Source organism: Streptomyces sp. BV286 (assembly GCF_019090165.1).
Classification (GTDB): domain Bacteria; phylum Actinomycetota; class Actinomycetes; order Streptomycetales; family Streptomycetaceae; genus Streptomyces.
Genome location: NZ_JAHRIB010000100.1, coordinates 56782 through 114452, shown reverse-complemented (window position 1 = coordinate 114452; position 57671 = coordinate 56782). Strand labels below are relative to the sequence as shown.

Below are 57671 nucleotides of genomic sequence, written 5' to 3'. Positions count from 1 at the left end.
GGCCGGTGATCACACCGCGGGCGTCGGGACGCCAGTACGGGGCGAACAGACCGGAGAAGGCCGGCACGAAGTACGCGCCGCCGTTGTCCTCGACCGACAGCGCGAGGGTCTCGATCTCGGCGGCGGACTTGATCAGGCCCATCTGGTCGCGCATCCACTGGACGAGCGAGCCGGTGACGGCGATGGAGCCCTCGAGGGCGTAGACCGGCTTCTGGTCGCCGATCTGGTAGCCGACGGTGGTCAGCAGGCCGCTGTAGGAGTTGATGAGCTTGTCACCGGTGTTCATCAGCATGAACGTGCCGGTGCCGTACGTGGACTTGGCCTCGCCCTCGGAGAAACAGGTCTGGCCGAAGAGGGCCGCCTGCTGGTCGCCGAGCGCGGAGGCGACGGGGATGCCGCCGAGCAGGTCGCCGAGCCTGCCGCCGGTGATCTCGCCGTACACCTCGGCGGAGGAGCGGATCTCGGGCAGCATCGCCAGCGGGACACCGATCGACTCGGCGATCTTCTCGTCCCACTGCATGGTGTGCAGGTTCATCAGCATCGTGCGGGAGGCGTTGGTGACGTCGGTGACGTGCCGGCCGCCGTTGACACCGCCCGTCAGGTTCCAGATGACCCAGGAGTCCATGGTGCCGAAGAGGATGTCGCCGGCCTCGGCGCGCTCGCGCAGGCCCTCGACGTTGTCGAGCAGCCAGCGGGCCTTCGGGCCGGCGAAGTACGACGCGAGCGGCAGGCCGGTCTCGCGGCGGAAGCGGTCCTGGCCGACGTTGCGGCCGAGCTCGCGGCAGAGCGCGTCGGTGCGGGTGTCCTGCCAGACGAGGGCGTTGTGGACGGGCTCACCGGTGTTCTTGTCCCACAGCAGCGTCGTCTCGCGCTGGTTGGTGATGCCGATGGCCTTGATGTCGTCACGGGTGATGCCGGCCTTCTCGACGGCACTGGCGACGACCTCCTGGACGTTGGTCCAGATCTCGGCGGCGTCGTGCTCGACCCAGCCCGGCTTCGGGAAGATCTGCTCGTGTTCCTTCTGGTCGACGGAGACGATCCGGCCGTCCCGGTCGAAGACGATGCAGCGGCTGGAGGTGGTGCCCTGGTCGATGGCGGCGATGAACGGGCCGGCGGTGTGCGCGTCGGTCACGGTGTGCTCCTGAAAGTCCGTGGATAAGAGGCTGGCTTACGGCGGATTGCTTCCGGCCCCGAGCCGACGTACGCACCGGGCGGACGTACGGCTCGAAGCGGACGTACGGCTCTAAGCAAAAGCGACGTTGTAGAGGCCTGCGGCGATCGCTCCGCCGATCAGCGGACCCACGACGGGGACCCAGGCGTAGCTCCAGTCCGAACCGCCCTTGTTGGGCAGGGGCAGCAGGGCGTGCACGATGCGCGGACCGAGGTCACGGGCCGGGTTGATCGCGTATCCCGTCGGGCCACCGAGCGAGAGGCCGATGCTGACGACCACGAGGGCGGTGATCAGCGCGCCCAGGGTGCCGAGACCCTTGCCGCTGTCGTTGAGGCCCTGCGTGAGGACGGCGAGCACCAGCACGACCGTGCCGATGATCTCCGTGGCGACGTTCTGCCACGCGACCCGGACCTCCGGGCCGGTGGAGAAGACGCCGAGCACCGGGCCGGCCTTGGCCTCCCGTGCCTCCACGGACTTGGTGTCCTGCGTACCGGGGCCGCCCACGATCTCGCGGTCGGTGAGGTGTGCGAGGAACTGTCCGTAGTACGCGACCCACACGAGCGCCGCACCGATCATGGCGCCGAGGAGCTGGCCCGACCAGTAGGTCAGGACGTTGCTCCAGGCGTCGTCCTTGATGGCGATCGCGAGGGTCACGGCCGGGTTCAGGTGGGCGCCGGAGAGAGGCGCCGACGTGTAGACGGCGGTCAGCACCGCGAAGCCCCACCCGAAGGTGATGGCGAGCCACCCGGCGTTGCGCGCCTTGGAGGCCTTCAGCGTGACGGCGGCGCACACGCCACCGCCGAGCAGGATGAGTATGGCGGTACCGATGGTCTCGCCGATGAAGATGTCGGAGCTGGACACCCGCGACTCCTTTGTCCTTCGTCCAGGGGAAGCCGAACCCCGGGTCCCTCCGGTGGTCCGCGACCTCAGGTGAGGTCCTTGCCGGCCCGTGGCATTGTCACACTCTAACGCGTATTGCCGGTAGGTGTTCGACAATGCCGACCGATGGACGCGAGTCTCGCTCCGCCGTTACCACCTCGTCAAGGCCTCTGTTATCGAAAGCGCGATCGTTATTGATTGCTGTGACCTATCGATCACGAAAACGGCCGCGCACCGCGTCCGAGCAGGCACGTCCTGTGGTCGGCGGGGCACGGAGAAGGCCGGTACGTCATCGACGTACCGGCCTTCTCCGTGCGATCCCGGTTGCGGACTCCCGGGCGTCCCGGACGGGCCCGGACCGCGCGGACGGACCTCAGAACCGCCCGGCGCCCAGATCCCTGGACACCGCGCGGGCACAGTCGCGAACGGCGGCGATCAGCTCGGGACGCAGTTCGCCGTCCTTGCAGACGCGCTCCACCGCCCCCGTGACGCCCACCGCGCCGACGGGCATCCGCCGCTGGTTGTGGATCGGCGCGGCCACCGAGGCCACCCCCGTCCAGGTCTCCTCCACGTCGTCCGCGTACCCGCGCGCGCGGGTGAGGTCGAGGACGCCCTCGAACGCCTCGGGCGCGATCGTCGTGCGCACCGTGAACTCCTGGCGCTCGGCCTCCAGTACCTCGCTGTGCGCCACCGGGTCGTAGGCGGACAGGACCTTGCCCAGGGCGGTGGAGTGCAGCGGCTGCATGGCCCCGACCTCCAGCACCTGCCGGCTGTCGTCGGGCCGGAACACGTGGTGCACGATCAGTACGCCCTGCTGGTGCAGCACTCCCAGGTAGACGCTCTCACCGCTGGAGCGGGCCAGGTCGTCGGTCCACACCAGGGCGCGTGCCCGCAGTTCGTGCACATCGAGATAGGTCGTCCCCAGACGCAGCAGCTCCGCGCCCAGCTGGTAGCGGCCGGAGGCACCGTCCTGCTCGACGAAACCCTCCTGCTGCAGCGTGCGCAGTATCCCGTGGGCCGTGCCCTTGGCCAGGCCCAGCGACGAGGCGATGTCCGACAGGCCGAGCCGCCGCTCCCCGCCCGCGAGCAGCCGCAGCATCGCGGCCGCCCGTTCGAGCGACTGGATGTTCCGTGCCATCGCCGTCCTGCCCTCCGTCCCCTTGGACCGTCGGTCGGCGCTTCGCTGCCACCGTTCGGCAATGTCGAACATTACCGGTCGGCGTCGACCTCCCGCTAATGGGTGGTCGTGAGGAGTTTGCGAACGCGTCACGGCCGGTGCCGGGTACGGATCGCCCGTCCGTCCCGTGGACGCCCCTGACCCCCGGGCCCCACCGCGGGCTACCCTGACGGCGTGTGCCTTCCATGAGAAGCGCAAAGCCGACAGCCGTCGCACTCCAGGGAGCATCTTCCATGGCCTCGTTGCCGAACCCGTCCCTTCCGTCCGACTCCGCCTACAGCCGGACCCGAACAGACGCCCTTCGCGAGGCGCTCGCCACCCGGGTGGTGGTGGCGGACGGCGCGATGGGCACGATGCTCCAGGCGCAGGACCCGACCCTCGAGGACTTCGAGAACCTCGAGGGCTGCAACGAGATCCTGAACCTCACGCGCCCCGACATCGTGCGCTCCGTCCACGAGGCGTACTTCGCCGTGGGCGTCGACTGCGTCGAGACCAACACCTTCGGCTCGAACCACGCGGCCCTCGCCGAGTACGACATCGCCGACCGCGTCTACGAACTCTCCGAGTCCGGTGCCCGCATCGCCCGCGAGGTCGCCGACGAGTTCACCGCCTCGACCGGACAGCAGCGCTGGGTCCTCGGCTCCATGGGCCCCGGCACCAAACTGCCGACGCTCGGTCACGCCCCGTACACCCTCCTGCGGGACGCCTACCAGCGGAACGCCGAGGGAATGATCGTCGGCGGCGCCGACGCGCTGCTCGTGGAGACCACCCAGGACCTCCTGCAGACCAAGGCGTCCGTGCTCGGCGCCCGCCGGGCCCTGGAGGCCCTCGGCGCCGACCTGCCGCTGATCGTCTCCGTGACCGTCGAGACCACCGGCACCATGCTTCTCGGCTCGGAGATCGGCGCCGCGCTCACCGCGCTCGAGCCGCTCGGCATCGACATGATCGGCCTCAACTGCGCCACCGGGCCCGCCGAGATGAGCGAGCACCTGCGCTACCTGGCCCGCCACTCCCGGATCCCGCTGTCCTGCATGCCGAACGCGGGCCTCCCGGTCCTCGGCAAGAACGGCGCCCACTACCCGCTGACCCCGCCCGAACTGGCCGACGCCCAGGAGACGTTCGTCACTGAGTACGGCCTCTCCCTGATCGGCGGCTGCTGCGGCACGACCCCCGAACACCTGCGGCAGGTCGTCGAGCGCGTACGGGGCCTGACGCCGGCGCCCCGCACCCCGCGCCCCGAGCCGGGCGCCGCCTCGCTCTACCAGACCGTGCCCTTCCGCCAGGACACCGCGTACATGGCGATCGGTGAGCGCACGAACGCCAACGGTTCCAAGAAGTTCCGCGAGGCCATGCTGGAGGGCCGCTGGGACGACTGCGTGGAGATGGCCCGCGACCAGATCCGCGAGGGCGCGCACATGCTCGACCTGTGCGTCGACTACGTGGGCCGCGACGGCGTCGCCGACATGGAGGAACTGGCCGGCCGCTTCGCGACCGCCTCCACCCTGCCGATCGTGCTCGACTCCACCGAAGTCCCCGTGATCCGCGCCGGGCTGGAGAAGCTCGGTGGCCGCGCGGTCATCAACTCGGTCAACTACGAGGACGGCGACGGCCCCGAGTCCCGGTTCGCGAAGGTCACGAAGCTCGCGCAGGAGCACGGCGCCGCACTGATCGCCCTGACCATCGACGAGGAGGGGCAGGCCCGCACACCCGAGACGAAGGTGGCGATCGCCGAGCGGCTCATCGAGGACCTCACCGGCAACTGGGGCATCCACGAGTCGGACATCCTCATCGACACCCTGACCTTCACCATCTGTACCGGCCAGGAGGAGTCCCGCGGCGACGGCATCGCCACGATCGAGGCGATCCGGCGGCTCAAGGAACGCCACCCGGACGTGCAGACCACGCTGGGCCTGTCGAACATCTCCTTCGGCCTCAACCCGGCCGCGCGCGTCCTGCTCAACTCGGTCTTCCTCGACGAGTGCGTCAAGGCGGGCCTCGACTCGGCGATCGTGCACGCCTCCAAGATCCTGCCGATCGCCCGCTTCGACGAGGAGCAGGTCACCACCGCCCTCGACCTCATCTACGACCGCCGCCGCGAGGGCTACGACCCGCTGCAGAAGCTGATGGCCCTCTTCGAGGGCGCCACCACCAAGTCCCTCAAGGCGGGCCGGGCCGAGGAACTGGCGGCCCTGCCCCTGGACGAGCGCCTCAAGCGGCGCATCATCGACGGCGAGAAGAACGGCCTCGAACAGGACCTGGAGGACGCCCTCCGGGAGCGCCCCGCCCTCGACATCGTCAACGAGACGCTGCTGGACGGCATGAAGGTCGTCGGTGAACTGTTCGGCTCCGGCCAGATGCAACTGCCGTTCGTGCTCCAGTCGGCCGAGGTCATGAAGACCGCGGTCGCCCACCTGGAGCCGCACATGGAGAAGACCGACGACGAGGGCAAGGGCACCATCGTGCTCGCCACCGTGCGCGGCGACGTGCACGACATCGGCAAGAACCTCGTCGACATCATCCTGTCCAACAACGGCTACACCGTGGTCAACCTCGGCATCAAGCAGCCCGTCTCCGCGATCCTGGAGGCCGCCAGGGAACACCGGGCGGACGTCATCGGGATGTCCGGACTGCTGGTCAAGTCCACGGTGATCATGAAGGAGAACCTGGAGGAGCTCAACCAGCGCAAGCTGGCCGCCGACTACCCGGTGATCCTCGGCGGCGCCGCCCTGACCCGGGCGTACGTCGAGCAGGACCTGCACGAGATCTACGAGGGCGAGGTCCGCTACGCCCGCGACGCGTTCGAGGGCCTGCGCCTGATGGACGCGCTGATCGCGGTCAAGCGGGGCGTGCCCGGGGCGAGCCTGCCGGAGCTGAAGCAGCGCCGGGTCAGGGCCACCGCCCAGCCCGTCGCCGAGGAACGGCCCGAGGAGGGCGCCGTCCGCTCCGACGTGGCCACCGACAACCCCGTGCCTCAGCCGCCCTTCTGGGGCACCCGTGTCATCAAGGGGATCCAGCTCAAGGAGTACGCGTCCTGGCTCGACGAGGGCGCGCTGTTCAAGGGCCAGTGGGGCCTCAAGCAGGCCCGCACGGGTGACGGGCCGACGTACGAGGAGCTGGTGGAGACCGAGGGCAGGCCGCGGCTGCGCGGCCTCCTCGACCAGCTGCAGACCGGGAACCTGCTGGAGGCGGCCGTCGTCTACGGCTACTTCCCGTGTGTGTCCAAGGACGACGACCTGATCCTCCTGGACGAGCAGGGCAACGAACGGACCCGCTTCACCTTCCCGCGCCAGCGCCGCGGCCGCCGGCTGTGCCTCGCCGACTTCTTCCGGCCCGAGGAGTCCGGCGAGACGGACGTCGTGGGCCTCCAGGTCGTCACCGTCGGCTCCCGGATCGGCGAGGAGACGGCGAAGCTCTTCGAGTCGAACTCCTACCGCGACTACCTCGAACTGCACGGCCTGTCCGTCCAGTTGGCCGAGGCCCTCGCCGAGTACTGGCACGCGCGCGTGCGTTCGGAGCTCGGCTTCGCCGGCGAGGACCCGGCCGACGTCGAGGACATGTTCGCGCTCAAGTACCGCGGCGCCCGCTTCTCGCTCGGCTACGGCGCCTGCCCGGACCTGGAGGACCGCGCCAAGATCGCCCGCCTCCTGGAGCCCGAGCGGATCGGCGTCCACCTCTCCGAGGAGTTCCAGCTCCACCCGGAACAGTCCACCGACGCGATCGTCATCCACCACCCGGAGGCGAAGTACTTCAACGCGCGCTGAGCCGGGGTCCACGTGGGTCGTGGGGCGCTCTCGACGGCGCCCCACGGCCCCTCCCGAAGGCCCTCGCAGAGGGCTCTCGTCCGTTCCAACAGGAACTTCCTCCGGCGGCGACGTACACTTGTCGGTCCAGTGCAGGCCGGTTCCCTTCTGGGGGCCGGCCTTCTCGTCCCTCACGGAGGTGCGCCTATATGACCAGTACGGTCCCCGCACTAGGTACCCAAACGGCCGAGGGCTCCGCACTCCAGGCCGTGCTGCTCGACATGGACGGCACCCTGGTCGACACCGAGGGCTTCTGGTGGGACGCCGAGGTCGAGGTGTTCGCCCGGCTCGGCCACGCGCTGGACGACTCGTGGCGCCACGTGGTCGTCGGCGGCCCCATGACGCGCAGTGCCGGCTTCCTCATCGAGGCCACCGGCGCCCGCATCCCCCTCGCCGAGCTCATGGTGCTGCTCAACGACGGGTTCGAGGACCGCATCGGCCGGGACCTGCCGCTCATGCCGGGCGCCGCGCGACTCCTGGCCGAGCTCGCCGCCCACCGGATCCCCACGGCGCTGGTCTCTGCCTCCCACCGACGCATCATCGACCGCGTCCTGGTGGCGCTCGGTGCCCAGAACTTCGCACTCACCATCGCGGGCGACGAGGTGGCGCGCACCAAGCCCTTCCCCGACCCGTATCTGCTCGCGGCCGCCGGGCTCGGCGCGGATCCGGCCAGGTGCGCGGTCATCGAGGACACCGCGACAGGAGTGGCCGCCGCCGAGGCCGCGGGCTGCCACGTCGTGGCCGTGCCGTCGGTGGCGCCGATCACTCCGGCCGTCCGGCGCACCGTCGTGACCTCCCTGGAACAGGTCGACCTGCCATTTCTACGAGGCCTGATGACGGAAAAGCGCTAATCGTTCACCCACGGTGCACGAATGAATGCGAAAAACTGCATGGCCACAGCACCGGAATAATTCGACAGCCGTCCGCCCGCCTCGGATGGCTGAATTCCGGCGCTCCCCGGACCAGTTGGGAGTGTGAGCTTTACCACTCCGCGGGGGGTCGACAGGGGGGCTACGGTGTGGCTGGGGCGCCATTTCGCAGATGCGGGGCACGCCCTTGTGTCCCGATTCATGGAACGCTGTACGAAACATTCCACTGTCGGTCTTTCGGTGCGTCCGCACCTGGTTTCGCAGCGTGATGGGAACTCAACTCCGGTACTTGTGAACGGTCCTGCCGGTGCGGACTAATCTCATCGCGAGAACATCGCCGTAACCCCCGTGACCCGACCGCAACACCCCGGCCTGCCGGGCCCGCGGGATCGACAGCTCTGGAGAACTTCGAGCATGAACCGCAAGCCTTTGGTGCTGCCGGCCGTGATCGGTCTGCTCGTCCCGGTCCTCGCCGCGTGTGGCGGTTCCGACAGCGGGGGCGGTGGCGGCGACGCCATCGTCGTCGGTACCACCGACCGGTTCACCGCCGCGAAGGATGCCCCCGCGCCCCTGGACCCGGCCTACGCGTACGACGTCGGCACGTGGAACATCCTCCGTCAGACGGTGCAGACGCTGCTGGTCGCGCCCAACGGCGGCGGCGACCCGACGCCGGAGGCCGCCGAGGAGTGCGGCTTCACCGACTCGGGCAACGAGCGGTACGCCTGCACCCTGCGCAAGGACCTCAAGTTCTCGAACGGCGACAAGGTCACCGCGGAGGACGTGAAGTTCTCCATCGACCGTGCGATGCGGATCAAGGCCGACACCGGTGTCTTCGCCCTGCTGTCCACCGTGGACACCGTCGAGACCAAGGGCGACCGAGAGGTGATCTTCCACCTCAACACCGCCGACGCCACCTTCCCGTTCAAGCTGTCGACGCCGGTCGCGGGCATCGTCAACCCCGACGACTACGACAAGAACAAGCTGCGGGACGGCTTCGACGTGAGCGGCTCCGGCCCTTACACCCTCGAGGCCGAGGTCAAGGACAACGAGATGGTCAAGGCCGTCTTCAGCAAGAACCCCAATTACCAGGGCACTTCGAAGCTCAAGAACGACAAGGTCGAGCTGCGGTCCTTCGAGGCCGCCGACGCCATGGGCACCGCGCTCGACAAGGGCGACATCGACATGATGACCCGCACCATGTCGCCCGGGCAGATCAAGAAGCTCCAGAACGACACGGAGACCGATGTCGACCTGATCGAGCAGCCCGGTCTGGAGATCCGCTACCTCGGCTTCAACACCGACGATCCGTCGGTGAAGACCAAGGCGGTCCGCCAGGCGATGGCCCAGGTCATCAACCGGGGTGAGCTCACCTCCGAGGTGTACGGCTCCGGCGCCGACCCGCTGTACTCGATGGTCCCGGCCACCGTCACGGGGCACGCCAACTCGTTCTTCAACAAGTACGGCGACCCGAGCGTCTCCAAGGCCAAGGAACTGCTGTCCAAGGCGAGCATCACCACGCCGGTGAAGCTGACGCTGCACTACACGGACGACCACTACGGCCCGGCCACCAAGGAGGAGTTCGAGGTGCTGCAGAAGCAGCTCAACGACAGTGGCCTCTTCAAGGTGGGCATCGAGGGCGAGAAGTGGGAGACCTTCCGCCCGAACGAGCAGAAGGGCGACTACGAGGTCTACGGCATGGGCTGGTTCCCCGACTTCCCCGACGCCGACAACTACCTCGCGCCGTTCCTCGACAAGGACAACACCATCGGCTCGCCCTACACGAACGAGACGATCCGCGGTGTCCTGATCCCCGAGTCCCGCCGCGAGGCCGACCGCCTCACCGCGTCGAACAGCATCGAGGAGATCCAGAGCATCGTCGCCGAGGACGTCCCGGTCCTGCCGCTGTGGCAGGGCAAGCAGTACATCGCCGCACGGGACGACATCACCGGTGCCGAGTACGCGCTCAACTCGTCCGCGACGCTCCAGCTGTGGGAGCTCGGCCGCGGAGTGGGCGGCTGACGTCCACCGCTGACGTCACCGACCGGACCCGAGAACAACGACAAGGCTCACGCACGTGAACATGCGAACCAAGTGGCCGGTCCTGCCTGTCATGGCGGGACTGTCCGCAGGACTGCTGACCGGATGCGGCTCGGAGACGGGCTCCGCCGGCGGCAGTGACACCGACATCGTCATGGGGATGACCGACGACGTCCTGGCCACCGACCCGGCCTCCGGCTACGACCCGGGCTCCTGGCTCCTGTTCAACAACGTCTTCCAGTCGTTGCTCAGCTTCCCCAAGGGCGGCACCGAGCCGGTGCCGGAGGCCGCCGAGGAGTGCTCCTTCACGGACGCGGCGGCCAAGGTCTTCGAGTGCACCCTGCGCGACGGGCTGCGGTTCAGCAACGGTGACGAGCTGACCTCGCGGGACGTGAAGTTCTCCTTCGACCGCATGCTGAAGATCGACGACGCCGACGGGCCCGCGATCATGTTCCCCATGCTGGACAAGGTGGAGACCCCCAACGAGAAGAAGGTCGTCTTCAAGCTCAAGGTCTCCGACGCCACCTTCCCGAGCAAGATCGCCTCGGGTGCCGGTTCCATCGTCAACCGCCGGGAGTACTCCGCGGACGGACTGCGCGAGGACGGCGAGGCCGTCGGCTCCGGCCCGTACAAGCTGGAGTCGTTCGGCGAGGACGAGGCCGTCTTCTCGGTCAACGAGAACTACGAGGGCACCGCGAAGACGCGCAACTCCGGTGTGGTCCTCAAGCTCTTCCACGGCGACCGGACCGGCCTGAAGAAGGCCGTCGTCGACAACGAGGTCGACCTCGCCTACCGAGGACTGGCAGCCCAGGACATCGCGGAGATCGAGGCGGACGCCTCCGGCAGCCAGGACATCGACGTCGTCGAGGGCTCGAGCGCCGAGGTGCAGCACCTGGTCTTCAACATGGACGACCCGGTGGCGGGCCGGCTGGGTGTCCGCAAGGCCATCGCCCACCTGCTCGACCGCAACGCCCTCATCGACGAGGTCTACAAGAACACCGCGACCCCGCTGTACTCGATCATCCCGGCCGGCATCACGGGCCACAACACGGCCTTCTTCAACGCCTACGGTGCGAGCCCCTCGCGCGCCAAGGCCGAGGCCGCGCTGGCCGCCGACGGCATCACCGACAAGGTGAAGCTGACCCTCTGGTCGACGCCGACCCGCTACGGGCCGTCCACGGACGAGGAGTTCAAGGCGATAGCCGGGCAGCTCAACGACAGCGGCCTGTTCGACGCGAGCGTCAAGTCCGTCTCCTACGACCAGTACGAGAAGGGCATCGAGGCAGGCAAGTACGGCGTGTACGTGAAGGGCTGGGTGCCCGACTACCCGGATCCGGACAACTTCACGGCCCCGTTCTTCGGCAAGGGCAACGTGCTGTCCAACAACTACACGAACAGCACGGTCACCGGGCGGCTCATCCCCGAGACCGCCGCCCAGAGCGACCGCTCGTCGACCCACCAGCAGTACGGCGAACTCCAGGACATCGTCGCCGAGGAGGTCCCGGTCATCCCGGTCTGGCAGGCCAAGCAGTACGCGGTGGTCCGCGACAGCGTGTACGGCCTGGAGTACTGCCTCGACGCCTCGACGGTGTTCCGCTTCTGGGAGATCAGCAAGAACTGACGCCCCCCACACGGATCGCCCGCGTTCGGGCTGTCGGGCTTTCGGAAGATGAGAAATGGCTGCCCCCCTTCGAAGGGGGGGGCAGCCATTTCTCATGCCGCTGTGTTCGGTGGTGCCGTGCCCGGTCCGTACTCCGGGGCGTGCGCGCTCACTGCGCGCCGGGGCGCACCAGACCGCTCTCGTACGCGTACACCGCGGCCTGCACCCGGTCCCGCAGCCCCAGCTTGGTGAGGACGTGACCCACATGCGTCTTGACCGTGGTCTCGCTGACGAACAGGTCGGCGGCGATCTCCGCGTTCGACAGGCCGCGGGCCACCAGCTTCAGGACCTCGACCTCGCGGTCGGTGAGCGTGTGCAGGGTGTCCGGCACGGGCTCGTCGCCCGAGGGCAGATGGCTCGCGTACTTGTCGAGGAGCCGCCGGGTGATGCTGGGCGCGAGCATGGCCTCACCGGACGCCACCACCCGGATGGCCTGCACCAGTTCGTCGGCCGGGGCGTCCTTCAGGAGGAAACCGCTGGCGCCGGCGCGCAGCGCCTCCACCACGTACTCGTCGAGGTCGAACGTCGTCAGGACCAGCACCTTCGCCGGGCCGTCCCGGCCGGGGCCGGTGATCTGCCGGGTCGCCTCGACCCCGTCCATCCGCGGCATACGGATGTCCATCAGCACCACATCGGGCTGCAGGGCACGTACCTGATCGATTGCCTGGAGACCGTCACCGGCCTCGCCGACGACCGCGATGTCCTGCTCGGCCTCCAGGATCATCCGGAAGCCGGTGCGCAGCAGGGGCTGGTCGTCGACCAGTAGGACGCGGATGGCCACGTAAGTCTCCTTCGCTAGTCCGCCCCCATTCTGCCCTGCTCAGGTCGCGCGGTCCGCCGCCGGGGCTCGCCTGCCGTGCGCCTGCGCGGGCGAACGAGGCCCCCGGATCACGGACCGCTCGGCCCGGGCGCCCGCACGGGAAGCGGATACGGCGGGGGAGTGCCACCGAATTCCGGACAGACCGACCGGTGGTCGCACCAGCCACAGAGCTTGGTGGGCCGCGGACGCCACTCGCCGGTCTCGGTGGCGAGCCGGATCGCCTCCCACAGTGCGTGCAACTTCCGCTCCACCCGCTCCAGATCGGCCGGCACCGGGTCGTACGTGAGCACGTCGCCGCTGCCCAGATAGACGAGCTGGAGGCGGCGCGGCACGACCTGCTTCAGGCGCCACACCACCAGGGCGTAGAACTTCATCTGGAACAGGGCGCCCTCCGCGTACTCCGGACGCGGGGCCTTGCCCGTCTTGTAGTCGACGATCCGCACCTCGCCCGTGGGCGCCACGTCGACGCGGTCGATGATGCCGCGCAGCTTCAGGCCGGAATCGAGCCGGGCCTCCACGAACAGCTCCCGCTCGGCCGGTTCGAGACGGGTCGGGTCCTCCAGGGTGAACCAGCGCTCGACCAGGCGCTCGGCCTCACCGAGCCAGCGCGCCAGTCGCTCGCCCGCCACCTGCTCGTCGTCGTCCGCGAACAGCTCGGCCAGCTCCGGCTTCGCCTCCCGCAGCCGGTCCCACTGACCGGGGATCAGCGACTTCGCACGCGGCGCCGTCCGCTCGGTGGCCGGGGAGTCGAAGAGCCGCTCCAGGACGGCGTGCACCAGCGTCCCGCGCGTCGCCGCCTCGCTCGGCTTCTCGGGCAGCTTGTCGATCACCCGGAACCGGTACAGCAGCGGACACTGCATGAAGTCCCCGGCCCGCGAAGGCGACAGCGAGGCCGGCGGCACGGCGCCGGCGGTGCGGCCGGTCAGCCCACCCGCGGTATCGGCATCCGCCGGCTCGGCTGCACCGCCGACGGCCGGCACCCCGACCGCCGCGTCACCGGCGCCGCCACCTTTCGGCCCGGCCACCGAAGCCGTGTCCTGCTCGTCCTCGGAGCTGCCCCGCACAGCCGCCTCGTCCACGGACCCGGCCGTATCGACGGTCGATCCGGCGACAGGGCCGCTGGACAGCGGCACCGGGTCTCCCGTCTGTTCGTCGGCCGACGGCACGGTGCCCGGGCCCTGCTCGGGTGCGGGACCGGCGGCATTCGCTGCCGCTGTGTCCGCGGGCTCGACGACGGAGTCGGCCGGCGCGGTCGACGGGTCGGAGGGCCGGGGCACCGTGGCTTCCGCCGCGGTGCCGGACGGCTGGGCCACGTCGTCCGACGCCGCGGCCCCGGGGCCGTCCTGGGCGACGCCGCCGGTGCTGGTATCCATGACGACAGACCTTACGGCCCGCCACTGACAGTGCGACACACGGTGACCTGCGCGCCGTACGCGACCGAGTCGCCGCACGGGAAACGGAGGGGGTGCCGGGGCCGAACACGCCGCGACGGCCGCATACCATCGACCACGAGACCTCTCGCGGGCATGATCGCGAGCGGGATACGCGTCGAACGAGGGGACATCGTGGACGAGAGCGGCGGGAGCGGGCAGCCGCGATCCGGCACTGACGAGGCGGACGAGCGCCGCACGGGTCAGCCGCGACCCGGCGACCCGGCGACCACGACGGCCCGGCCGCCCGCCGACCAGGATCCGCACGACGCCGAAGCCACCACCGAAGCCACCGCTGACGACGCGGCGAAAGCGACGGACCCGGCCCACCCCGATCAGGCGGAGGGCACGACGCCGGCGCGTCTGCGCAAGGAGCTCCGAACCGGAGAGGCCCCGGCGGACGACCGGCGTACGGAAGACCGGACGCCCACGCCGCAGGCCGACACCCCTCCCACGCCGCAGGGCGACACCACCCCCACCCCGCCGCCCGCGCCCGAGCCACCCCCGGCGGCCACGGGTCCCGGCGGCCACGCGCCCCAGCAGCCGCACCACGCCCACCGGTCCGAGGCCCACACCACCCCGGAACCCGGCCGCAAGAAGGGCCGCAGGGGGCCCGCCCCCCGGCGGGCCAAGGACCCGGGCGGCGGCCTGCTCATGGGACGCCCCTTCGGCGTCCCCGTGTACGTGGCACCCAGCTGGTTCCTCGTCGCCGCCCTCATCACCTGGGTCTTCGGCGGTCAGCTCGACCGCGTCCTGCCCGAACTGGGCATGGCCCGCTACCTCGTCTCGCTCTTCTTCGCGGTCGCCTTCTACGCCTCCGTACTCGTCCACGAACTGGCGCACACGGTCGCGGCACTGCGCTTCAAGCTGCCCGTGCGCCGGATCCAGCTCCAGTTCTTCGGGGGCGTCTCCGAGATCGAGAAGGAATCCGAGACACCCGGACGCGAGTTCGTCCTCGCGTTCGTCGGCCCGCTCCTGTCACTGATCCTCGGCGGCCTGTTCTACCTCGCCCTGCTGACCGTCGAACCGGGCACCGTCCCCGGCGTCCTGCTGGCCGGCCTGATGATCTCGAACCTGATCGTCGCCGCGTTCAACCTGCTTCCCGGCCTGCCGCTCGACGGCGGCCGCATGCTCCGGGCCGTCGTCTGGAAGCTGACCGGCAAGCCGATGGCCGGCACCATCGCCGCCGCCTGGGTCGGCCGCGCCCTCGCGATCTCCGTACTCATCGGACTGCCCCTGCTCACCCACTCCGGCGCGCTCGGCGCCGACGCCGAGGACCTCGGCGGCATGGACACCGTCATGGACGCTCTGCTCGCCGCGATCCTGGCCGCCATCATCTGGACCGGCGCCGGAAACAGCCTGCGCATGGCCCGCCTGCGGGAACACCTGCCCGACCTCAGGGCCCGCGCCCTCACCCGGCGTGCCGTCCCCGTCGAGACCGACACCCCCCTCTCCGAAGCACTGCGCCGCGCCAACGACGCCGGCGCACGCGCCCTCGTCGTGGTGGACGCGGACGGCGAGCCCCTCTCGCTCGTCCGCGAGGCCGCCATCGTGGGCGTACCGGAACACCGCCGCCCCTGGGTCGCCGTCAGCGGGCTCGCCCAGGACCTGACCGACGGCATGCGCGTCTCCGCCGAACTCGCCGGTGAGGACCTCCTGGAGGTCCTGCGTGCGACCCCGGCGACCGAGTACCTCGTGGTGGAGGAGTCCGGTGAGATCTACGGCGTCCTCTCGGCAGCGGACGTGGAGAAAGCCTTCGTCAAGGCCATGGCCCGCCCCTCCTGAACATCGCCCCACGCCTCGCAAGGGGCGCGGGGGAACTGCTGGCTTCCGCCACGAAGGACCCGCAGTCCGCCACGGTCCCGAGCACACCGAGGCCGTGGTCGGCGCCCTCCGCAATGGCCGGTAGGCTGGGTCACATGTCCGAACCGACCGGTGCCGCCCGCCGACGCGGGCCCTTCAAGGTCGGGGACCAGGTACAGCTGACCGACCCCAAGGGCCGCCACTACACGTTCACGCTCGAAGCAGGGAAGAACTTCCACACCCACAAGGGTTCCTTCCCGCACGACGAGCTGATCGGCGCTCCCGAGGGCAGCGTTGTCCGCACCACGGGGAACGTCGCCTATCTGGCGCTGCGCCCCCTGCTCCCCGACTACGTCCTGTCCATGCCCCGCGGCGCCGCCGTGGTCTATCCCAAGGACGCGGGACAGATCCTGTCCTTCGCCGACATCTTCCCCGGCGCGCGCGTCGTGGAAGCCGGCGTGGGCTCCGGCTCACTCAGCAGCTTCCTGCTCCGCGCCATCGGCGACCAGGGCATGCTGCACTCCTACGAGCGCCGCGAGGACTTCGCCGAGATCGCCCAGCAGAACGTGGAGCGCTACTTCGGTGGCCCCCACCCCGCCTGGCAGCTCACCGTCGGCGACCTCCAGGACAACCTGTCGGACACCGACGTCGACCGCGTCGTGCTCGACATGCTCGCCCCCTGGGAGTGCCTGGAGGCCGTCTCCAAGGCCCTCGTGCCCGGCGGCATCGTCTGCTGCTACGTGGCGACCACCACCCAGCTCGCCCGGACCGTCGAGTCCATCCGCGAGATCGGCTGCTTCAACGAGCCGACCGCCTGGGAGTCGATGGTCCGCAACTGGCACATCGAAGGACTGGCCGTCCGCCCCGACCACCGGATGATCGGCCACACCGGCTTCCTGCTCACCGCCCGCCGCCTCGCCGACGGCGTCGAGCCGCCCATGCGCCGCCGCCGTCCCTCCAAGGGCTCGTACGGCGAGGACTATTCCGGCCCGAACGCCGACGGGGGCGCCGGGCGCTGAGCCGGCCCCGTGCCGGACACAACGCGCAAACGCCGTGGCCGAGTTCCCGAGCACCCTCGGGAACTCGGCCACGGCGCTTTTTCCCTGACGTTCCGCCAGTACCCCTGACCCCGCCGTTCCCTCACGGTGTGACGTGTGGCACCATGCTGGCCACCCCACCGGCACAGCCCTCACGGGAGACACTTCCTAGTGCAGCAATCCGCCGTCCCGGAACTGGCCCACACGAACACCCGCCCGATCCACTGGCTCGCCACCGCGACGGCGCTCGCCGCGGTCGTCGCCGCCTCCGCCTTCCTGCAGCCCGACGAGGCCACGGCCGCCCAGCACGGTGCCGAGGCGAAGACCGCTCCGGCGGCCGTCGCGCCCCCCGACCCGGCCGGCGTGGACTTCCCGCTCGACTGCGGCCCCGGGAAGGTCCTGATCCAGAAGAAGGCCTCGGGCGATCTCGACGGCGACGGCCTCCCCGAGACGGTCGCCGTGGTCCGCTGCGACGCCGGATCCGGCACCCCGCCGAGCGGCGTCTACGTCCTCACCAAGGGCGAGGGTTCCTCGAAGGCCCGGGTCGTCGCCACTCTCGTCGACCCGAAGGACCGCCTCTCCGTCGAGGACTTCACCCTCCGCGACGCCGCGATCACCGCGACGCTCCTCGGCTACTCCTCGCCCGACGTGCCGAGTTGCTGCCCCGACGTGAACGAGAGTGCCAAGTGGCAGTGGAAGAACGGCGCATTCGAGCGCTCGACACCGCCCGCGGCCCGGAGCATGTGACAAAAAAGACAAGCGGCAGGAAGCGGGCATCCCGTGACGCGGGGTGCCCGCAGAGTCACCCCGCGTCCGGGCCGTAGACCTCGACGTTGTCCGAGACACGGCGGACGTGGATGCAGTCGCCCGGGCACTCCTTCGCGGAGTCGGCGACGTCACGCAGAAGCGTCAGGGGTACGGGCGTTGTCGCGCCCGGGGCCTGCAGCAGCTCGTCCTCCGAGCCCTTCACGTAGGCCAGACCGTCGATGTCCAGCTCGAAGACCTCGGGCGCGTACTGCACGCAGATCCCGTCGCCGGTGCACAGGTCCTGGTCGATCCAGACCTCGAGCGCCTCGCTGTCGACTGCGGCCTCCTGCTGCACGGTCGTTTCTCCTGCCGTTTCCTGTGCCGAGCGTCCCGAACACGGAGGAATCGGGCCAGCTCTGACGGGTGTTGAACACTTCGACCCTACCTCCGTCGGCTTCCGCGTCGTGTTGGGTGGGTATTCCACTGGCGTGAGGGAGAGCGCAAGGGTGAAGATCGGACACACCCCGACCGTCTTTTGATCTAGGGGTTTCAATCGACACCCACCCAGGTAGGGTCTGGAAGCGTCCAGCTCCCCTTGGAGGAGGTGAGGACCGTGGCAGCCCACGACGACGACATGAACCGCGGCAACCGCCCGGGACGAGGGTCCGACGACCCGTCCGGGCAGATTGCCTACCTTGAGCAGGAGATCGCCGTCCTGCGGCGCAAGCTCGCCGACTCTCCGCGACACACGAGGATTCTCGAAGAGCGGATCGTCGAGCTGCAGACCAACCTGGCCGGTGTGTCCGCACAGAACGAGCGGCTCGCGGGCACCCTCCGAGAGGCCCGCGACCAGATCGTGGCACTCAAGGAGGAGGTCGACCGGCTCGCACAGCCGCCGGCCGGATTCGGGGTCTTCCTCGAGGCGAACGAGGACGGCACGGCCGACATCTTCACCGGGGGCCGCAAGCTCCGGGTGAACGTCAGCCCCAGCGTCGAGCTCGAAGAGCTCCGGCGTGGCCAGGAAGTGATGCTCAACGAAGCTCTCAACGTGGTCGAGGCCATGGAGTACGAGAGCGTCGGCGACATCGTCACCCTCAAGGAGATCCTCGAGGACGGCGAGCGCGCACTCGTACAGGGACACACCGACGAGGAGCGGGTGGTCCGGCTCGCCGAGCCACTGCTCGACGTGGTCATCCGCCCCGGCGACGCCCTCCTGCTCGAACCGCGCTCCGGATACGTCTACGAAGTCGTCCCCAAGAGCGAGGTCGAGGAGCTCGTCCTCGAAGAGGTCCCCGACATCGGCTACGAGCAGATCGGCGGTCTGGGCGGCCAGATCGAGATGATCCGCGACGCGGTCGAGCTCCCGTACCTCTACCCCGACCTGTTCAAGGAGCACGAACTGCGGCCGCCCAAGGGCGTCCTGCTGTACGGGCCCCCCGGATGCGGCAAGACGCTCATCGCCAAGGCCGTCGCCAACTCGCTGGCCAAGAAGGTCGCCGAGGTCACCGGCCAGGCCCAGGGCAAGAGTTTCTTCCTCAACATCAAGGGCCCCGAGCTCCTCAACAAGTACGTCGGCGAGACCGAGCGGCAGATCCGCCTCGTCTTCCAGCGTGCTCGTGAGAAGGCCAGCGAGGGCACCCCCGTCATCGTCTTCTTCGACGAGATGGAGTCCCTCTTCCGCACCCGCGGATCCGGCGTCAGCTCGGACGTGGAGAACACCATCGTCCCCCAGCTGCTCGCCGAGATCGACGGCGTGGAAGGCCTGCAGAACGTGGTGGTGATCGGCGCCTCGAACCGCGAGGACATGATCGACCCCGCCATCCTGCGCCCCGGACGACTCGACGTGAAGATCAAGATCGAGCGCCCGGACGCCGAAGCCGCGAAGGACATCTTCGGGAAGTACCTCACCGAGCGCCTCCCGCTGCACTCCGACGACCTCGGCGAGCACGGCGGCAGCAGGTCCACCACGGTCACCAGCATGATCCAGTCCGCCGTCGAGCACATGTACACCGAGTCCGAGGAGAACCGCTTCCTCGAGGTCACGTACGCCAACGGCGACAAGGAAGTCCTGTACTTCAAGGACTTCAACTCCGGCGCCATGATCGAGAACATCGTCGGACGCGCCAAGAAGATGGCCATCAAGGACTTCCTCGAGCACAACCAGAAGGGTCTGAGGGTCTCCCACCTGCTCCAGGCCTGCGTGGACGAGTTCAAGGAGAACGAGGACCTTCCCAACACCACCAACCCGGACGACTGGGCCCGGATCTCCGGCAAGAAGGGCGAACGGATCGTCTACATCCGCACGCTCATCACCGGAAAGCAGGGCGCGGACACCGGACGCTCCATCGACACGGTGGCGAACACCGGTCAGTACCTGTAAAAGACAGGGTGGCTGCGGGTGCCCTCACTGGGTACCCGCAGCCGACTGTTTTCCAGGGCACAGCTGGAGCGAGCAATGACGCAAATGATCTCCCCACCAGCGCAAAGGCGCTCTAGGCTCTTCGGTACCGCCGAGTCGCGCAGTGCGGGGACGGGCACCGCACACGCACCGGAGCGCCAGCGGTACTTGAGCGGCGTCCCCGACCGAGGACGCCGCCGGGCAAGGAGGGCCGCATGACCGTACGGCGAGTAATGGGCATCGAGACGGAGTACGGGATCTCCGTCCCCGGCCACCCCAACGCCAATGCCATGCTCACCTCGTCCCAGATCGTCAACGCCTACGCGGCGGCGATGCACCGGGCCCGGCGGGCCCGCTGGGACTTCGAGGAGGAGAACCCGCTGCGGGACGCGCGGGGCTTCGACCTCGCCCGCGAGGCCGCCGACTCCAGTCAGCTCACCGACGAGGACATCGGCCTGGCCAACGTCATCCTCACCAACGGGGCACGGCTGTACGTGGACCACGCACACCCGGAGTACAGCTCCCCGGAGGTGACCAACCCACTGGACGCCGTCCTGTGGGACAAGGCCGGTGAACGCATCATGGCGGAGGCCGCGGAGCGCGCGGCCCAGCTCCCCGGAGCCCAGCCGATCCACCTCTACAAGAACAACACCGACAACAAGGGCGCCTCGTACGGCACGCACGAGAACTACCTGATGAAGCGGGAGACCCCCTTCTCGGACATCGTGCGCCACCTCACCCCGTTCTTCGTCTCGCGCCAGGTCGTCACCGGAGCCGGCCGTGTCGGCATCGGTCAGGACGGGCACGAGCACGGCTTCCAGCTGAGCCAGCGAGCCGACTACTTCGAGGTCGAGGTGGGCCTCGAGACCACCCTGAAGCGCCCCATCATCAACACGCGTGACGAGCCGCACTCGGACGCCGAGAAGTACCGCCGCCTGCACGTGATCATCGGCGACGCCAACCTCTCGGAGATCTCGACCTACCTGAAGCTCGGCACGACCGCCCTCGTCCTGTCGATGATCGAGGACGGCTTCATCGCCGTGGACCTCGCCGTCGACCAGCCGGTGCGCACCCTGCACCAGGTCTCGCACGACCCGACCCTCAAGCGCCTGATCACGCTCCGCAGCGGCCGCACACTCACCGCGGTCCAGTTGCAGATGGAGTACTTCGAACTGGCGCGCAAGTACGTCGAGGAGCGGTTCGGCGCCGACGCGGACGACCAGACCAAGGACGTCCTGGCACGCTGGGAGGACGTCCTGGGCCGCCTGGAGACCGACCCGATGAGCCTGGCCGGCGAACTGGACTGGGTGGCCAAGCGGGAGCTCATGGAGGGCTACCGGCGCCGTGACAGCCTCGACTGGGACGCCGCCCGGCTGCACCTGGTCGACCTCCAGTACGCCGACGTACGCCCCGACAAGGGCCTCTACAACCGCCTGGCGGCCCGCGGCCGGATCAAGCGGCTGCTGGACGAGACCGACGTGGAGCGGGCCGAGACGGCGCCTCCGGAGGACACCCGCGCGTACTTCCGCGGGCGGTGCCTGGAGCAGTACGCGGACGACGTCGCGGCGGCCTCCTGGGACTCGGTGATCTTCGATCTGCCGGGCCGGGACTCGCTCCAGCGCGTTCCAACCCTGGAGCCGCTTCGCGGAACGCGTAATCACGTCAAGGAGCTCCTCGACCGCTGTCGAACGGCAGAAGACCTGGTCAGGGTGCTTTCCGGGCACTGAAACGGCCACCGGACCGATCGCGCCCGACAGGGTGGAAAGGCCACCGTCCGGGAATCATCGAGGTGGTTCCCGGACGTTGTAGGAACTGCGGGGCCGATGTCGGACCCTGCTTGTAGGGTCTGATCAAGAACGTCGAACCGAGCGGGGTGAGGGTTATGGCGACCAAGGACACCGGCGGCGGACAGCAGAAGGCGACGCGCAACACCGAGGAGGTCGAGGAGGCGCCCGAGGCGCAGGCATCCGAAGACCTCAAGGAGCGCCAGGAGAAGCTGAGCGACGATGTCGACTCGGTCCTGGACGAGATCGATGATGTGCTCGAAGAGAACGCCGAGGACTTCGTTCGGAGTTTCGTTCAAAAAGGCGGCGAATAACCTTCGAACCGAAGGCGCCAAAGGGCGAGGGTTGGCAAGTGAAGAAGGTGTGAAGTGGTGCGTTCGGTGCGGCGAGACCAAGCCGGACGCAGCCTTCGCGCCTCGCACCAATCTCGACGGCTTGCAGCACCGGTGCCGTGATCGCGCTGCCGGGTCCGACCGGAAGCGGCAGCAGGCGCTGGGCAGGGCGCTGCCCGCTCGTGGGGCTGTTCCGGAGGGCTCCAAGCACTGTCAAGGGTGTGGCGAGAGTAAGCCGCACTCGGAGCGGCATCGGAGATCCTCGGCCACGGGTGCGTTGGCATCGCGTTGCAGAGCGTGCCGTTCAGTCAGAGATCGCGCCGATCGTCCAAAGCGCGACTGCGGACTCACCGAAGCCGGACGTGACGAGATGATCGCCTCTCAAAAGGGGCTCTGCGTGATCCGTCCAAAGGCCCCGGCTGTTCAGGTGGATCACTGCCACAAGACGGGTAGGGTCCGTGGCGTACTGTGCTTCAACTGCAATTCCGGCCTCGGCCTGTTGAGGGATGACCCCGACGTTGTGTACCGAGCTGCCGACTACCTGGAAGGAAACGCGTGGAAGCCAACACTCGTAGCACCGGGCGTCTACCAGCTGCCTTCCTGACGCCCGGGTCGTCGTCCTTCATGGACTTCCTGACCGAGCATCAGCCGGACATCCTTCCGGGCAACCGGCAGCTGCCCCCCATGAAGGGTGTCATCGAGGCGCCGCACGGGACGACGATCGTGGCCGTCACCTTCGCCGGCGGCGTCGTGCTCGCCGGTGACCGGCGAGCCACCATGGGCAACATGATCGCCCAGCGAGACATCGAGAAGGTCTTCCCGGCCGACGAGTACTCGGCGGTGGGTATCGCCGGTACGGCCGGTCTGGCCGTCGAGATGGTGAAGCTGTTCCAGCTGGAGCTGGAGCACTTCGAGAAGGTGGAGGGCGACACGCTCTCCCTGGAGGGCAAGGCGAACCGCCTGTCCACCATGATCCGCTCCAACCTCGGCATGGCCATGCAGGGCCTGGCCGTGGTCCCGCTCTTCGCGGGGTACGACGTGGACCGGGAGAAGGGCCGCATCTTCTCCTACGACGTGACGGGCGGCCGCTCCGAGGAGAACGGCTACGCGGCGACGGGCTCCGGCTCGATCTTCGCCCGCGGCGCCATGAAGAAGCTCTACGCCAAGGACCTGACCGAAGAGCAGGCCACGACGCTCGTCGTACAGGCGCTGTACGACGCGGCCGACGACGACTCGGCGACCGGTGGTCCCGATGTCGCGCGCCGGATCTACCCGATCGTCACCGTGATCACCGAGGACGGCTTCCGCCGCCTCACCGACGAGGAGTCCTCCGAGATCGCCCGCGCGATCCTGGAGCGGCGCCTGGAGCAGCCCGACGGTCCGCGCGCCGCGCTGCTCTGACGGCGGCCCGCATTTCAAGGTGATCCAGTGACTTCCACAGAAAGGGACGGATAGCCGGTGTCGACGCCGTTCTATGTCTCACCCCAGCAGGCCATGGCCGACCGGGCGGAGTACGCCCGCAAGGGCATCGCCCGTGGTCGCAGCCTGGTCGTGCTGCAGTTCGCCGACGGCATCGTGTTCGTCGGCGAGAACCCGTCCCGAGCGCTGCACAAGTTCAGCGAGATCTACGACCGGATCGGCTTCGCCGCCGCCGGCAAGTACAACGAGTACGAGAACCTCCGGATCGGCGGTGTGCGCTACGCCGACCTCCGGGGTTACACCTACGACCGTGACGACGTGACCGCACGTGGTCTCGCCAACGTCTACGCCCAGACGCTCGGCACGATCTTCTCGTCCGCGGCCGAGAAGCCGTACGAGGTGGAGCTGGTCGTCGCCGAGGTGGGGGAGACCCCTGACGGCGACCAGATCTACCGGCTTCCGCACGACGGGTCGATCGTGGACGAGCACGGCTCGGTCGCCGTCGGTGGCAACGCCGAGCAGATCAGCACGTATCTCGACCAGCGCCACCAGGACGGGATGTCGCTCGCCGAGGCGCTCAAGCTGGCCGTCCAGGCGCTGTCCCGCGACACGAACGGCAGTGAGCGGGAGATTCCCGCGGAGCGGCTGGAGGTCGCGGTGCTGGACCGGACGCGTCCGCAGCAGCGCAAGTTCAAGCGGATCGTCGGCCGGCAGCTCGGCCGGTTGCTGGAGGAGGGCGGGGCGTCCACCGCGGCGGAGGCCGAGGACCCCGAAGGCGAGGAGTGACCTCCTCGACGTAGTCGACCTCGGTGTGCCCCGGCCTTCTCAAGGCCGGGGCACACGGGGTTCCGGGGCCCGGTGACAGCGGGCCGAGGGCTGTCCGCCGGCCGTGTGAGGGCTGGTCGCGCGGCTCGCCCCGCCTCCTGCAGGGGGGTGGACGGCCGAGTTGGTCCCGTGCAGGTCGTGGCGCGGGGCGCTCCTGCGGCTCCGTGGGTCCTACGGGGCGCCCGGTGGGGCCGTGGAGCCTCGGACCACCAGTTCCACGGGGATGTCGCCCTCCGCGGGGTCGCGGGCGTCCAGGACCGCCAGGAGGGCCCGCATGCCGCGTTCGCCGAAGAGTTCGGCGTCCAGGCGGACCGTGGTCAGTTCGGGGTCGAGGGCGGTGGCGAGCGCCAGGTCGTCGAGGCCGGTGACGGAGAGGTCCTCGGGGATGCGCAGGCCCAGTCTGCGGGCCGCCTTGTAGGCGCCGGCGGCCAGCTTGTCGTCGTCGCAGACGAGAGCCGTGGGGCGGGGGCCGGGTGCGGAGAGGGCGGCTTCCGCGGCGGCCAGGGCGCCGTCGATGGAGATCGGGGCGGCGGCCGTGCGCAGGTCCGTGCCCGGGACCGCGGCCACGCGCTCGGCGAGTTCGCGGGCGCGAACATCGAAGGTCCAGGACGCGATGTCCGCGGCGAGGTGCAGGAAGCGGCGGTGGCCCAGGGCCAGCAGGTGTTCCGCGACCTGCCGGACGCCGTCGCGGATGTCGAGGTTGACGGTGGCGGCGCCCGTACTGCCGGCCGGGTCGCTGTCGAGCATGACCAGGGGCAGCTGGTCACCGCGGATCGCGGTGAGGGCGTCGGCGGCCATGGAGGAGGCGATGACGCCGTCCAGGGCGGCCTGCGCGGAGGCGAACGGGTCCCGGGCCGGACCGATCCCCTCGGGGGAGGGGTAGAGCACCACGCCGAATCCGTGCTCGGCGGCCACCCGGGCCGCGCCGGTGTACACACCTGCGAAGAACTCCGTCGTCAGGGCGGGCACCACCAGGAGGACGGTTCGGGTGCTGCCCAGGCGGAGGTTGCGGGCGGCCAGGTTGGGCCGGTAACCGAGTGCGCGCGCGGCTTCCCGTACGCGTTCCGCCGTCCGCTCGGAGACCCGTCCGCGCCACTTGTCGCCGAGCACCAGGGAGACGGCCGCCTGGGACACCCCCGCGGCCTGGGCGACGTCTCGGCTCGTGGGGCGGGAGCTGCCTGCTGCCACCGTCGACCTGTCTTTCTGCTGGACTCGCGGACAGCGCACATGGTACGTATGACGAACGAGGTTATACGTACAACTTCCGACGCTCGGGACACCGCGGACGGGAATTCACGGGCATCGTGGAGCCGAGAGGGGCAGGACATGGCCGCGGGATACCTGGAGATCCTGAGGACGAGGCATGCCGCACGGCTGCTCGTGGGCACCCTGGTGGGACGGCTGCCGAGCGCGGCCGGTGCCATCGCCGTCGTCCTGTTCATCCGTGCCGAAGGCGGCACCTACAGCCTCGCCGGGGCGCTCGCCGCGGTCTACGGCGTGGCCACCGCCGTGGGGCAGCCGGTGCTCGGCCGTCTCGTGGACCTCTACGGGCAGCCACGGATCCAGCTGCCCGCCGCGCTCGTGTCCGCCCTGGGCATGTCGGTGTTCGCCTTCACCGGCACGCAGTCGCTCCCGCTCGCGTACGCCCTCGTGGCGGTCGCCGGACTCTTCACGCCGCCGCTGGAGGGCGGTCTGCGGGCGCTGTGGCCCGTCGTCCTCCACAAGGAGGGCCAGGTGCACACGGCGTACGCGATGGACGCCGTGGCCCAGGAGGTCATGTTCACCGTCGGGCCGTTGCTGGTGACCCTGTGCGTGTCCCTGTGGTCCGCCCAGGCCGCGCTGGTCGTCCTCAACGTCATCGGTGTGCTGGGCGCCCTCACTGTGGTCGTCTCACGGCCCTCGCGCGCGTGGCGTTCGGCGCCCCGCGAGGCGCACTGGCTGGGCGCGCTGCGTGCGCCCGGACTCATCGCCCTGCTCGGCGCGTTTCTTTTTGTCGGTATGGCGCTCGGCTCCATCACGGTCGCGGGTGTGTCGTACGCGGACGACCACGGCGGTGACGTGACGTACGGCTGGCTGATGGCCGCGATCGGGCTCGGCGCGCTGGTGGGCGGCACGGTCTACGGGGCACGGCAGTGGTCCGGCGCGCCGGAGCGGCGACTGCGGGTGCTGGTCGCCCTGCTGGCGGTGTGTTACCTGCCGCTGATGCTCATGCCCGACGTGGTCGCGATGACCGCGCTGGTCGCTCTCGCGGGTGTCTTCCTGGCTCCGTGCATCGCGTGCGCGTTCATCATCGTGGACCGGCACGCGCCGAGGGGCACGGTCACCGAGGCGTTCTCCTGGCTGGTGACGACGTTCACCGTGGGAGCGTCGGTCGGAACGGGCCTCGCGGGGCCGGTCGTGGAGTGGGGCGGAGCGGTGTGGGGCTTCGCCGTTCCGGGCGCCGCGGGGGGTGCCGCGCTGCTCGTTCTGCTGGCCACGGGGCGGGTCCTCGCAGCTACGGGCGGCGGTGCGGTGGTTGAGGGAAGTTCGGAAAATGATCGAAACGGTGCTGCCGAACCCCGTTTCAGCACAGGCCATCAGGCGTAATGTTCAGTCATGGACCGCCGCATTTTCGGGCTGGAGAACGAGTACGGCGTCACGTGTACGTTCAGGGGACAGCGGCGCCTGTCTCCCGACGAGGTGGCGCGGTACCTCTTCCGCCGTGTCGTGTCATGGGGCCGCAGCAGCAACGTCTTTCTGCGAAACGGTGCCCGCCTCTATCTCGACGTGGGATCACATCCGGAATACGCCACTCCCGAATGTGACAACGTGACGGAACTCGTCACCCACGACAAGGCCGGCGAACGCATTCTGGAAGGACTCCTGGTAGACGCCGAACGACGCCTGCACGAGGAAGGAATCGCGGGCGACGTCTACCTCTTCAAGAACAACACCGACTCGGCGGGCAACTCCTACGGCTGCCACGAGAACTATCTGGTGGCCCGTCACGGGGAGTTCTCCCGGCTCGCGGACATTCTCATTCCGTTCCTCGTCACGAGGCAGCTCCTCTGCGGTGCCGGCAAGGTGCTGCAGACCCCGCGAGGCGCGGTGTACTGCGTCAGCCAGCGGGCCGAGCACATCTGGGAGGGCGTCTCCTCGGCGACGACCCGCTCCCGGCCGATCATCAACACCCGGGACGAACCGCACGCGGACGCCGAGCGCTACCGCAGGCTCCACGTCATCGTCGGCGACTCGAACATGTCCGAGACGACCATGCTCCTCAAGGTCGGTGCCACCGACCTCGTGCTGCGCATGATCGAGGCGGGCACGGTGATGCGCGACCTGACCCTGGAGAACCCGATCCGGGCGATCCGCGAGGTCAGCCACGACATCACGGGCCGCCGCAAGGTGCGTCTGGCCAGCGGCCGGGAGGCCTCCGCGCTGGAGGTGCAGCGCGAGTACTACGAGAAGGCCGTGGACTTCGTCGAGCGCCGCGGTATCCGTACCGGAGTGGTCGACCAGGTCCTGGAGCTGTGGGGCCGCACGCTGGACTCGATCGAGTCGGAGGACCTCGACCGGATCGGCACCGAGATCGACTGGGTGATGAAGTACCAGCTCATCGAGCGGTACCGCGCCAAGCACAACATGACGATGTCGAACCCGCGCGTCGCGCAGATAGACCTCGCCTACCACGACATCCACCGTCGCCGGGGTCTGTACTACCTGCTGGAGAAGCGGGGCCAAGCCGCCCGGATCTGCAACGACTTGAAGATCTTCGAGGGCAAGTCGGTGCCGCCGCAGACCACTCGGGCCCGGTTGCGCGGCGACTTCATCCGCCGCGCGCAGGAACAGCGCAGAGATTTCACCGTCGACTGGGTCCATCTGAAGCTCAACGACCAGGCACAGCGCACCGTGTTGTGCAAGGACCCGTTCCGTTCCGTCGACGACCGGGTGGAGAAGCTGATCGCCGGAATGTGAGTCACCTTGTGTCCGGACAGGGCACCTCCCGCTCGAGTGAACTCACGAGCGAGGGATTCCGGAACGCAACGCTGGGCGCCGTACGTTTTCCGTACGGCGCCCTTCTCACGTCGTAGAGTTGCGCGCACGCCATCAACCAAGATCGACCGATACGAGGCCCCCACCGTGCGCCGACGCTCACTTCTTATCGCCGTCCCCGCTGGACTGGTCACTCTCGCCGGATGCGGTGACGACGACAAGTCGGACAAGGCACAGTCCAGCGACAGTCCGTCCCCCTCGGCCTCGCCGTCAGGCTCGGCGGCACCCCCGCCGAAGATCGTCGACGGGCCGCTGCCGGGTATCACCGCCGGAGAGAAGTTCGGTCAGAAGCCCACCGTCGCCAAGGGCACCAAGGACCCCTCGAAGGACCTCGCGGTCGAGACGGTCATCGTGGGCACCGGCCAGACGGTCGCGGAGAACGACTACATCCAGGCCCACTACCTCGGCCAGATCTGGTCCTCGGCGAAGGTCTTCGACAACTCCTACGACCGCAAGACGCCGCTGCTCATCCAGCTGGCCCAGGGGCAGATTATCGACGGCTGGCGCTATGCCCTCACGGGCAAGAAGGCCGGCAGCCGCGTCGAGATGGCAGTGCCGCCGACCTGGGGCTACGGCACGTCGGGCAACGAGCAGGCGGGCATCAAGGGCACCGACACGCTGGTCTTCGTCGTCGACATCCAGAAGGTCTTCAACGGCAAGAGCTCCGCCAAGGGGACGGCCGTCGCACAGGACAACATCGACCTGCCGAAGGTCGGCACCAACACCGACGGCAAGGCCCCGTCCATCGACGTACCGAAGAAGACCGCGCCGAAGAAGCTCGTCGCGAACTACGTCCTGGAGGGCGACGGGGACGAGGTCGGCGCGAGCGACACCGTCCTGGTCCAGTACAAGGGCGTGCTGTGGGCCGACGGCAAGGAGTTCGACTCCACGTACAGCCGCGGACAGCTCACCTCGTTCTCGTTGCAGCAGGTCGTCAAGGGTTGGGCGCAGGGTCTGACCGGCAAGAAGGTCGGCAGCCGCGTCCTGATCGTGGTTCCGCCGGCCCTCGGCTACGGCGACAGCCCGCCGCAGGGCAGCGGCATCAAGAAGGACTCGGTACTCGTCTTCACCGTCGACATCCTGGCGAAGATGTAACCGCTCCGGGGATGCAAGACTGTCCGCGTTGCCTTGTTGTACGAAGGCGCCGCAAACATGCCGCAAACAAGCAGGAGCCAGAAACGTGAGCATCGAGAAGCCCGAGATCGACTTCCCGGGCGGCGAGCCCCCGGCGGACCTCGAGATCAAGGACATCTGGGAGGGCGACGGCCCGGTGGCCAAGGCGGGCGACACCGTCTCCGTCCACTACGTCGGTGTGGCCTTCTCCACGGGTGAGGAGTTCGACGCGTCCTGGAACCGCGGTACGCCGCTCAACTTCCAGCTGGGCGTCGGCCAGGTCATCGCGGGCTGGGACCAGGGCGTGCAGGGTATGAAGGTCGGCGGCCGCCGCCAGCTGATCATCCCGGCGCACCTCGCGTACGGCGACCGCGGTGCCGGTGGCCGTATCGGTCCCGGTGAGACGCTGATCTTCGTCTGTGACCTGGTCGGGGTCTGAGTTCTCCGCGAGAACCGGCCGCGGGGACTCCGCGGTCCGATCATCATGAAGTCCGGATCACGGTCCGGTCGTCGTACGCCGCGTGATCACGATCCGACGGGATTCGATCACTTGGGGCCCATGCCTGTCCGGGCATGGGCCCTCGGCTTTTGCCGCGACACCCCGGGGCGGTACGGTCATCGGTCGGAAGCACCATAGGAAGGGCGTCGATGGCCATTGCCAAGGCGGAGCGGCTGATGAACCTGGCGCTGTGTCTGCTCGGGACGCGGCGACCGCTCAGCAAACGTGAGCTCCGTGAGTCCATCGAGGCCTATCTGGAAGCCAGTTCGGACGACTCCTTCAACCGGATGTTCGAGCGGGACAAGGACGATCTGCGCGAACTCGGCCTGGTCATCGAGACGGTGGAGAACCTCGACGGCGAGATCGGGTACCTGGCCCGCCGCGACAGCAACCGTCTGCCGCCCATCACGCTCGACGCCGAGGAGGCCGCCGCCCTCGGTCTCGCCGCCAAGGTGTGGCAGCAGGCCCGCCTCGCGGGCGCGGCGAGCGGCGCCCTGCAGAAGCTGCGCGCCGCGGGTCTGCCGGAGGGCGTCGACCCGTACGAGCCGCACGGCGCGCTGGAGCCGCGCATCCCCGTGCACGAGGCCGCCTTCGAGCCGCTGATGCTCGCCTGCCGCGACCGGCGCCCCGTCACTTTCGACTACCGCAAGGCGAGCGCGGCCCGCCCCGGACCCCGCAACGTCGAGCCCTGGGCGCTCGAGTGCTGGCGCGGTCACTGGTACCTGGCCGGCTGGGACCGCGACCGGGGAGCCGAGCGTGTCTTCCGGCTGTCCCGGATCACGGGCAAGGTCCGTACCCGCAGTGGCACGTACACGGCCGAGGTGCCCGACGTCGTGACCGTGCGGGAGACCGTCGCGGGCTGGGCGGGGGACATCACCGACCGCACGGCGCTGATCCGGCTGCGGACGGGCTCGGGCTACCCGCTGCGCGCCAAGGCTGCCTCCGTTCGGGAACTCGGCGACGGCTGGGACGAGTTGGAGATTCCGTACGGGCACGGCCTGGACGCCTGGCTCGTGGAGTTCGGGCCGGACGTGGTGGTCCTGGAGCCCGCCGAGCTGCGGGCCGACGTCGTGGACCGGCTGCGCGCAGTGGCCAAGGGCTGAGGGGGACGTAGGAAAGTGGTAGGAAAACCGGCCAGGCCCACGAACGCGATCGACCAGACCCGGCGGATGCTCTCCCTGGTGACGTATCTGCGCGAGCGCCCCGGCGCGCGGGTGGAGGACGTGGCCCGGGCCTTCGGGATCACCGAGGACGAGCTGATCTCCGACCTCGACGTGCTGCCGCTGTGCGGGACCAGCTTCCGGGGCGGCGACCTGCTCGACATCGACACCGACGGCGACCGGATCTGGTGGCACAACCCGGACGACGTCGCGGAGCCGCTGCGGATCGCCGCCGACGAGGCGACCGCGCTGCTGGTGGCCGCGCGGGCCGTCTCGACCCTGCCGGGTCTGCGCGAGGGGGACCGGCAGGCGCTTTTGCGGGCCACCGCGAAGGTGGAGGCCGCCTCGGGCGAGGCGGCCGGCGCCAGCTCCCGGCTCTCGGTCACCTTCGAGGCGGAGGGCGGGGTCTTCGCGGACGTAGACCGGGCGATCTCCGAGCGGCGCAGGCTGTGGATCCGCTACTACTCACCCTCGCGGGACGAGCTGTCCGAGCGTGAGATCGACCCGATCCGCCTGGTCAGCGTGGGGCACACCTATGTGGAGGCCTGGTGCCGCCGCTCGGAGGCCCGGCGCACCTTCCGGCTCGACCGGGTCGCCGAGATCAAGATCCTCGACGAGCCGTCCGCGCCGCCCGAGATCGAGCTGCGGGACCTCTCGGAAGGGCTGGTGCAGCCCGCGGCCGAGGACCCGGAGGTCGTCGTGGAGGTCGGTCCCGGCGGGCGCTGGGTCGCCGAGTACTACCCCCACGACAGCGCCGAGGAGCTGCCGGACGGCGGGCTGCGGATCACCCTGCGCACCCCCGAACCCGCGTCGCTGCGCCGCCTCGCCCTGCGGCTCGGGGGTGACGGCCGGATCGTCTCGCCGCCGGAGGTCGCGGACAGCGCCCGCCGGGCAGCCCGGGAGGCTCTCGCCGCCTACGACGGTCCGCAGGGCACGTACGACGACGGGGACCGGCCGCAGGATCGCCCCGGTGCGCCGCACGGCGGCGGTCCGGGGGGTCCGCCCGGCGGCGTGGGAGCGCAGCGCCCGGACGGCGGGCCGCACGGAGTTCATGACGGGCTGTACGGCAGGCAGGAGCAAGGGCTTTGAGCGGGTCGGCGATGTCTGGTACGAGCGAAATGTCCGTAGCATCCGCATTTTCGGGGATGACGAGAGTGGATCCCGTGGTCTTCAAGGCCGCGTGCCCCGACTGCCGGGTCGGTTTCGAACTCTCCGCGAGCGCCCTGCGCCTGGTCATCGGCGCCACACATCGGACCACCTTCTACTCCTTCACCTGCCCGGAGTGCGGCGCGGCGGTCCGCAAGCCCGCCGGGGAGCGCATCGTCGAACTCCTCACCGGCGGAGGGGTGCGGGCCCTGCGCCTGCACGCCACGGTCCGAGGGGCTTAGGGTCGACCCCATGTTCTGGCCGATGTTCGCGATCGCTGTGGGTTTCCTGGGAATCGCCGTCCTCGCTGTGCTCGCCGTCCGTGTCTTCCTGGAAGCGGAGCGTCTGGGCAGGCAGGTCGGCGAATCCGCACGTCGGATCAACCGCGCGGCCGAGGACCTGGAGCACGCCTCGGCAGGCGCGGCCCGCGCCGCGGACGCCCTCTGAGCCCTCCCGCCCCCGCGCTTTGGGTCACTCCGACCTGTCAACTTCGCAGGATCGGCAGGTACGCTGCTGGTCGCGGCCCGGAGAGCGAGGCGCGGACCGCGAACCGGGAGTACGCACAGGGATTGCCCCGCGTTTACCCCTGAGCGTTACGATCGCTGTCAGCACGATCCTCGGACAGACGTCCGACCGGTCGGGCAGCAACCCACCACGCCGCCTCGGTGAGAAGGTAAAAGCTTATGTTCGGAAGGCTCGGCGCTCCCGAGATCATTCTCATCCTCGTCGTCATCATCCTGCTGTTCGGCGCGAAGAAGCTTCCGGACATGGCCCGCTCGCTGGGCAAGTCCGCCCGCATCCTCAAGAGCGAGGCCAAGGCGATGAAGTCCGAGGGCAAGGACGACAGCGCCACCGCGGCCGCCCCGCCGCACGACGACCAGCAGCCCCAGCGCACCATCCAGGCCGCGCCCGGCGACGTGACCAGCTCGCGCCCGGTCAGCGAGCCGACGGACACGACCAAGCGCTGACGCAGGGCCGGTGACCTCCGGCCCGCCGCACGAGATGGGAACGTGGGTTGCTGAAGTCCGCCCGCAAGAAGGAAGAGAAGGATCCGGAGGGGCGGATGCCCCTCGCGGAGCACCTTCGTGAGCTCCGCAACCGGCTCGCGAAGGCGATGCTGGCCATCGTCCTCGTCACGGTCGTCGCCGCGTTCTTCTACAACGACATCATCAACTTCTTCACGGAGCCGATCCTCAAAGAGGTCGGCTGCGACAAGACCTTCCAGCAGCTGGCGAAGTCGTCGTCCGACGACCCCTGTGCGCAGATCACGATCAACGGCCTGCTCACACCGTTCACGCTGGCCCTGAAGGTCTCGCTGATGGCCGGCATCGTGCTGGCCTCGCCGATCTGGCTCTACCAGCTCTGGGCCTTCGTCGCGCCCGGTCTGCACAAGAGCGAGAAGAAGTACGCCTACGCGTTCGTCGCGTCGGGCGTCCCGCTCTTCCTCGGTGGCGCCTTCTTCGCCTACAAGGTGCTGCCCACCACCGCGAAGGTCCTGATCGAGTTCACGCCGTTCGGTGTCGACAACCTGCTGCCACTGGACGACCTGCTCGACCTCGTGACCCGCATGGTCGTCGTCTTCGGTCTCTCCTTCGAGCTGCCGCTGCTCCTGGCGATGCTCAACATGAGCGGAGTGATCACCGGCAGGCGCATGGCCGGCTGGTGGCGCGGCATGATCATGGGCATCACCGTGTTCGCGGCCGTCGCCACGCCCAGCACCGACCCCCTGACGATGCTGGCGCTCGCCGGACCCATCTGGATCCTGTACTTCGCGGCCACCGCCTTCTCGCTGCTCAACGACCGCCGCAGGGCCCGTCGCGAAGCCGAGGGGCCGGACGACGACGAGGCCTCGGAGCTCGACCTCACCCCCGACGACATCGGCGAGATCGAGTCCGTGTCGGCCACCCGCGCGCTGCCCGCGCAGTCGGACTCCGGTCGGGAGCGGGACCGGGTCAACGGTTACGACGACGTGACCTGACGTCGCCCGACGACCTTGTAGGGTCCGGGCCGTGACCAGCGAGATCACCCTCTTCGTCAACCCCGCCGCGGGACGCGGCCGGGGCGCCCGCGCGGCGCAGCCGGCCGCCTCAGCCCTGCGGGCCGCGGGCTTCTCCGTACGCACGGTCCTCGGGGAGAACGCCGAGGACGCCCTCGCCCGCGCGCGCGACGCCGTGGAGTCCGGCACCGGCGCCCTCGTGGCCGTCGGCGGCGACGGCATGGCGAACCTCGCTCTCCAGGCCGTCGCAGGGACGAGTACGCCGCTGGGCCTCGTCGCCGTCGGCACCGGGAACGACTTCGCGCGCGCCCTGGGGCTGCCCGTGCGCGATCCGGCCGCCGCCGGACGCGTGGTCGCCGAGGCGCTCAAGGAAGCCCGGCTGCGGGACATCGACCTCGGACGGGTGGCGGGCACCTGGTTCGGGACGGTCCTCGCCTCCGGCTTCGACTCGAGGGTCAACGACCGTGGCAACCGCATGCGATGGCCCACCGGACGTTTCACGTACGACCTCGCGATGCTCGCCGAACTCGCCGCCCTCAGGCCCATCCCGTACCGCGTCACCCTGGACGACGGCGAGGTCCGGGAGGTCGAGGCGACGCTGGTGGCCGTCGGGAACGGGCCCGGTTACGGGGGAGGCATGCGGATCTGCCCGGGCGCGGACCTCACGGACGGGCTGTTCGACGTCACCGTGGTCGCCGCGTGCAGCCGCACGACACTGCTCCGCGTCTTCCCCCGGGTCTACAGGGGCACGCACGTCGGTCATCCCAAGGTCACCGTGCACCGGGCCGCGAGGGTCGAGCTGGCCGCGGAGGGGATCACGGGATACGCCGACGGGGAGCCGCTCGGTCCGCTGCCGCTGACCGCGGAATGCGTATCCGGGGCGGTGCGCGTGGCAGGCCCCTGAGCCGCCCTCCGCGCCTCGCCTTTCACGCCCCGGCCGCGCGCCCCGGAACAGGGCGGACCCGGATCCACAGGCTCCGATCGGATAATGATCGTCCTGTTGTCAGTGGTGGCCGGTAGTCTCGAAAGCACGATGACAGAGGACCTCTCACCGGCCGAGCGGTACGCGGCAGCACGGAAGCGCGCTGTCGAGCAGGCCACCGCGCTCGCCGGCTTCCGCGAGATGTACGACTTCGGCCTCGACCCCTTCCAGATCGAGGCCTGCCGAGCTCTTGAAGGGGGCAAGGGCGTCCTGGTGGCCGCGCCCACCGGTTCGGGCAAGACGATCGTCGGCGAGTTCGCCGTCCACCTCGCCCTCCAGCAGGGCAAGAAGTGCTTCTACACGACACCCATCAAGGCCCTGTCGAACCAGAAGTACGCGGACCTCTCCCGCCGTTACGGCGCGGACAAGGTCGGTCTCCTCACCGGCGACAACAGTGTCAACTCCGAAGCCCCGGTGGTCGTCATGACCACCGAGGTGCTGCGCAACATGCTGTACGCGGGCTCGCAGACCCTCCTCGGCCTCGGGTACGTGGTGATGGACGAGGTGCACTACCTCTCCGACCGCTTCCGGGGCGCCGTGTGGGAGGAAGTGATCATCCACCTCCCCGAGTCGGTCACGCTGGTGTCGCTGTCGGCGACCGTGTCCAACGCGGAGGAGTTCGGGGACTGGCTCGACACCGTCCGCGGGGACACCGAGGTGATCGTCTCCGAGCACCGGCCGGTACCGCTGTTCCAGCACGTGCTCGCCGGACGCCGCATGTACGACCTCTTCGAGGAGGGCGAAGGCCACCGGAAGGCCGTCAACCCCGACCTCTCGCGCCTGGCGCGCATGGAGGCGAGCCGCCCGTCGTACCAGGACCGCAGGCGGGGCCGCGCCATGCGCGACGCCGACCGGGAGCGCGAGCGGCGCCAGCGGTCCCGGGTATGGACGCCGGGCCGGCCCGAGGTCATCGAGCGGCTCGACGCCGAGGGGCTGCTGCCCGCCATCACGTTCATCTTCAGCCGCGCCGCCTGCGAGGCCGCCGTCCAGCAGTGCCTGTACGCAGGACTGCGGCTGAACGACGAAGAGGCACGGGAAAGGGTCCGCGCCCTCGTCGAGGAGCGCACGGCCTCCATCCCGAACGAGGACCTCCACGTCCTCGGGTACTACGAGTGGCTGGAAGGCCTGGAGCGCGGCATCGCGGCCCACCACGCGGGCATGCTGCCGACGTTCAAGGAAGTCGTCGAGGAACTCTTCGTACGCGGCCTCGTGAAAGCCGTGTTCGCCACCGAGACCCTCGCGCTCGGTATCAACATGCCCGCCCGCTCGGTGGTGCTGGAGAAACTCGTCAAGTGGAACGGCGAACAGCACGCCGACATCACACCCGGTGAGTACACCCAGCTCACGGGCCGGGCCGGCCGCCGCGGCATCGATGTCGAGGGCCACGCCGTGGTGTTGTGGCAGCGCGGGATCGACCCCGACCACCTCGCGGGACTCGCCGGCACGCGCACGTATCCGCTGCGCTCCAGCTTCAAGCCGTCGTACAACATGGCGGTCAACCTCGTCGAGCAGTTCGGCCGGCACCGCTCGCGCGAGCTGCTCGAAACGTCCTTCGCGCAGTTCCAGGCCGACAAGTCCGTCGTCGGCATCTCCCGCCAGGTGCAGCGCAACGAGGAGGGGCTCGAAGGCTACAAGGAGTCCATGACCTGCCACCTGGGGGACTTCGAGGAGTACGCGCGGCTGCGTCGCGAGCTCAAGGACCGCGAAACCGAGCTGGCCAAGCAGGGCGCCTCCCAGCGGAGGGCCGAGGCCGCCGTCGCGCTGGAGAAGCTCAAGCCGGGCGACATCATCCACGTGCCGACCGGTAAGTTCGCGGGGCTCGCCCTGGTCCTCGACCCGGGGCTGCCCGCCGGGCGGTCCAACGGCCATCGGGGCTTCGAGCACCACGACGGCCCCCGGCCGCTCGTGCTCACCGCCGAGCGGCAGGTCAAGCGGCTCGCGTCCATCGACTTCCCGGTGCCCGTCGAGGCCCTGGAGCGGATGCGCATCCCGAAGTCGTTCAACGCGCGCTCACCGCAGTCGCGCCGCGACCTGGCCTCCGCGCTGCGCACCAAGGCCGGGCACATCGTGCCCGACCGGCACCGCAGGAAGCGGGCGGAGGCAGCCGACGACCGCGAGATCGCCCGGCTGCGGACCGCCATCAGGGCGCACCCCTGCCACGGATGCAGCGACCGTGAGGACCACGCCCGCTGGGCCGAGCGCTACCACCGGCTGCGGCGCGACACCGCGCAGTTGGAGAACCGCATCGAGGGCCGGACGAACACCATCGCCCGCACCTTCGACCGCATCGTCGCGCTGCTGACCGAGCTGGACTACCTGCGCGGCGACGACGTCACCGAGCACGGCAAGCGGCTGGCCCGGTTGTACGGCGAGATGGACCTGCTCTCCAGCGAGTGCCTGCGCGAAGGCGTGTGGGAGGGCCTCGGACCGGCGGAACTGGCCGCGTGCGTCTCGGCGTTGGTGTACGAGTCCCGGGTCGGCGACGACGCGATGGCACCCAAGCTGCCGTCCGGCAGGGCGAAGGCCGCGCTGGGCGAGATGGTCCGCATCTGGGGCCGGCTCGACGCCCTGGAGGAGGACTTCCGCATCACGCAGACCGAGGGGGTCGGCCAGCGCGAGCCCGACCTGGGCTTCGCCTGGGCGGCGCACGAGTGGGCGTCGGGCAAGGGCCTCGACGAGGTGCTGCGCGAGGCCGAGATGCCCGCGGGCGACTTCGTGCGCTGGTGCAAGCAGGTCATCGACGTACTGGGGCAGATCTCGGCGGCCGCGCCGATCTCCGGGGCGCCGAGCTCGACGGTCGCGAAGAACGCCCGCAAGGCCGTCGACCAGTTGCTGCGCGGAGTGGTGGCCTACTCGTCGGTGGGGTGACGTGCCGTGGCGGACCCGGTGAGTCGGTGCGCCGGGTCCGATCGCACGGCACGGCGGCTCGTGCCCGGGCGACCGGGCCGGATGCGCGTCGCCTCGGCCCTGTCGGCGATCTCCCGGCCTCACCCGCTCCTCGCGCTCGGCCCGCCCCTGGCCGTCAGTCGGCGAGCGACTCCAGGTAGGCGCGCCAGCCCTCGTACGCGGTGATGTCCCGGGCGCCGTCGAGCGCGCCCGGCTCGCACAGGAATCCCGGCACGTCACCGCCGTCGGCCAGTGCCACCCGGCCCAGCGCCATCGGGCGGGGCAGCGCGGTGAGCAGCCGGCCGAGCCCTTCGGCGGGCACTCGCCACACCTCGGCCTCGATCGCGGCGCCGCCCGCACCCACGTGGACGAGTCCCGGCTTGGGCGGTTCGGTGGACAGGGCGTACAGCCGGTAGACGGCGGCTGTCCGGGTCGTACGTTCCAACTGGGCGCCGAGCGACAGTAGTTGACCGTTGAGAGGCTGGCCCGACAGGTGTGCGCCGACCACGGCGATCCGGGCCGTGGGCACTTCGAGGGCGCGGGCGATGCGGGCGAGGCGTTCGTCGGTGAAGGCCGGGCCGACCAGCATCACACCGAAGGGGAGCCCTGCCACCTGGCCCGCCGGTACGGCGACGGCAGCCAAATCGAAGAGGTTGGTGGAGTTGGTGAAGCGGCCCAGACGGGCGTTGGCCCCGAGAGGGTCGGCGGCGACCTCGGCGAGCGTGGGATGGCCGGGGGTTGTCGGCAGGAGCAGGGCGTCCGCGTCGCCGAGTTCCGTCAGGGCGCGGGCGCGCAGGGCCGCCAGGCGGTCCTGGTCGGCGAAGAGCCGGTGCGCCGGGATGTCACGGGCCCGGGTGATGATGCCGGCGACCGTCGGGTCGAGGCCGGCGCCGCCTTCGGCGAGCAGCTTGTCGACAAAGGCCCCGACGGCGGTGTAGCGCTCGGCCACGAAGGCGCCCTCGTAGAGCATCGCCGCGGCCTCGGTGAACGGGGTGAGGTCGATGGTGCGCACCTCGGCTCCCGCCGATCGCAGTCGGGCGGCGGCGGCCTCGTACGCCTGCGACCACCCCGCGTCGAGTTCGCCGAGCTGTTCCAGGGGTGGGACCGCGATGCGCCAGGGGCCCGGGACGCGCCCGGGGAGTGCCGGAAGGCCGCGGGCGGGGGGTGAGGCCATGTGTGCCAGGGCCTGCTCCGCCTCCGGGAGGGTGCGGGCGAAGACCGTCACGCAGTCGACGGAGGCGCAGGCCGGGACCACGCCGTCCGTGGGGACGAGACCCCGGGTGGGTTTGAGGCCGACGATCCCGTTGAAAGCCGCGGGGACGCGGCCGCTGCCCGCGGTGTCCGTGCCGAGCGCCAGGTCCACGATGCCGAGGGCCACCGCGACGGCGCTCCCCGAGCTGGAGCCGCCGCTGACCCTGTCGGGGTCGACGGCGTTGCGGACCGGGCCGTGCGGGGAGCGGGTGCCGACCAGGCCCGTGGCGAACTGGTCCAGGTTGGTGGTGCCGAGGGCGATCGCGCCTGCCGCGCGGAGGCGGGCGACCACCGGGGCGTCCGTGTCCGGGCGGTAGGCGTAGGCCGGGCAGCCTGCCGTGGTGGGGAGGCCTGCCACGTCGATGTTGCCCTTCGCGGCGAAGAGCCTGCCCGCGAGGGGGAGGTGTTCGCCTGCGGCGAGGCGGGTGTCGACGGCTCGGGCCTCCTCCTCGACCTCGGCCTGGGGGCGCAGGTCGATCCAGACCTCGGGGCGGGCCGTGGCCTCGATACGGGCGTAGGCCGCGCGGACACGGGCCACTGCCTGGGGCTGGGTCTGGGGCGACATCTGTGCTCCTTACTGGGGTTTCGTCGTCGGCTGTTGGCCGGTGGGCCGTCCGTGCCCACCCTCCCCCTTCTCGGCTTCGCTCGAACGGGAGGTGCCCCTCCTCGCCCTGCGGAACGCCTGCCGACAGACGGGACGGGTGGGCGGGGCGCCTTGCCCGCAGGCAGGCGCCCGGCACGAGGGTTCAGGGCGGCGGTGGCCCCACTACCGCCAACGCGGTCCCCGCCTCCACCTGGGCGCCCGGTCTGGTGAGGAGTTCCAGGACCACGCCGTCCATGGGGGAGGGGACCCGGGACTCCATCTTCATGGCCTCCAGGGCCAGCAGGGGCTGACCGGTGGTGACCGTGTCGCCCGGCTCGACGTTCAGTTGCCAGACGGACGCGGCGAACTCGGCCTCCACCAGGCGGGCGCCCGGTGGAACCGTCACCTCCACGGGGGCCGGGGCCGGGGCCGACGTCATCTCCGCGCGGGTGAACTCGCCCGCCGCCTCCCAGGCGTCACGCTCCGCGGAGAAGGCCGCGCCCTGCCGGCTGCGGAACTCCGCGATCCCGCCCGCGTGCTCGGAGAGGAAGGACTCGTACGCGGCGAGCGAGAAGGTGCCCTCCTCGATCCGCGGGACGAAACGGCCCGAGACGATGTCCGCGCGCAGGTCCAGCAGTTCGTCGGCTTCCACCGGATACCACCTGATCCGGTCGAAGAAGCGCAGCAGCCAGGGAGAGCCCTGCTCGAACGCCCCCCGCTGCTGCCATCCCGACCACACCTGTGTCGTACGGCCGACGAACTGGTAGCCGCCGGGTCCCTCCATGCCGTAGACGCAGAGGTAGGCCCCGCCGATGCCCACCGAGTTCTCGGCCGTCCAGGTGCGGGCCGGGTTGTACTTCGTCGTGACGAGACGGTGGCGGGGATCGAGGGGCGTCGCCACCGGCGCCCCCAGGTACACGTCGCCCAGGCCCAGGACCAGGTACTCGGCGTCGAAGACCGTGCGGTACACGTCCTCGACCGAGTCGAGGCCGTTCACGCGGCGGATGAACTCGATGTTCCACGGGCACCACGGCGCGTCGTCGCGCACCCCGGCCATGTAGCGGGCGATCGCCTCGCGTGTGGCCGGATCGTCCCAGGAGAGCGGGAGATGGACGGTGCGGGAGGGGACGACGAGCTGGTCGGCGGGGGGCAGGGAGGACACGATGTCCCGTACCGAGGACAGGAGTTCGGGCTGCGGCAGCCGGTCCGGGTCCGTCTGGATCTGCAGCGAGCGGATGCCGGGGGTGATGTCCGCGATGCCGGGCAGCCCGGCGGCCGACACCGCCTCCATCAGCGCGTGCACCCGCATCCGCAGGGCCAGGTCGAGCTGCATGGGCCCGAACTCGACGAGCAGGTTGTCGTCACCGCTTCGCCGGTACGTCACGTCGGCGTCCCGGGCCAGTACGCCCCCGTCGGCGATCTCCGCACGGTCCGCCACCGGCGCGGCGGCCGGTGTGCGCCGCAGCCGCCCGGCCTCGGGCACTGTCACCGGCACGAACCGCACGGTGTCCCCGGGCCGCAGCTGCCCGAGCTTCCACCGCTGCCCCTTCGCGACGGTCGCCGGGCAGACGAAACCGCCGAGCGAGGGGCCGTCCGGGCCGAGCAGCACCGGCATGTCACCGGTGTAGTCGACCGCGCCGACCGAGTAGGGGGTGTCGTGGATGTTGGAGGGGTGCAGGCCCGCCTCACCGCCGTCGGTGCGCGCCCAGCGGGGCTTCGGGCCGACCAGCCGTACGCCCGTGCGTGCCGAGTTGAAGTGGACCTTCCACTCGGCCGCGTAGAAGTCGCGGATGTCCTCCTCGGTGAAGAACTCCGGTGCGGCATGCGGTCCTTCGAGCGCGCCGAGGCGCCACTGCGCACCGAATACCGGCCGCTCGGCCACCGGCACGGGGAGTGGATCCGCGACCGGCTCACCGGGCGACGGCACCGCGGCGGCCGCGGCGCCCCCGTGCAGCACGTCCCCCGTCCGCAGTGTCCGCCCGCCGTGGCCGCCGAACCGCCCCAGGGTGAACGTCGAGGCGCTCCCCATGAAGGACGGCACGTCCAGTCCGCCGCCGGAGAAGAGCACGTATGTGCGCAAACCGTGTTCCGACGGGGCGCCCACCTCCAGCACACCGCCCGCGGGTACGGTCACCGGCTCCCACTGTCCGACGGCCGCGCCGTCGACCGTCACCGGAGCGGGAGCGCCCGTGACGCACACCGTCGCCCGGTGGGTGAACCTCAACGCCGGTCCCCGCAAAGTGCATTCGAGCCCGGGCGCCCCCTCGTCGTTGCCGAGCGCACGGTTCCCCAGCCGGAACGAGAGGTCGTCCATCGGTCCGCTCGGCGGCACGCCCACCTGCCAGTGGCCGGTCCGCCCCGGCCAGTCCTGGACCGTCGTCAGCGTTCCGCCCGACACGACCTCGATCCTCGGCGTCGGATCGCTCACCGAGGCGAGGGTGTCCGTGGAGTGCGCGGCCACCCGGAAGTCCGGGTCCGACAGCGCCGCCCGCACCAGACCGAGGTTCGTCTCGATGCCGTCGACCCTCGTGCCGGCCAGCGCCTCGTCCAGCCGCGCGAGGGCCTGCGCCCGGTCGGCGCCGTGCGCGACGACCTTCGCGAGCATCGGGTCGTACGAGGTGGAGACCTCGGTGCCGGTCTCGGCCCAGCCGTCCACGCGAACGCCCGGCGGGAACTCGACCCGCGTCAACAGGCCCGCGCTGGGCCGGTGTTCACGGGAGGGGTCCTCGGCGTACAGCCGCGCCTCCACGGCATGACCGCGTGGCGCGCCGGGGTCGCGTACGACGCCCGAGTCGCCGCGGGCCAGCCGCAGCATCCACGCGACGAGGTCGACCCCGTAGATCTCCTCGGTGACCGGATGCTCCACCTGGAGCCGGGTGTTGACCTCCAGGAAGTACGCTTCCTCGCGGGCCGCGTCGTACACGAACTCGACGGTGCCGGCGGAGCGGTAGCCGACGCTCGCGCACAGGTCCCGCGCGGAAGCGGTGAGTTGTTGCCGCACCCGGTCGGGCAGGCCGGGCGCCGGGGCCTCCTCGACGACCTTCTGGTTGCGGCGCTGGAGTGAGCAGTCGCGGTCGCCGAAGGTGACGACCCGGCCCTCGCCGTCGCCGAAGACCTGCACCTCCACATGGCGGGCGTGCTCGACGAGCCGCTCCAGGAAGACTCCGGCCGAGGAGAAGGAGGCCGCGGCGACGCGCTGCACGCGCTCCCAGGCGTCACGGAGGTCGTCCGCCGAGTGGCACGCGGACATGCCGATGCCACCCCCGCCGCCGGTCGCCTTGAGCATCACGGGGTAGCCGACGGCGGCGGCCTGCCGCAGGGCCTCGTCGACATCCGCGAGCAGGCCCGTCCCCGGGGCCAGTGGCACCCCGGCCGACTCCGCCGCCGCCCGGGCGGTGTGCTTGGCGCCGAACAGGTCCAGCTGCTCCGGCGTCGGCCCCACGAAGACGATTCCCGCCTCCTCGCAGCGCCGCGCGAACTCCGCGTCCTCGGAGAGGAAGCCGTAACCGGGGTGGATGGCGCCCGCGCCCGTGTCCTTGGCCGCCGCGAGGACGCGGTCCGCGTCGAGATACGACTCCTTGGCAGGTGCGGGACCCAGCCGTACGGCCTCGTCGGCGAGGCGTACATGCGGTGCCGAACGGTCCGGGTCGGAGTACACGGCGACCGTGCGCAGGCCCAGTTCCCGTGCCGTACGGATGATCCGGACCGCTATCTCGCCCCGGTTGGCGACGAGGAGCGTGTCGAAGGCCCCTGCCCCGGCGCCTGCAGCTTCCCCGGCGCTCATGCGGGAGCCCCGATCGTCATCTCGACCGCGGTCGGCTCGAAGCCGTTGCAGGGGTTGTTGATCTGGGGGCAGTTGGAGACCAGCACGAGCACGTCGCGCTCGGCGCGCAGGGTGAGCGAGAGGCCCGGTGCCGAGATGCCGTCGACGATGCCCAGCGTGCCGTCCTTCTCGACCGGCACGTTCATGTACCAGTTGATGTTGGAGACCAGGTCGCGCTTGCCGAGGCCGTAACGGGCGCCCTCCGCGAGGAAGTTGTCCACGCAGGCGTGCTGGGACCAGGTGTGGTGGCCGTACCGCAGCGAGTTCGACTCCTTGGAGCAGGCGCCGCCGACCGTGTCGTGGCGGCCGACGTCGTCCGCGACGACCGTCATCAGGGGCGTGTGTTCGTTCGACATGAGCACACTGCCCGTGGTCAGGAAGATGTTGCCCTGGGCCTGGATCGTGTCGGGCGCGCTGTAGCGCACGGCCGTGTCCCCGGCGTCGTACACGAGGAAGTCGACGGCCTGGTTGCCGTGCAGGTCCGTGACGGTGAGCGTGGCGCCGGCGGGGACGACGGCCGACCAGGCGGCCCGGGCCGCGACGGTGGCGCTCAGGACGGTCTGCTCGCTCATGCGATCCCCCTCGCGGCAAGGAACTCGGTGGTGTTGAGGAAGGCGCGGTGGCCCTCGGGCGTGGCTTCCCACAGCGGATCGCCGGACCGGGTGGCCTCGCCGCGCCAGGCCAGTACCTCCAGCGGCGTGCTCGTGTAGGCGTCGCGCGGGTCGGCCGGGTGCGGCACGTTGGCCAGCAGCACGGTGACGTCCTGTTCGGCGCGCAGCGTCACGCTCGCCCCCGGACCGGCCGAACCGGTGAAGTCCACGGAGCCGTCGTCGCGCACCTCGACCCCCTGGAAGAAGGAGAGCGACGGCGGAAGATCGCGCGGCGCCAGTCCGTTCTTGGCGGCCGCCAGCTTGAAGAGCTCACGGCCCGCGGGCGAGCCCGACTGCGGCGTCCCGTCCCCGTACCGTCGCGTGTTCCATGCGAGAGCCGAGGTGCCGCACAGCGCGTCGTGCCGCCCGGAGGTGTCCGCGATCACCGAGGCGAGGACGCGGCCCTGGTCGGAGAGGAGCAGCCGGCCCTCGCCGAGGTAGGCGTTCCACTGGACCTTGACGGTGTCGGCCACGTTCAGGCGCTCCCAGGGGCGGTCGGCGACGAAGAGGAGCAGATGGGCGCAGGCGTCGCCGCCCAGGTCCGTCAGCCGCAGCTCCGTGCCGCGGGCCAGCACCCGGTGCGTGTAGTTGCCGCCCGCCACCGTCTCCGCCCACACCAGGTGGCCCGCCTCGCAGGGAGGCGTGGGCCAGCTGCTCGCCGGCACGAAGGGCATGGCATCGGCGCGGGCACCCTGCTGGGCGCGGGCGTGCGCGCGGGCTCCGTGAGTGGTCGCTGTCGCCATCGAGGGACCTCCGGCTCGGCAGTCGTGTGATGTCTTCGAAGAGGTGCTGGCCGTGCATTTCTGTCGCTCGACAGAAATTAGGAGCCGGGAGGGTCGCCGCCGTTGCCCGCGCGTTGCGGGCCGGTTACCGATCCCTCACCCGGACGGCCTGGTGAGGCGGTGTGCGAGGATCGAAAGCATGGGTTCCAGTGTGCGCAGGGTGGGCAGGCCGCGCGCCGAGCAGCGCGCCGACAGCGGCCTTTCGCCGCGTGACGAACTGCTGGCCGCCGCCGCGGAGCTCTTCACCACGCGGGGGTACGCCGCGACGACCACCCGGGCCGTCGCCGAGCGGGCGGGGATGCGGCAGGCGTCCATGTACCACTACGTGTCCGGCAAGGAGGAGCTCCTCGCCGCGCTGCTGGAGTCCACCGTCACGCCCTCGCTGGCCTTCGCGCGGCAGCTCCTCGCCGAGGACACCGCCTCCGCCGAGGGCAGGCTGTGGGAGCTGTGCCGCACGGACGTCGAGCTGCTCTGCGAGGGCTCGTACAACCTCGGCGGTCTCTACCTCCTGCCCGAGGTCCGCTCGGAGCGATTCGCCGGCTTCCATGCCGTACGGGCCGAACTCAAGGACGCCTACCGGCAGTTGCTCGCCGCGACGGAGGCGGGCGGCGCGCTCGCCAAGAGTGACCTCGAGCTGCGGACGGATCTGCTCTTCGGGCTCATCGAAGGAGTGATCCTCGTCCACCGCTCCGATCCGGAGCGGCCCGTCTCGGTCTTCGCCGGGGCCACCGCCGACGCGGCCCTGCGTATCGCCGGAATCTGAGGCACGCGCCGGTTCCGAAGCGACGCGGAAGCCCCTTCTCACCCCTTCCGGTGATGGGGTTTCGTACGCCTGTGCATCGTGACGCACCGTGTGCGAATGGAGGCGCAGCGTGTAAATGGGGCAGAGCGTACTCCAGTCGCGAGGGCGTTTTCAGGTGGTTGCTGAATATGACACAGCGATGATCCGGTCGGACTAAGCTCGCCCGCAGCGCACCGAGTTGAGGTGTATTCGTGCGCTTGTTCCCCAAAGTTCTGAAGATCCAGTTACCTCCCCCCGACCTCCAGTCGATTTGTCTCAGAGGGCATACATGGTGAGTGTTCAATCGCCTCCCGGTGGCCGTGAAGTTCCCTACGCGCGCGTGCTGTTGTTGCCGGCCATAGTGATGGCCGCGGCGACCGGTGCCGCCGTCGCCCTGGTGGCGCAGCCGGCCCGGACGGCCGTCGGCCTGTGCGGCGCCATCGCCACCCTGCTCGTGATCGCGACGGCCGCGGAGGCGGTCCGCCGCGGCCGGGTCATCCGGGCGGCGCGCGCCGAGCTCACCCGCCGCACCGAAGTCATGGAGCGGCGCGTCAGTCTCCACGACGCCGAGATCGACCACCTCCGCGAGGACCTGCTCCCCGCCGTCCTCAAGCGGATGCGCGGCGGCAGGGCGCCCGAGGAGGCCGTCCGGCAGATCGTCGACAGCGACCCCGCCCAGCGCAACATCCCCCGCTCCCAGCGGGAGTTGCTGGTCGAACTGCTGCGGATCGTGGACCACGAGGAACTGCAGCGCGAGGCCGCGCAGCGCTCCTTCGTCAACATCGCCCGCCGGGTTCAGGCGATCGTCCACCAGCAGAACGTGGAACTCCGCGAGATGGAGGAGGACCACGGGCGCAACCCCGAGGTCTTCGACGACCTGCTCCGCATCGACCACGGCACCGCGCTGATCGGCCGCCTCGCCGACTCCATCGCCGTGCTCGGCGGCGGCCGCCCCGGCCGCCAGTGGCCCGCGCCCGTCCCGCTCTACAGCGTGCTGCGCGGTGCCATGTCCCGCATCCTGGAGTACCGGCGCATCGAGCTGCACTCCATCGCGAAGGTCAACGTCAACGGCATCCACGTCGAGCCCGTCATCCACGCGGCCGCCGAACTCCTCGACAACGCCACCCGCTACTCGCCGCCGCACACCAAGGTGCACGTCACCGCGGTCGAGGTGCAGACCGGCGTCGCCATCGAGATCGAGGACGCCGGCGTCAGCCTCAGCGAGGAGGCCCGCACCCGGGCCGAGCGCATGCTCGCGCAGGCGGCCGCCGGGCCCGACCTCAACCAGCTCGGCGAGGACCCGCGCCTCGGCCTCGCCGTCGTGGGCCGCCTGATGGACATGTACGACATGCAGGTCTCCCTGCGGCAGTCCGCCTACGGCGGCGTGCGCGCCGTCCTCGTCGTACCGCGCAAGCTGCTCACCACCGAGGAGCACGCCCCCGGTCTCGCCCACGGCATCGGCGCCGCCGCCGTGCCCAAGGTCGACTTCGACGGGGTCGAGGGCCCCAAGCGCGCGGAGAAGAAGCGCCGCCCCACCACCGGACCCCGGATCAACGTGCCGGAGGGCATGGAGGACGACGACGTCCCCGAGGTCACCGAGTGGACGGCCAACGGCCTGCCGCAGCGCCGCAGCCGGGTCAAGGTCCCGTACAGCCAGCGGGTCCTGGAGGCCCGCGCCGCCGCCGCGGAGGCGGAGGCCGCGCGCAAGGAGGGCCGCCCCGTCATCGACTGGACCCGGTCGTCGACGCAGGTGCCCAAGAAGAAGAAGGAAGAGAAGGAACCCGGGCTGTGGGTCGAGGCGTTCATGGCCGGCCTCAAGGGCGGAGACGACGACCAGAAGCAGACGCCCGGAGAGACGAACAGTCCGGCCCGCACGGAGGCCGATGACGAGGGGGACCTCAAGTGATCCAGCAGCGCGCCAACTTCGACTGGATGCTCAAGGAGCTGTCCGACGGGGTCTACGGGACCCGGCAGGTCGTCGTGCTCTCCGCCGACGGCCTGCGCATCGCCCGCTACGGCGGCGACCCCGACGCCGCCGACCGCATCGCCGCGGCCTGCGCCGGACTGCAGAGCCTCGCCGGAGCCGTCGCCACGGAGATCCCCGACACCGACGGCAAGATGCGGATGGTCATCATCGAGATGGAGGGCGGCTACTTCTACATGATGGCCGCCGGCCCCAACGCCTATCTCGCCGTGCTCGCCGAGGCGCATGTGGACGCCGGGCTCATGAGCGCCCGTATGCGCGACCTCGTCGTCCGGATCGGTGCTCACCTCACGAGTCCGCCCCGGCGGAACGGGCAGACCGTATGACTCCTCCTCAACGACGACGGCGCTTCCCCAAGGAAGCGCCGCAGAAGAAGCCCGCACCCCCGCCGGAAGGGCAGGGCGGGCAGGGCCAGACCCGCGAGCCGGAGCGGCTGTACGTCGTCACCGGCCAGGTCGACGGCGGCGACCGCGCCGAACTCGACCTGGTGACCTTAATCGTGGCGTGCGCCGACGCACCGCCCTCCGCCCAGCCGGAGCAGTCGGCGCTGCTCCGGCTCTGCCAGGCCCCCATGTCCGTGGCCGAAGTCTCGGCCTATCTCAATCTGCCGTTCAGCGTGGTGACCGTACTGCTGACCGAGCTGCTGACGGCTGAACTGGTACAGGCGCGCGCCCCGATCGTCCGCTCGGAGCTGCCCGACCGTTCCCTCCTCGAAGCGGTGATGCATGGACTTCAAAAGCTCTGACACCATCCCGGGACCTCGCACCGAGGACCACCTCCCGCACACGGCGACGGCCGCGGTGAAGATCGTGATCGTGGGCGGTTTCGGGGTCGGCAAGACGACGATGGTGGGATCCGTCAGCGAGATCAGGCCGCTGACGACCGAAGAGACCATGACTCAGGCAGGTATCGGGGTCGACGACAACTACGGCTCCGACACGAAGACGGCCACCACCGTCGCCATGGACTTCGGCCGCATCAGCATCACCGAGCAACTGGTGCTGTACCTGTTCGGCACCCCGGGCCAGGAACGCTTCTGGTTCCTGTGGAACGGCCTCTTCGAGGGCGCCCTCGGCGCGGTCGTCCTGGTGGACACCCGCCGCCTGGAGGTCAGCTTCGACGTGATCGGACGCCTGGAGGAGCGTGGCGTGCCGTTCGTCGTCGCCGTCAACGACTTCCCGGACGGGCCCCGTTACCCCATGGAGGACCTGCGCGCGGCGCTCGACCTCTCCGAGGAGATCCCCATGGTGAAGTGCGACGCGCGCCGCCGGGCCTCCAGCCGGGACGTCCTGATGACGCTGATGCGCTTCCTGCACTCCATCGCCATGGCGTCGGCGTCCGCGTAGGCGCTCCGCCCGAGGCGCGGTGACGACCTGCGGGTCGGTGAGGGCTGATCTGCAGCCCCCCGCGCCCCCTCGGGGCGCGGCACCGCTCCCGGCGCCGGCCGCGCAGGCACCGCCCGGTGTCCGACGCACCGGACCAACTTCCCAGACACCAGAACGACTTCAGTTTCGGAGCCACCACCGTGACGCCTGAATCCCACTCCCTGACCGGTATGGACGACCTCATGTCCGGCCCGCCGCCGGGCTGCCCCGCCCACGGCACGGGTCCCGGCGGACTGCGCCGCCTGTACGGACCCGAGGCGCAGGACCTGGGGGCCCTGTACGAGAAGCTCCGCGCGGAACACGGCGCCGTCGCGCCCGTGCTGCTCCACAACGACGTGCCCTTCTGGATGGTCCTCGGGCACGGCGAGAACCTCCACATGGTCAGCAACCCCTCGGTCTACACCCGCGACAGCCGCATCTGGACCGCCCTCATGGACGGCACGGCGGGCGCCGACCACCCGCTGATGCCCCACATCGCCTGGCAGCCCATCTGCTCCCACGCCGAGGGCGACGAACACCAGCGGCTGCGGGGCGCGGTGATGGGCGCCATGTCCACCATCAACACCCGTGACCTGCGCCGTCACATCAACCACTGGACGCAGGAACTGGTCAACCAGTTCTGCGAGCGGGGCACCGCCGACCTGGTCTCCCAGTACGCCGAGCACCTGCCCATGGCGGTGCTGTGCGAGATCCTCGGCATGCCCGAGGAGTACGACGACCGGATGGTGCAGACCACCCGCGACCTGCTCAAGGGCACCGAGACCGCCATCGCCAGCAACGAGTACGTCATGAGCGTGCTGATGCGGCTCACCGTGCGACGCCGGGCCGAACCGGCCAACGACTTCACCAGCCACCTCATCAACCACCCCGCCGGGCTCACCGACGAGGAGGTGGGCCAGCACCTGCGCCTCGTCCTGCTCGCCGCGTACGAGGCCACGGCGAACCTCCTCGCCAACGTGCTGCGGGTCGTCCTCACGGACCCAGGCTTCCGCGCCCAGCTCAACGGCGGCCAGATGACGGTGCCCCAGGCGGTGGAGCAGTCCCTGTGGGACGAGCCGCCGTTCAGCTCCGTCCTCGGCTACTTCGCCAAGCAGGACACGGAGTTGGGCGGACAGCGCATCCGCAAGGGCGACGGGCTGCTCTTCGGGATCGCGCCGGGCAACGTCGACCCGCACGTCCGCCCGGACCTCTCGGCGAACATGAAGGGCAACCGCTCGCACCTCGCCTTCGGCGGCGGTCCGCACGAGTGCCCCGGCCAGGACATCGGTCGTGCCATCGCCGACACCGGTGTCGACGCGCTCCTCAAGCGGCTTCCCGACGTCCAGCTCGGTGTCGACGAGGACGACTTGAAGTGGACCGCGTCCATCTCCTCGCGCCACCTGGTGGAACTGCCGGTCGTGTTCGACCCGGCTTCGCCGAAGGACGTCATGGAGCGCCCCGGGGTGAGCCAGCTGCCCCGGCCGCGACCGGACTGGGACCTCTCCGGGGACACCGCGGAGACCGCTCCGGCGCCGCGGCCCACGATCGACCAGCCGCTGGACCCGGCTCCCGAACCGGTCGTCGAACCGGGCCACCGGCTCGGCGCCTGGCAGCGCTTCGTGCGCTGGTGGCGCGGCTACTGAGCCTGCCCGCCGCCGGCCCAGTCGTCGTACGCGGACCACGCTCCCAGCGTCCGCGCGCTGCGGAACGCATGCCTGCGTCCCGTGACCGGATCGGTGAACTCCAGCGCCCGCGCCAGCAGTTGCAGCGGGCGCCGGAAGTCACCGGCCGGCACGGGGGCGGCGACCACCGGGTACAGCGGGTCACCGAGGACCGGCACGCCCAACGCGCTCATGTGCACCCGTAGTTGGTGCGTCTGCCCGGTGCGGGGGAGCAGCCGGTAGAGGGCCCGGCCGTCCCGGTGCTCCACCAGCTCGATCCGGCTCTCGGCGTTCGGCTCGCCCGGTACCTCTTGGGCGGCCAGGACTCCCCGCTCCTTCTCGATCCGGCTGCGGACGGTCCGGGGCAGGTCGATGTCTTTCGCGTACGGGGCGACCGCCGCGTACTCCTTGCGTACCAGCCGGTCGCGGAACAGTGACTGGTAGGCGCCGCGCTCCTCGGGCCGCACGGTGAACAGCACGAGCCCGGCGGTGAGCCGGTCGAGCCGGTGCGCGGCTCCGAGCGCCGGGACGTCCAGCTCCCGCCGCAGCCGCGCCAGAGCCGTTTCGGCGACGTGGCTGCCCCGGGGCGTCGTGGCGAGGAAGTGCGGTTTGTCGGCGACCACGATGTGCTCGTCGCGGTACACGACGTCCACGGGGAACGGCACCCGCTCCTCGTCGGGCAGTTCGCGGTGGAACCACACGAACATCCCCGGCACGAACGGCGATTCAGGGGTCACCGGCCGTCCGTCCGCCGCCACGACCTGCCCCGTGGCGAGCATCTCGTCGATCACCGGGGCCCGCCCCGCGAGCCGCTCCACCAGATGCTCCCGTACGGTGCTCCAGGCGCCGGCGGCGGGCAGGCGCAGCCGCACCGGATCCACCCCCTCGCGCTGGGGCAGGGGAGAGGGCGGGATCCGGGGTTTGCGTCTCACCTGGTCAAGCGTACGCAGGGGTGTCCCGGCGGGGCGGGCGGACGGTCCCTCGATCAGGCGTCTCCGTGCGGTCAGGTGGGGGCGGGCGCCTGCGACGCCGCGCCCCGGGCCCGGTACGCCCGGTACGCGCCGCCCAGGAGCAGGGTCGCCCCGAGGAAGAGCACCGTGAACCACTGGAAGTACCAGTGTCCGCCCGCCGGGTCGTACACCTCCGCCCGGGGCCAGGCCAGGTTGACGGTCATGAAGAGGCCGTACAGCAGGGCGAGCGCGTTGACGGGGACGCCCCAGCGGCCGAGGGAGAAGAGCGGGCGGCCCGTCTCGTCGGTGCCCTCGACGGTGAAGCCGCCGCGCAGGCGCTGCCACAGGAGGGGCCCGGTGACCATGGCGTACGCCAGGTACAGCATCACGATGCAGGTCGTACCGATGGCCAGGAAGGCTTCCGGCGAGGCGAAGTTGAGGAGCAGCAGGGCCGCCGCCGAGGCGCCGACGACGAGGGCCGGGGCGCTCGGCATGCCGGTGCGCGGGTTGACCTTCGCGAGCCGTCCGGAGAAGGGCAGTTGACCGTCGCGGGCCATGGAGAACAGCATTCGGCAGGCGGACGTCTGGATCGCGAGGGTCGCCACCGCGATGGCGATCACCACGTCGGCCAGCAGTGCCCGGCCCACGCCGTCGCCGAGGCTGCTGGTGAGCACGTAGCTCAGTCCCTCGACGCCGAGCCGGCCGTCGGTGAGGCTGGGCGCGGCGAGCAGACCGCCGAGGATGATGAGGCCGCCGAGCAGGCCCGCCGCGCCGAGCGCGGTGAGGATCGTGCGGGGCGCGGTGCGCCGGGGGTTGCGTGTCTCCTCGCTCATCTCGCCCGCGCTGTCGAAGCCGATCATCACGTACGCCGCCGTGAACGAACCCACCAGCAGGGCCCCGACCAGGCCCGACTGGGCGCTCGTCCCGGTGTGGAAGGTGATGCCGGGCGAGCGTTCGGAGTGGGTGAACAGGAGAACGACGATCAAGACCGCGCCGATGATCTCCGCGGTCACGCCGATGCGGTTGACGAGGGACATCACGCGGTTGTCGAGGACGTTCACGACGGTCGTCAGGACCAGCAGGAGCACGCCGAGGACCGCCGCGTTCGCCGCGCCGCTCGCCGACGTCGGCGCCGGGTCGTCGCCGATCAGCTGGAAGCCGGCCCAGATCGCGGGCATCACCACCTGCAGGGCGAGGGCCGCCGCGGCGACCACCACGATCTGCCCGATCACCATGATCCAGCCGGCGAACCAGCCGAAGGTGAGGCTGGAGAGCCGGGAGGACCACTGGTAGATGGCGCCGGAGATCGGATAGCGCGCCGCCAGCTCCGCGAAGCACGCGGCGACGAGCAACTGACCGACCAGCACGGCCGGCCAGGCCCAGAAGAAGACGGGGCCGCCGAACGCGTACCCGAAGGCGAAGAACTGGAAGACGGTCGTCAGCACGGAGATGAAGGAGAAGCCGGCGGCGAACGAGGCGTACCTGCCGAGGCTGCGGTGCAGCTCCTGGCGGTAGCCGAACTCCGCGAGGGATCGGTCGCCGGACGGCTCCGGCGGATCGGGGCGTACGTCGGGGGGAGCGGTGGTGGCCACGACGGCACCTGCCTTCGGCGCAGGGAGCGGGATCCTGGAGGCGACAGCTCATTCCTGTCGGGTGACAGAAATTAGGGAGAGCCTGTTTCGCCCGCGTGACGTGGCCATGTCCGCGCCGGGCCTAAGTCCTCACGCCCATGCGCTCTACGTCCTCACGCCCTTGCGCTCTACGTCCTCACGTCCATGCGCCCGGGCCGGGATCGCGGTGCGTCGTGTGTGTGGGGGATGTGCTTCGAAGGTCTCGCCGTGGTTCGGCTGCCTGATCCGCGCCGTCGAGGCGGGTGCCGTCCTCGGACCGGCCGGCTCGGGCGGGGCTCGTCGGCACTGACCGTCCTGGCGGGGCCGCGGGATTCGGCCGTGCGTGACGTTCAGTTGCGGCGACGCCCGGCCGCCGGGGTGCGCTCACCCGGGGCCGCGCCGCGGAAGGCCTGCGGTCGGCCGCGCCCCTGCGAGGGGCGCGGGGAACCGCACGACCGACCCGTGACCACCCGCGGACGGCAAGCCGGTCCCGGGGCGGGGCGTCGGATCAGGCGGCGGGCGGCGCAGCCTCCTGCTCCGCCTCGACCTGCGCGTTCCAGTCCCGCTTCGCGGCCTGCCACCCGTCCTCGTTGTGCCCGAGCCGCCAGTACCCGGAGATCGAGAGGTCCTCGCGCGGAATCTGACGCTCGACGCGGAGCAGCCTGCGCAGCTCCTTCACGAACCCGGCCTCGCCGTGCACGAACGCGTGCACCCGGCCCGCCGGGAACTCCAGCGCCCGTACGGCCTCCACCAGCGCCGCGCCGACCGGCCGGTCACCGCGATGCAGCCAGACGACCTCGACGTCCGAGTCGAACTTCTGCTCCTCCTCGGGGCCCGAGACCTCCAGGAAGACACGCACCTGCGCACCGTCGGGCATCGCCTCCAGCGTCGCCGCGATCGCGGGCAGCGCGCTCTCGTCACCGGCGAGCAGATGCCAGTCGGCCTCGGCATCGGGGGCGTACGCCCCGCCCGGCCCGAGGAACCGCACGAGCTCGCCCGCCTGCACGCGGGTGGCCCAGGGTCCCGCGAGTCCCTCGTCGCCGTGGATCACGAAGTCCAGGGTCAGCTCGCGCAGCTCCGGGTCCCAGGCGCGCACGGTGTACGTCCGCGTCACGGGCCACTGCTCGCGCGGGAACTCCTCGCGGATCCGGGTCATGTCGAAAGGCTCCGGATACGTCACGCCCGCGGCGCCGAACAGCAGCTTGACGTAATGGTCGGTGCTGGTGCCCGTCGTGAAATCGGCGAGACCCTCGCCCCCGACGACCACCCGCTGCATATGGGGGGTCAGCCGCTCCGTACGGACGACCCGCGCGGAATGGGGCCTGGGGGCCCTGCGTGCCGGACGCTCTGCCATGACGGCCTCCTGCATAAGTTCGCTTAGGCTTACCTAAGTTAGCATCTCCCCCCAGTTAACACCCCTGAGCCGCCGAGCCCAGGGTCTCCCCTGCGGTAACCCGAAAAATCGGGGATCACTCCTGAACCGCCGGGACACGTCGGGCAGGAACACGCGAAGGCACTGGGCGCCCCTGAAGTCCCAGTGTCCCCCTCAGGACCCCAGCGTGGACAGCAGCCGCGCCAGTGATCCACCGAGACCCCAGCGGGCCGCGAGCGCCTCCACGGCCGCCGGATCGCGCGGCGCGCGGGGCAGTGCCGTCCGCACGTCCGGCAGCGGCACGTCACCGGCCACCCGGACGACCTTCGGGGCGACGGAGACGTACGGACGCGACTCGTCGAGGCGCTTGCGCTGCGACGGCGTGAGCTTCGACTTCGGGTCGTCCACCGCCGCCATGATCCCGGCCAGGTCCCCGAACTCGGCCAGCAGCTTGGCGGCAGTCTTCTCACCGATGCCCGGCACCCCCGGCAGGCCGTCGCTCGGGTCACCGCGCAGCAGCGCCAGATCCACGTAACCCGCGCCGTCGACGCCGTACTTCTCACGCAGCCACGTCTCGTCCGTGACCTGCAGCATGCCGACACCCTTGAGGGGGTACAGCACGCGCACCTTCCGCTCGTCGTCGACCAGTTGGTACAGGTCGCGGTCGCCCGTGACGATGTCGACCGGGCCCGTGGCGCGGCCGGCGAACGTGCCGATCACGTCGTCCGCCTCGTACCCCTCGACGCCCACGCGTGCGATGCCCAGCGCGTCCAGGACCTCCTCGATGACCGGCACCTGCGGCGACAGGGTGTCCGGCACCTCTTCCTCGTCCGGTCCGACCTCGGTCTCCTCGGCCACCCGATGCGCCTTGTACGACGGAATCAGGTCGACCCGCCACTGCGGACGCCAGTCCGCGTCCATGCAGGCCACCAGATCGTCCGGCCGGTGGTCCTTCACCAGCCGGTCGATGAACTCGAGCAGGCCCCGCACGGCGTTCACCGGAGTGCCGTCCGGGGCCCGCACGGACTCCGGGACCCCGAAATAGGCCCGGAAGTACAGGGAGGCGGTGTCGAGGAGCATGGTTCGCCGGGGCTGCTGAGTCTGCTGCGTCACGCCCCGCATCATGCCGTACGCCACCGACAGTCACCGCCCGGCGCGGACAGTGGGCGAAAGAGGCTTCCACCACCGGCCCGGAGTAAACGTCCTGTGAACTGGGACACGGTCGGGTTTGCGCCAAGGGGTCGGGGGCAGGGGCGGACCCGGAGCGAACTCGGTCACGTTTTCAACCACACCTGACATGTGCGCGAACGGACTGGCGGGCGGAACCCGCGTCGCTCCACGGCCCGCCGGCGGGGGAGGCGGGCCGTCTTCGTTCGACCTGAGAGGTACTTGTGTCATCCAGGCTGCAGGCGGAACAGCTCTACAAGGTGTTCGGCAGACGACCCGGCGAAGCGGTCGAACGGCTGAGCGCAGGCGCCGACCGTGAGGAGCTGCGGGCCGAGGGCATCACCGCAGCGGTGATCGACGCCTCCTTCACGGTGGAACCGGGCGAGATCTTCGTCGTCATGGGCCTGTCCGGGTCCGGCAAGTCCACTCTGCTGCGCATGCTCAACGGACTCCTGGAGCCGACCGCGGGACGCGTGGTCTTCGACGGGCAGGACCTGACCGCGCTGAACGACCGCGAGATGCGCGAGGTCCGCTCGCGGAAGGTCAGCATGGTCTTCCAGCACTTCGCGCTCTTCCCGCACCGCAGCGTCCTGGAGAACGCGGCCTACGGCCTGGAGGTGCAGGGCGTACCGCGCGCCGAACGCCACGAGCGCGCCACCAAGGCCCTGGTGCTGGCCGGACTCGCCGGCTGGGAGAAGTCCTGGCCCGACGAACTGTCCGGCGGAATGCAGCAGCGTGTGGGCCTCGCCCGGGCGCTCGCCACCGACGCCGACCTGCTGCTGATGGACGAGTCGTTCAGCGCGCTCGACCCGCTGATCCGGCGTGACATGCAGGACCAGCTGATCGAGCTGCAGAAGAAGCTCAAGAAGACCATCGTCTTCATCACCCACGACCTCAACGAGGCCATGCGCCTCGGTGACCGCATCGCCGTCATGCGCGACGGCCGGATCGTCCAGATCGGCACCGCCGAGGACATCCTCGTCCGTCCCGCGAACGACTACGTCGCGTCCTTCACCCAGGACGTCGACCGCTCCCGGGTCCTCACCGCGTCCTCCGTCATGGACACGGAGCTGCGCGGCGACGAGGCGGACTGCGACTGCGAGACCGCGAGGCCCGACACGTCGTTCGGCGAACTGTGCGCCATCAGCGCACGGCTGACCCACCCCGTCGCCGTCGTCGACAAGACCGGCGAGCTGGTCGGAGTCGTGCCCCGGCGGCGGCTCGTGGGCTTCCTCGGCGACGAGCAGGGCGAACCCGCGCCCTGCGACTCCCCGCGCGGCAAGACCCTCGGGGCGGTGAAGACCGATGCCTAGGATCCCCTTCGGCGACTGGGTCAACGACACGGTCGACTGGCTGCTGAACCACATGGCGTGGCTCTTCGACTTCTTCAAGACCGTCTTCCTCGGCGCCTACGACGGCATCAACGCCGTCCTCCAGGCCCCCGAACCCCTCCTCCTCGCGGGCATCTTCGCGGTCGTCGCCTTCTGGCTGCGCGGCACCTCGGCCGGTCTCCTCACGTTCGTCGGATTCGCGTTCATCGACTCCCTCGAACTGTGGGAGAACGCGATGATCACCCTGTCGCTCGTCCTCGTGGCGACGATCATCGCGCTGGTCATATCCGTGCCCGTCGGCATCTGGGCGGCCCGCTCGGACCGGGTCAGCGGCATCGTGCGGCCCGTGCTCGACTT

48 protein-coding genes (2 of these 48 only partly in view) are annotated in these 57671 nt (G+C 70.3%); 33 read left to right on the top strand and 15 right to left on the bottom strand.

The features are described from left to right. The 3 genes from glpK to KUF83_RS13885 form a co-directional block, all read right to left on the bottom strand. Nucleotides 1-1132, bottom strand: the 5' portion of a protein-coding gene (gene glpK, locus KUF83_RS13895; protein ID WP_217454969.1) for a glycerol kinase GlpK. It extends 407 nt beyond the left edge of the window; 1132 of the gene's 1539 nt are visible here — the first part of the coding sequence; its start codon is at nt 1130-1132; its stop codon lies beyond the left edge, outside the window. 111 nt (nt 1133-1243) lie between these two features. Continuing rightward, entirely contained in the window at nt 1244-2032 is a 789-nt protein-coding gene (locus KUF83_RS13890; RefSeq protein WP_217454968.1) for an MIP/aquaporin family protein, read from the bottom strand. A 391-nt stretch (nt 2033-2423) separates the two neighbouring features. Next, entirely contained in the window at nt 2424-3188 is a 765-nt protein-coding gene (locus tag KUF83_RS13885; protein ID WP_217454967.1) for an IclR family transcriptional regulator, read from the bottom strand. Nucleotides 3189-3460: 272 nt separating this feature from the next. Here KUF83_RS13885 and metH point away from each other — a divergent pair, with 272 nt between their 5' ends. The 4 genes from metH (at nt 3461) to KUF83_RS13865 (ending at nt 11554) form a co-directional block, all read left to right on the top strand. Beyond that, nucleotides 3461-6988: a methionine synthase gene (gene metH, locus KUF83_RS13880; RefSeq protein WP_217454966.1), complete on the top strand. Its 3528-nt coding sequence runs from the start codon at nt 3461-3463 to the stop codon at nt 6986-6988. Nucleotides 6989-7176: 188 nt separating this feature from the next. After that, nucleotides 7177-7878, top strand: coding sequence for an HAD family phosphatase (locus KUF83_RS13875; protein ID WP_217454965.1), 702 nt, complete (start codon nt 7177-7179; stop codon nt 7876-7878). Between the two features lie 432 nt (nt 7879-8310). After that, nucleotides 8311-9915, top strand: coding sequence for an ABC transporter substrate-binding protein (locus KUF83_RS13870; protein ID WP_217454964.1), 1605 nt, complete (start codon nt 8311-8313; stop codon nt 9913-9915). A 55-nt stretch (nt 9916-9970) separates the two neighbouring features. After that, nucleotides 9971-11554 (top strand): ABC transporter substrate-binding protein, encoded by a 1584-nt coding sequence (locus KUF83_RS13865; RefSeq protein ID WP_217454963.1) that lies wholly within the window; start codon nt 9971-9973, stop codon nt 11552-11554. A gap of 148 nt (nt 11555-11702) precedes the next feature. Here the strand turns inward: KUF83_RS13865 and KUF83_RS13860 are convergent, their stop codons facing one another. Next, a complete protein-coding gene (locus KUF83_RS13860; protein WP_217454962.1) occupies nt 11703-12374 on the bottom strand; it encodes a response regulator transcription factor in 672 nt (223 codons plus the stop codon). Between the two features lie 107 nt (nt 12375-12481). Then, a complete protein-coding gene (locus KUF83_RS13855) occupies nt 12482-13438 on the bottom strand; it encodes a RecB family exonuclease (protein ID WP_374106059.1) in 957 nt (318 codons plus the stop codon). Nucleotides 13439-13939: 501 nt separating this feature from the next. On the opposite strand from KUF83_RS13855, the gene KUF83_RS13850 reads away from it, so the two are divergent. The 3 genes from KUF83_RS13850 to KUF83_RS13840 all read left to right on the top strand — a co-directional run bounded on the left by KUF83_RS13850 (nt 13940) and on the right by KUF83_RS13840 (nt 17430). Further along, nucleotides 13940-15628 carry a site-2 protease family protein gene (locus KUF83_RS13850; RefSeq protein WP_254643797.1) on the top strand — a complete coding sequence of 563 codons (1689 nt, stop codon included), beginning with the start codon at nt 13940-13942 and terminating at the stop codon, nt 15626-15628. A 134-nt stretch (nt 15629-15762) separates the two neighbouring features. After that, nucleotides 15763-16665, top strand: coding sequence for a tRNA (adenine-N1)-methyltransferase (locus KUF83_RS13845; protein ID WP_217454961.1), 903 nt, complete (start codon nt 15763-15765; stop codon nt 16663-16665). A gap of 189 nt (nt 16666-16854) precedes the next feature. Then, on the top strand, nt 16855-17430 hold the full coding sequence (locus KUF83_RS13840; protein ID WP_217454960.1) for a hypothetical protein: 576 nt from the start codon (nt 16855-16857) through the stop codon (nt 17428-17430). A 55-nt stretch (nt 17431-17485) separates the two neighbouring features. On the opposite strand, the gene KUF83_RS13835 is transcribed toward KUF83_RS13840, so the two are convergent. Then, nucleotides 17486-17785: a ferredoxin gene (locus tag KUF83_RS13835; RefSeq protein ID WP_217454959.1), complete on the bottom strand. Its 300-nt coding sequence runs from the start codon at nt 17783-17785 to the stop codon at nt 17486-17488. 258 nt (nt 17786-18043) lie between these two features. On the opposite strand from KUF83_RS13835, the gene arc reads away from it, so the two are divergent. The 6 genes from arc (at nt 18044) to prcA (ending at nt 24149) form a co-directional block, all read left to right on the top strand. Beyond that, a complete protein-coding gene (arc, locus tag KUF83_RS13830) occupies nt 18044-19810 on the top strand; it encodes a proteasome ATPase (protein WP_217454958.1) in 1767 nt (588 codons plus the stop codon). Between the two features lie 233 nt (nt 19811-20043). Next, a complete protein-coding gene (dop, locus tag KUF83_RS13825; protein WP_217454957.1) occupies nt 20044-21555 on the top strand; it encodes a depupylase/deamidase Dop in 1512 nt (503 codons plus the stop codon). A 155-nt stretch (nt 21556-21710) separates the two neighbouring features. Then, on the top strand, nt 21711-21926 hold the full coding sequence (locus KUF83_RS13820) for a ubiquitin-like protein Pup (protein WP_030932625.1): 216 nt from the start codon (nt 21711-21713) through the stop codon (nt 21924-21926). After that, on the top strand, nt 21835-22548 hold the full coding sequence (locus tag KUF83_RS42605) for an endonuclease VII domain-containing protein (protein ID WP_308402993.1): 714 nt from the start codon (nt 21835-21837) through the stop codon (nt 22546-22548). The genes KUF83_RS13820 and KUF83_RS42605 overlap by 92 nt, the downstream gene beginning before the upstream one ends. Then, nucleotides 22500-23345 carry a proteasome subunit beta gene (prcB, locus tag KUF83_RS13810; protein WP_217454956.1) on the top strand — a complete coding sequence of 282 codons (846 nt, stop codon included), beginning with the start codon at nt 22500-22502 and terminating at the stop codon, nt 23343-23345. The genes KUF83_RS42605 and prcB overlap by 49 nt, the downstream gene beginning before the upstream one ends. Before the next feature lie 57 nt (nt 23346-23402). Beyond that, complete coding sequence (gene prcA / locus KUF83_RS13805) at nt 23403-24149, top strand: proteasome subunit alpha (protein ID WP_217454955.1); 747 nt, start codon at nt 23403-23405, stop codon at nt 24147-24149. 210 nt (nt 24150-24359) lie between these two features. Here the strand turns inward: prcA and KUF83_RS13800 are convergent, their stop codons facing one another. After that, entirely contained in the window at nt 24360-25376 is a 1017-nt protein-coding gene (locus tag KUF83_RS13800; protein ID WP_217454954.1) for a LacI family DNA-binding transcriptional regulator, read from the bottom strand. 138 nt (nt 25377-25514) lie between these two features. Between KUF83_RS13800 and KUF83_RS13795 the strand changes: the two genes are divergently transcribed. The 12 genes from KUF83_RS13795 to KUF83_RS13740 all read left to right on the top strand — a co-directional run bounded on the left by KUF83_RS13795 (nt 25515) and on the right by KUF83_RS13740 (nt 37987). Continuing rightward, a complete protein-coding gene (locus KUF83_RS13795) occupies nt 25515-26774 on the top strand; it encodes an MFS transporter (RefSeq protein ID WP_217454953.1) in 1260 nt (419 codons plus the stop codon). 9 nt (nt 26775-26783) lie between these two features. After that, a complete protein-coding gene (gene pafA / locus KUF83_RS13790; protein WP_217454952.1) occupies nt 26784-28145 on the top strand; it encodes a Pup--protein ligase in 1362 nt (453 codons plus the stop codon). Nucleotides 28146-28310: 165 nt separating this feature from the next. Continuing rightward, nucleotides 28311-29318, top strand: a complete 1008-nt coding sequence (locus KUF83_RS13785; protein WP_217454951.1) for an FKBP-type peptidyl-prolyl cis-trans isomerase — start codon at nt 28311-28313, stop codon at nt 29316-29318. 85 nt (nt 29319-29403) lie between these two features. Continuing rightward, the gene (locus KUF83_RS13780) at nt 29404-29775 is read left to right on the top strand and encodes an FKBP-type peptidyl-prolyl cis-trans isomerase (protein WP_217454950.1); all 372 of its coding nucleotides are present in this window, start codon (nt 29404-29406) and stop codon (nt 29773-29775) included. 209 nt (nt 29776-29984) lie between these two features. Beyond that, nucleotides 29985-30938, top strand: a complete 954-nt coding sequence (locus KUF83_RS13775; protein WP_217454949.1) for a YafY family protein — start codon at nt 29985-29987, stop codon at nt 30936-30938. A gap of 15 nt (nt 30939-30953) precedes the next feature. Beyond that, entirely contained in the window at nt 30954-32084 is a 1131-nt protein-coding gene (locus KUF83_RS13770) for a YafY family protein (RefSeq protein WP_217454948.1), read from the top strand. Nucleotides 32085-32095: 11 nt separating this feature from the next. Continuing rightward, nucleotides 32096-32383: a hypothetical protein gene (locus KUF83_RS13765; protein WP_217454947.1), complete on the top strand. Its 288-nt coding sequence runs from the start codon at nt 32096-32098 to the stop codon at nt 32381-32383. Between the two features lie 10 nt (nt 32384-32393). Further along, complete coding sequence (locus KUF83_RS13760) at nt 32394-32588, top strand: hypothetical protein (RefSeq protein ID WP_217454946.1); 195 nt, start codon at nt 32394-32396, stop codon at nt 32586-32588. A gap of 236 nt (nt 32589-32824) precedes the next feature. Then, nucleotides 32825-33109 carry a Sec-independent protein translocase subunit TatA gene (tatA, locus tag KUF83_RS13755; RefSeq protein WP_217454945.1) on the top strand — a complete coding sequence of 95 codons (285 nt, stop codon included), beginning with the start codon at nt 32825-32827 and terminating at the stop codon, nt 33107-33109. A gap of 47 nt (nt 33110-33156) precedes the next feature. After that, nucleotides 33157-34119: a twin-arginine translocase subunit TatC gene (gene tatC / locus KUF83_RS13750; RefSeq protein WP_217454944.1), complete on the top strand. Its 963-nt coding sequence runs from the start codon at nt 33157-33159 to the stop codon at nt 34117-34119. Nucleotides 34120-34150: 31 nt separating this feature from the next. Further along, nucleotides 34151-35041 carry a diacylglycerol kinase gene (locus KUF83_RS13745; RefSeq protein ID WP_217454943.1) on the top strand — a complete coding sequence of 297 codons (891 nt, stop codon included), beginning with the start codon at nt 34151-34153 and terminating at the stop codon, nt 35039-35041. A gap of 84 nt (nt 35042-35125) precedes the next feature. Then, nucleotides 35126-37987: an RNA helicase gene (locus tag KUF83_RS13740; protein WP_217454942.1), complete on the top strand. Its 2862-nt coding sequence runs from the start codon at nt 35126-35128 to the stop codon at nt 37985-37987. A 154-nt stretch (nt 37988-38141) separates the two neighbouring features. Here KUF83_RS13740 and atzF read toward each other — a convergent pair whose 3' ends face one another. The 4 genes from atzF to KUF83_RS13720 form a co-directional block, all read right to left on the bottom strand. Then, nucleotides 38142-39821, bottom strand: coding sequence for an allophanate hydrolase (gene atzF / locus KUF83_RS13735; protein WP_217454941.1), 1680 nt, complete (start codon nt 39819-39821; stop codon nt 38142-38144). Nucleotides 39822-40002: 181 nt separating this feature from the next. Further along, nucleotides 40003-43623 (bottom strand): urea carboxylase, encoded by a 3621-nt coding sequence (gene uca, locus KUF83_RS13730; RefSeq protein WP_217454940.1) that lies wholly within the window; start codon nt 43621-43623, stop codon nt 40003-40005. Beyond that, entirely contained in the window at nt 43620-44234 is a 615-nt protein-coding gene (locus KUF83_RS13725; protein WP_217454939.1) for an urea amidolyase associated protein UAAP2, read from the bottom strand. Before KUF83_RS13725 ends, uca begins: the two co-directional genes overlap by 4 nt. Next, nucleotides 44231-45055 (bottom strand): urea amidolyase associated protein UAAP1, encoded by an 825-nt coding sequence (locus KUF83_RS13720; RefSeq protein WP_217454938.1) that lies wholly within the window; start codon nt 45053-45055, stop codon nt 44231-44233. Before KUF83_RS13720 ends, KUF83_RS13725 begins: the two co-directional genes overlap by 4 nt. A gap of 178 nt (nt 45056-45233) precedes the next feature. Between KUF83_RS13720 and KUF83_RS13715 the strand changes: the two genes are divergently transcribed. The 6 genes from KUF83_RS13715 (at nt 45234) to KUF83_RS13690 (ending at nt 50866) form a co-directional block, all read left to right on the top strand. Further along, nucleotides 45234-45857 carry a TetR/AcrR family transcriptional regulator gene (locus tag KUF83_RS13715; RefSeq protein ID WP_217454937.1) on the top strand — a complete coding sequence of 208 codons (624 nt, stop codon included), beginning with the start codon at nt 45234-45236 and terminating at the stop codon, nt 45855-45857. 307 nt (nt 45858-46164) lie between these two features. Beyond that, the gene (locus tag KUF83_RS13710; protein WP_217454936.1) at nt 46165-47781 is read left to right on the top strand and encodes a sensor histidine kinase KdpD; all 1617 of its coding nucleotides are present in this window, start codon (nt 46165-46167) and stop codon (nt 47779-47781) included. Beyond that, the gene (locus KUF83_RS13705; RefSeq protein ID WP_107019841.1) at nt 47778-48185 is read left to right on the top strand and encodes a roadblock/LC7 domain-containing protein; all 408 of its coding nucleotides are present in this window, start codon (nt 47778-47780) and stop codon (nt 48183-48185) included. Before KUF83_RS13710 ends, KUF83_RS13705 begins: the two co-directional genes overlap by 4 nt. Then, on the top strand, nt 48182-48604 hold the full coding sequence (locus tag KUF83_RS13700; RefSeq protein WP_217454935.1) for a DUF742 domain-containing protein: 423 nt from the start codon (nt 48182-48184) through the stop codon (nt 48602-48604). The genes KUF83_RS13705 and KUF83_RS13700 overlap by 4 nt, the downstream gene beginning before the upstream one ends. Further along, nucleotides 48585-49205 carry an ATP/GTP-binding protein gene (locus tag KUF83_RS13695; protein ID WP_217454934.1) on the top strand — a complete coding sequence of 207 codons (621 nt, stop codon included), beginning with the start codon at nt 48585-48587 and terminating at the stop codon, nt 49203-49205. Before KUF83_RS13700 ends, KUF83_RS13695 begins: the two co-directional genes overlap by 20 nt. Before the next feature lie 179 nt (nt 49206-49384). Next, nucleotides 49385-50866 carry a cytochrome P450 gene (locus tag KUF83_RS13690; protein WP_217454933.1) on the top strand — a complete coding sequence of 494 codons (1482 nt, stop codon included), beginning with the start codon at nt 49385-49387 and terminating at the stop codon, nt 50864-50866. On the opposite strand, the gene KUF83_RS13685 is transcribed toward KUF83_RS13690, so the two are convergent. The 4 genes from KUF83_RS13685 to KUF83_RS13670 all read right to left on the bottom strand — a co-directional run bounded on the left by KUF83_RS13685 (nt 50860) and on the right by KUF83_RS13670 (nt 55938). Further along, on the bottom strand, nt 50860-51816 hold the full coding sequence (locus KUF83_RS13685; protein WP_217454932.1) for an RluA family pseudouridine synthase: 957 nt from the start codon (nt 51814-51816) through the stop codon (nt 50860-50862). The two genes, KUF83_RS13690 and KUF83_RS13685, sit on opposite strands and share 7 nt — an antisense overlap. Before the next feature lie 71 nt (nt 51817-51887). Next, complete coding sequence (locus tag KUF83_RS13680) at nt 51888-53426, bottom strand: amino acid permease (protein ID WP_217454931.1); 1539 nt, start codon at nt 53424-53426, stop codon at nt 51888-51890. Between the two features lie 526 nt (nt 53427-53952). Beyond that, entirely contained in the window at nt 53953-54798 is an 846-nt protein-coding gene (locus KUF83_RS13675; protein WP_217454930.1) for a siderophore-interacting protein, read from the bottom strand. Between the two features lie 192 nt (nt 54799-54990). Beyond that, complete coding sequence (locus KUF83_RS13670; RefSeq protein WP_254643809.1) at nt 54991-55938, bottom strand: 5'-3' exonuclease; 948 nt, start codon at nt 55936-55938, stop codon at nt 54991-54993. Between the two features lie 269 nt (nt 55939-56207). Here KUF83_RS13670 and KUF83_RS13665 point away from each other — a divergent pair, with 269 nt between their 5' ends. Next, nucleotides 56208-57296: a glycine betaine/L-proline ABC transporter ATP-binding protein gene (locus KUF83_RS13665; protein WP_217454929.1), complete on the top strand. Its 1089-nt coding sequence runs from the start codon at nt 56208-56210 to the stop codon at nt 57294-57296. Beyond that, a protein-coding gene (locus KUF83_RS13660; RefSeq protein WP_217454928.1) for an ABC transporter permease/substrate binding protein crosses the window boundary here: on the top strand, nt 57289-57671 show its start. It continues 2233 nt past the right edge of the window; 383 of the gene's 2616 nt are visible here — the first part of the coding sequence; its start codon is at nt 57289-57291; the stop codon falls past the right edge of the window. The genes KUF83_RS13665 and KUF83_RS13660 overlap by 8 nt, the downstream gene beginning before the upstream one ends.

Bases quoted from the DNA above. Each gene is read 5' to 3' on its own strand.
- KUF83_RS13725 (WP_217454939.1), bottom strand. From the start codon at position 44,234: ATGAGCGAGCAGACCGTCCTGAGCGCCACCGTCGCGGCCCGGGCCGCC.
- KUF83_RS13710 (WP_217454936.1), top strand. From the start codon at position 46,165: ATGGTGAGTGTTCAATCGCCTCCCGGTGGCCGTGAAGTTCCCTACGCG.
- KUF83_RS13845 (WP_217454961.1), top strand. From the start codon at position 15,763: ATGTCCGAACCGACCGGTGCCGCCCGCCGACGCGGGCCCTTCAAGGTC.
- KUF83_RS13820 (WP_030932625.1), top strand. From the start codon at position 21,711: ATGGCGACCAAGGACACCGGCGGCGGACAGCAGAAGGCGACGCGCAAC.
- KUF83_RS13850 (WP_254643797.1), top strand. From the start codon at position 13,940: ATGATCGCGAGCGGGATACGCGTCGAACGAGGGGACATCGTGGACGAG.
- uca (WP_217454940.1), bottom strand. From the start codon at position 43,623: ATGAGCGCCGGGGAAGCTGCAGGCGCCGGGGCAGGGGCCTTCGACACG.
- KUF83_RS13870 (WP_217454964.1), top strand. From the start codon at position 8,311: ATGAACCGCAAGCCTTTGGTGCTGCCGGCCGTGATCGGTCTGCTCGTC.
- KUF83_RS13765 (WP_217454947.1), top strand. From the start codon at position 32,096: ATGTCTGGTACGAGCGAAATGTCCGTAGCATCCGCATTTTCGGGGATG.
- KUF83_RS13760 (WP_217454946.1), top strand. From the start codon at position 32,394: ATGTTCTGGCCGATGTTCGCGATCGCTGTGGGTTTCCTGGGAATCGCC.
- KUF83_RS13700 (WP_217454935.1), top strand. From the start codon at position 48,182: ATGACTCCTCCTCAACGACGACGGCGCTTCCCCAAGGAAGCGCCGCAG.
- KUF83_RS13715 (WP_217454937.1), top strand. From the start codon at position 45,234: ATGGGTTCCAGTGTGCGCAGGGTGGGCAGGCCGCGCGCCGAGCAGCGC.
- metH (WP_217454966.1), top strand. From the start codon at position 3,461: ATGGCCTCGTTGCCGAACCCGTCCCTTCCGTCCGACTCCGCCTACAGC.
- KUF83_RS13875 (WP_217454965.1), top strand. From the start codon at position 7,177: ATGACCAGTACGGTCCCCGCACTAGGTACCCAAACGGCCGAGGGCTCC.
- tatA (WP_217454945.1), top strand. From the start codon at position 32,825: ATGTTCGGAAGGCTCGGCGCTCCCGAGATCATTCTCATCCTCGTCGTC.
- KUF83_RS13670 (WP_254643809.1), bottom strand. From the start codon at position 55,938: ATGCGGGGCGTGACGCAGCAGACTCAGCAGCCCCGGCGAACCATGCTC.
- KUF83_RS42605 (WP_308402993.1), top strand. From the start codon at position 21,835: ATGTCGACTCGGTCCTGGACGAGATCGATGATGTGCTCGAAGAGAACG.
- pafA (WP_217454952.1), top strand. From the start codon at position 26,784: ATGGACCGCCGCATTTTCGGGCTGGAGAACGAGTACGGCGTCACGTGT.
- KUF83_RS13695 (WP_217454934.1), top strand. From the start codon at position 48,585: ATGGACTTCAAAAGCTCTGACACCATCCCGGGACCTCGCACCGAGGAC.
- KUF83_RS13740 (WP_217454942.1), top strand. From the start codon at position 35,126: ATGATCGTCCTGTTGTCAGTGGTGGCCGGTAGTCTCGAAAGCACGATG.
- KUF83_RS13675 (WP_217454930.1), bottom strand. From the start codon at position 54,798: ATGGCAGAGCGTCCGGCACGCAGGGCCCCCAGGCCCCATTCCGCGCGG.
- KUF83_RS13885 (WP_217454967.1), bottom strand. From the start codon at position 3,188: ATGGCACGGAACATCCAGTCGCTCGAACGGGCGGCCGCGATGCTGCGG.
- KUF83_RS13720 (WP_217454938.1), bottom strand. From the start codon at position 45,055: ATGGCGACAGCGACCACTCACGGAGCCCGCGCGCACGCCCGCGCCCAG.
- KUF83_RS13795 (WP_217454953.1), top strand. From the start codon at position 25,515: ATGGCCGCGGGATACCTGGAGATCCTGAGGACGAGGCATGCCGCACGG.
- dop (WP_217454957.1), top strand. From the start codon at position 20,044: ATGACCGTACGGCGAGTAATGGGCATCGAGACGGAGTACGGGATCTCC.
- atzF (WP_217454941.1), bottom strand. From the start codon at position 39,821: ATGTCGCCCCAGACCCAGCCCCAGGCAGTGGCCCGTGTCCGCGCGGCC.
- KUF83_RS13775 (WP_217454949.1), top strand. From the start codon at position 29,985: ATGGCCATTGCCAAGGCGGAGCGGCTGATGAACCTGGCGCTGTGTCTG.